General features: G+C 73.4%; 53 protein-coding genes and 1 riboswitch (1 of these 54 only partly in view). Of the genes, 29 read left to right on the top strand and 24 right to left on the bottom strand.

Annotated elements, in window-relative coordinates; all coding sequences use genetic code 11:
• Together ACFXGI_RS13505 and ACFXGI_RS13500 are read left to right on the top strand one after the other, a co-directional pair.
• Positions 1–88 carry the 3' end of a hypothetical protein gene (locus ACFXGI_RS13505; RefSeq protein WP_384705569.1) on the top strand. Its footprint begins 1,412 nt before the window's first position, so the window shows 88 of its 1,500 coding nt (coding positions 1,413–1,500); its start codon lies beyond the left edge, outside the window; the stop codon is at positions 86–88.
• A gap of 212 nt (positions 89–300) precedes the next feature.
• Positions 301–1,740, top strand: a complete 1,440-nt coding sequence (locus tag ACFXGI_RS13500; protein ID WP_384705567.1) for an alkaline phosphatase PhoX — start codon at positions 301–303, stop codon at positions 1,738–1,740.
• Between the two features lie 69 nt (positions 1,741–1,809).
• Here the strand turns inward: ACFXGI_RS13500 and ACFXGI_RS13495 are convergent, their stop codons facing one another.
• From ACFXGI_RS13495 to ACFXGI_RS13480, 4 genes are all read right to left on the bottom strand, one after another.
• Entirely contained in the window at positions 1,810–1,986 is a 177-nt protein-coding gene (locus ACFXGI_RS13495; RefSeq protein ID WP_199813622.1) for a hypothetical protein, read from the bottom strand.
• Between the two features lie 112 nt (positions 1,987–2,098).
• Positions 2,099–3,358 (bottom strand): TerD family protein, encoded by a 1,260-nt coding sequence (locus ACFXGI_RS13490; protein ID WP_384705565.1) that lies wholly within the window; start codon positions 3,356–3,358, stop codon positions 2,099–2,101.
• 53 nt (positions 3,359–3,411) lie between these two features.
• Complete coding sequence (locus ACFXGI_RS13485; protein WP_030859017.1) at positions 3,412–3,633, bottom strand: hypothetical protein; 222 nt, start codon at positions 3,631–3,633, stop codon at positions 3,412–3,414.
• Between the two features lie 42 nt (positions 3,634–3,675).
• Positions 3,676–5,205, bottom strand: coding sequence for an aldehyde dehydrogenase (NADP(+)) (locus tag ACFXGI_RS13480; protein ID WP_384705563.1), 1,530 nt, complete (start codon positions 5,203–5,205; stop codon positions 3,676–3,678).
• Between the two features lie 146 nt (positions 5,206–5,351).
• On the opposite strand from ACFXGI_RS13480, the gene ACFXGI_RS13475 reads away from it, so the two are divergent.
• The 7 genes from ACFXGI_RS13475 to ACFXGI_RS13445 all read left to right on the top strand — a co-directional run bounded on the left by ACFXGI_RS13475 (position 5,352) and on the right by ACFXGI_RS13445 (position 12,017).
• On the top strand, positions 5,352–6,188 hold the full coding sequence (locus ACFXGI_RS13475) for an IclR family transcriptional regulator (RefSeq protein ID WP_384705561.1): 837 nt from the start codon (positions 5,352–5,354) through the stop codon (positions 6,186–6,188).
• A 93-nt stretch (positions 6,189–6,281) separates the two neighbouring features.
• Positions 6,282–7,232 (top strand): hypothetical protein, encoded by a 951-nt coding sequence (locus tag ACFXGI_RS13470; protein ID WP_384705559.1) that lies wholly within the window; start codon positions 6,282–6,284, stop codon positions 7,230–7,232.
• Positions 7,232–8,518, top strand: a complete 1,287-nt coding sequence (locus ACFXGI_RS13465) for a sensor histidine kinase (protein WP_384705557.1) — start codon at positions 7,232–7,234, stop codon at positions 8,516–8,518. Before ACFXGI_RS13470 ends, ACFXGI_RS13465 begins: the two co-directional genes overlap by 1 nt.
• Complete coding sequence (locus tag ACFXGI_RS13460) at positions 8,515–9,186, top strand: response regulator (RefSeq protein ID WP_384705555.1); 672 nt, start codon at positions 8,515–8,517, stop codon at positions 9,184–9,186. Before ACFXGI_RS13465 ends, ACFXGI_RS13460 begins: the two co-directional genes overlap by 4 nt.
• Positions 9,187–9,248: 62 nt before the next feature.
• Positions 9,249–10,697, top strand: a complete 1,449-nt coding sequence (locus tag ACFXGI_RS13455; protein ID WP_384705553.1) for a peptidoglycan D,D-transpeptidase FtsI family protein — start codon at positions 9,249–9,251, stop codon at positions 10,695–10,697.
• Positions 10,698–10,759: 62 nt separating this feature from the next.
• Positions 10,760–11,269, top strand: a complete 510-nt coding sequence (locus ACFXGI_RS13450; protein ID WP_384705551.1) for a GNAT family N-acetyltransferase — start codon at positions 10,760–10,762, stop codon at positions 11,267–11,269.
• Between the two features lie 43 nt (positions 11,270–11,312).
• Positions 11,313–12,017 (top strand): DsbA family oxidoreductase, encoded by a 705-nt coding sequence (locus tag ACFXGI_RS13445; RefSeq protein WP_384705549.1) that lies wholly within the window; start codon positions 11,313–11,315, stop codon positions 12,015–12,017.
• A gap of 87 nt (positions 12,018–12,104) precedes the next feature.
• Here the strand turns inward: ACFXGI_RS13445 and ACFXGI_RS13440 are convergent, their stop codons facing one another.
• Positions 12,105–13,172, bottom strand: coding sequence for a pyridoxal-phosphate-dependent aminotransferase family protein (locus tag ACFXGI_RS13440; protein WP_384705548.1), 1,068 nt, complete (start codon positions 13,170–13,172; stop codon positions 12,105–12,107).
• A 78-nt stretch (positions 13,173–13,250) separates the two neighbouring features.
• Here ACFXGI_RS13440 and ACFXGI_RS13435 point away from each other — a divergent pair, with 78 nt between their 5' ends.
• Together ACFXGI_RS13435 and ACFXGI_RS13430 are read left to right on the top strand one after the other, a co-directional pair.
• Complete coding sequence (locus ACFXGI_RS13435; RefSeq protein WP_384705547.1) at positions 13,251–14,339, top strand: amidohydrolase family protein; 1,089 nt, start codon at positions 13,251–13,253, stop codon at positions 14,337–14,339.
• A gap of 316 nt (positions 14,340–14,655) precedes the next feature.
• On the top strand, positions 14,656–15,576 hold the full coding sequence (locus ACFXGI_RS13430) for an SCO1860 family LAETG-anchored protein (RefSeq protein ID WP_384705546.1): 921 nt from the start codon (positions 14,656–14,658) through the stop codon (positions 15,574–15,576).
• Between the two features lie 27 nt (positions 15,577–15,603).
• On the opposite strand, the gene ACFXGI_RS13425 is transcribed toward ACFXGI_RS13430, so the two are convergent.
• Positions 15,604–16,842 (bottom strand): CapA family protein, encoded by a 1,239-nt coding sequence (locus ACFXGI_RS13425; protein ID WP_384705545.1) that lies wholly within the window; start codon positions 16,840–16,842, stop codon positions 15,604–15,606.
• Between the two features lie 119 nt (positions 16,843–16,961).
• On the bottom strand, positions 16,962–18,392 hold the full coding sequence (cobC, locus tag ACFXGI_RS13420) for an Rv2231c family pyridoxal phosphate-dependent protein CobC (RefSeq protein ID WP_384705544.1): 1,431 nt from the start codon (positions 18,390–18,392) through the stop codon (positions 16,962–16,964).
• A gap of 86 nt (positions 18,393–18,478) precedes the next feature.
• On the opposite strand from cobC, the gene ACFXGI_RS13415 reads away from it, so the two are divergent.
• Positions 18,479–19,204 carry a ZIP family metal transporter gene (locus ACFXGI_RS13415; RefSeq protein ID WP_030163119.1) on the top strand — a complete coding sequence of 242 codons (726 nt, stop codon included), beginning with the start codon at positions 18,479–18,481 and terminating at the stop codon, positions 19,202–19,204.
• Positions 19,205–19,206: 2 nt separating this feature from the next.
• Here ACFXGI_RS13415 and ACFXGI_RS13410 read toward each other — a convergent pair whose 3' ends face one another.
• The 7 genes from ACFXGI_RS13410 to ACFXGI_RS13380 form a co-directional block, all read right to left on the bottom strand.
• The gene (locus tag ACFXGI_RS13410) at positions 19,207–20,619 is read right to left on the bottom strand and encodes a cobyrinate a,c-diamide synthase (RefSeq protein ID WP_384705543.1); all 1,413 of its coding nucleotides are present in this window, start codon (positions 20,617–20,619) and stop codon (positions 19,207–19,209) included.
• A complete protein-coding gene (gene cobO / locus ACFXGI_RS13405) occupies positions 20,613–21,212 on the bottom strand; it encodes a cob(I)yrinic acid a,c-diamide adenosyltransferase (RefSeq protein ID WP_384705542.1) in 600 nt (199 codons plus the stop codon). Before cobO ends, ACFXGI_RS13410 begins: the two co-directional genes overlap by 7 nt.
• Positions 21,212–23,344, bottom strand: a complete 2,133-nt coding sequence (locus ACFXGI_RS13400; protein ID WP_384705541.1) for a putative cobaltochelatase — start codon at positions 23,342–23,344, stop codon at positions 21,212–21,214. Before ACFXGI_RS13400 ends, cobO begins: the two co-directional genes overlap by 1 nt.
• A 76-nt stretch (positions 23,345–23,420) precedes the next feature.
• Positions 23,421–25,028 (bottom strand): cobyric acid synthase, encoded by a 1,608-nt coding sequence (locus ACFXGI_RS13395; RefSeq protein ID WP_384705540.1) that lies wholly within the window; start codon positions 25,026–25,028, stop codon positions 23,421–23,423.
• On the bottom strand, positions 25,025–25,984 hold the full coding sequence (locus ACFXGI_RS13390; RefSeq protein ID WP_384705539.1) for a cobalamin biosynthesis protein: 960 nt from the start codon (positions 25,982–25,984) through the stop codon (positions 25,025–25,027). Before ACFXGI_RS13390 ends, ACFXGI_RS13395 begins: the two co-directional genes overlap by 4 nt.
• 37 nt (positions 25,985–26,021) lie before the next feature.
• Positions 26,022–26,173: riboswitch (cobalamin riboswitch) on the bottom strand.
• A 134-nt stretch (positions 26,174–26,307) separates the two neighbouring features.
• Positions 26,308–26,529 carry a hypothetical protein gene (locus ACFXGI_RS13385; protein ID WP_384705538.1) on the bottom strand — a complete coding sequence of 74 codons (222 nt, stop codon included), beginning with the start codon at positions 26,527–26,529 and terminating at the stop codon, positions 26,308–26,310.
• Positions 26,530–26,557: 28 nt separating this feature from the next.
• Complete coding sequence (locus tag ACFXGI_RS13380; RefSeq protein ID WP_384705537.1) at positions 26,558–27,838, bottom strand: anion permease; 1,281 nt, start codon at positions 27,836–27,838, stop codon at positions 26,558–26,560.
• 355 nt (positions 27,839–28,193) lie between these two features.
• On the opposite strand from ACFXGI_RS13380, the gene ACFXGI_RS13375 reads away from it, so the two are divergent.
• Both ACFXGI_RS13375 and ACFXGI_RS13370 read left to right on the top strand, forming a co-directional pair.
• A complete protein-coding gene (locus tag ACFXGI_RS13375) occupies positions 28,194–29,324 on the top strand; it encodes an alpha/beta hydrolase family protein (RefSeq protein WP_384705536.1) in 1,131 nt (376 codons plus the stop codon).
• A gap of 117 nt (positions 29,325–29,441) precedes the next feature.
• Complete coding sequence (locus ACFXGI_RS13370; RefSeq protein ID WP_384705535.1) at positions 29,442–30,896, top strand: hypothetical protein; 1,455 nt, start codon at positions 29,442–29,444, stop codon at positions 30,894–30,896.
• A 54-nt stretch (positions 30,897–30,950) separates the two neighbouring features.
• Here the strand turns inward: ACFXGI_RS13370 and ACFXGI_RS13365 are convergent, their stop codons facing one another.
• Together ACFXGI_RS13365 and ACFXGI_RS13360 are read right to left on the bottom strand one after the other, a co-directional pair.
• Positions 30,951–31,346, bottom strand: a complete 396-nt coding sequence (locus tag ACFXGI_RS13365) for a VOC family protein (RefSeq protein ID WP_384705534.1) — start codon at positions 31,344–31,346, stop codon at positions 30,951–30,953.
• Between the two features lie 60 nt (positions 31,347–31,406).
• Entirely contained in the window at positions 31,407–32,297 is an 891-nt protein-coding gene (locus tag ACFXGI_RS13360) for a neutral zinc metallopeptidase (RefSeq protein ID WP_384705533.1), read from the bottom strand.
• Between the two features lie 248 nt (positions 32,298–32,545).
• Between ACFXGI_RS13360 and ACFXGI_RS13355 the strand changes: the two genes are divergently transcribed.
• The 3 genes from ACFXGI_RS13355 to ACFXGI_RS13345 all read left to right on the top strand — a co-directional run bounded on the left by ACFXGI_RS13355 (position 32,546) and on the right by ACFXGI_RS13345 (position 35,660).
• Complete coding sequence (locus tag ACFXGI_RS13355) at positions 32,546–34,144, top strand: ABC-F family ATP-binding cassette domain-containing protein (protein ID WP_384705532.1); 1,599 nt, start codon at positions 32,546–32,548, stop codon at positions 34,142–34,144.
• A gap of 352 nt (positions 34,145–34,496) precedes the next feature.
• Positions 34,497–34,718 carry a helix-turn-helix domain-containing protein gene (locus ACFXGI_RS13350; RefSeq protein ID WP_030163146.1) on the top strand — a complete coding sequence of 74 codons (222 nt, stop codon included), beginning with the start codon at positions 34,497–34,499 and terminating at the stop codon, positions 34,716–34,718.
• A gap of 162 nt (positions 34,719–34,880) precedes the next feature.
• Positions 34,881–35,660, top strand: a complete 780-nt coding sequence (locus ACFXGI_RS13345) for an enoyl-CoA hydratase/isomerase family protein (RefSeq protein ID WP_384705531.1) — start codon at positions 34,881–34,883, stop codon at positions 35,658–35,660.
• A gap of 45 nt (positions 35,661–35,705) precedes the next feature.
• On the opposite strand, the gene ACFXGI_RS13340 is transcribed toward ACFXGI_RS13345, so the two are convergent.
• On the bottom strand, positions 35,706–36,659 hold the full coding sequence (locus tag ACFXGI_RS13340; protein ID WP_384705530.1) for a zinc-binding dehydrogenase: 954 nt from the start codon (positions 36,657–36,659) through the stop codon (positions 35,706–35,708).
• Between the two features lie 193 nt (positions 36,660–36,852).
• On the opposite strand from ACFXGI_RS13340, the gene ACFXGI_RS13335 reads away from it, so the two are divergent.
• Genes ACFXGI_RS13335 through amaP form a run of 5 tightly spaced genes read left to right on the top strand, consistent with a single transcriptional unit; the run spans position 36,853 to position 39,104 of the window.
• Positions 36,853–37,284 (top strand): Asp23/Gls24 family envelope stress response protein, encoded by a 432-nt coding sequence (locus ACFXGI_RS13335; protein WP_078860112.1) that lies wholly within the window; start codon positions 36,853–36,855, stop codon positions 37,282–37,284.
• Between the two features lie 19 nt (positions 37,285–37,303).
• Positions 37,304–37,492 (top strand): hypothetical protein, encoded by a 189-nt coding sequence (locus ACFXGI_RS13330; protein WP_384705529.1) that lies wholly within the window; start codon positions 37,304–37,306, stop codon positions 37,490–37,492.
• Between the two features lie 7 nt (positions 37,493–37,499).
• The gene (locus tag ACFXGI_RS13325; protein ID WP_384705528.1) at positions 37,500–37,925 is read left to right on the top strand and encodes a hypothetical protein; all 426 of its coding nucleotides are present in this window, start codon (positions 37,500–37,502) and stop codon (positions 37,923–37,925) included.
• Positions 37,922–38,524 (top strand): DUF6286 domain-containing protein, encoded by a 603-nt coding sequence (locus tag ACFXGI_RS13320; protein ID WP_384705527.1) that lies wholly within the window; start codon positions 37,922–37,924, stop codon positions 38,522–38,524. Before ACFXGI_RS13325 ends, ACFXGI_RS13320 begins: the two co-directional genes overlap by 4 nt.
• A gap of 4 nt (positions 38,525–38,528) precedes the next feature.
• Positions 38,529–39,104, top strand: a complete 576-nt coding sequence (gene amaP / locus ACFXGI_RS13315; protein ID WP_384705526.1) for an alkaline shock response membrane anchor protein AmaP — start codon at positions 38,529–38,531, stop codon at positions 39,102–39,104.
• Positions 39,105–39,110: 6 nt separating this feature from the next.
• On the opposite strand, the gene ACFXGI_RS13310 is transcribed toward amaP, so the two are convergent.
• From ACFXGI_RS13310 to ACFXGI_RS13285, 6 genes are all read right to left on the bottom strand, one after another.
• Positions 39,111–39,866, bottom strand: coding sequence for an SDR family oxidoreductase (locus ACFXGI_RS13310; RefSeq protein WP_384705525.1), 756 nt, complete (start codon positions 39,864–39,866; stop codon positions 39,111–39,113).
• A 10-nt stretch (positions 39,867–39,876) separates the two neighbouring features.
• Positions 39,877–40,671 (bottom strand): SURF1 family protein, encoded by a 795-nt coding sequence (locus tag ACFXGI_RS13305; protein WP_384705524.1) that lies wholly within the window; start codon positions 40,669–40,671, stop codon positions 39,877–39,879.
• 83 nt (positions 40,672–40,754) lie between these two features.
• Positions 40,755–40,988 carry a hypothetical protein gene (locus ACFXGI_RS13300; protein WP_078622409.1) on the bottom strand — a complete coding sequence of 78 codons (234 nt, stop codon included), beginning with the start codon at positions 40,986–40,988 and terminating at the stop codon, positions 40,755–40,757.
• A gap of 64 nt (positions 40,989–41,052) precedes the next feature.
• On the bottom strand, positions 41,053–42,030 hold the full coding sequence (locus ACFXGI_RS13295) for a DEDDh family exonuclease (RefSeq protein ID WP_384705759.1): 978 nt from the start codon (positions 42,028–42,030) through the stop codon (positions 41,053–41,055).
• Between the two features lie 43 nt (positions 42,031–42,073).
• Positions 42,074–44,776 (bottom strand): MXAN_6230/SCO0854 family RING domain-containing protein, encoded by a 2,703-nt coding sequence (locus tag ACFXGI_RS13290; RefSeq protein WP_384705523.1) that lies wholly within the window; start codon positions 44,774–44,776, stop codon positions 42,074–42,076.
• A gap of 28 nt (positions 44,777–44,804) precedes the next feature.
• Entirely contained in the window at positions 44,805–45,440 is a 636-nt protein-coding gene (locus tag ACFXGI_RS13285; protein WP_384705522.1) for a TetR/AcrR family transcriptional regulator, read from the bottom strand.
• 125 nt (positions 45,441–45,565) lie between these two features.
• Between ACFXGI_RS13285 and ACFXGI_RS13280 the strand changes: the two genes are divergently transcribed.
• From ACFXGI_RS13280 to ACFXGI_RS13265, 4 genes are read left to right on the top strand one after another with little or no spacing between them, the layout of a single operon-like run.
• A complete protein-coding gene (locus ACFXGI_RS13280) occupies positions 45,566–46,363 on the top strand; it encodes an acetoacetate decarboxylase family protein (RefSeq protein ID WP_384705521.1) in 798 nt (265 codons plus the stop codon).
• A gap of 1 nt (position 46,364) precedes the next feature.
• Complete coding sequence (locus ACFXGI_RS13275) at positions 46,365–47,249, top strand: SDR family NAD(P)-dependent oxidoreductase (protein ID WP_384705520.1); 885 nt, start codon at positions 46,365–46,367, stop codon at positions 47,247–47,249.
• Positions 47,250–47,268: 19 nt separating this feature from the next.
• The gene (locus tag ACFXGI_RS13270; protein ID WP_384705519.1) at positions 47,269–48,561 is read left to right on the top strand and encodes an amidohydrolase family protein; all 1,293 of its coding nucleotides are present in this window, start codon (positions 47,269–47,271) and stop codon (positions 48,559–48,561) included.
• Positions 48,561–49,778: an amidohydrolase family protein gene (locus ACFXGI_RS13265; RefSeq protein ID WP_384705518.1), complete on the top strand. Its 1,218-nt coding sequence runs from the start codon at positions 48,561–48,563 to the stop codon at positions 49,776–49,778. Before ACFXGI_RS13270 ends, ACFXGI_RS13265 begins: the two co-directional genes overlap by 1 nt.
• Positions 49,779–49,807: 29 nt before the next feature.
• On the opposite strand, the gene ACFXGI_RS13260 is transcribed toward ACFXGI_RS13265, so the two are convergent.
• Positions 49,808–52,921, bottom strand: coding sequence for an NACHT domain-containing protein (locus ACFXGI_RS13260; protein WP_384705517.1), 3,114 nt, complete (start codon positions 52,919–52,921; stop codon positions 49,808–49,810).
• Between the two features lie 114 nt (positions 52,922–53,035).
• Here ACFXGI_RS13260 and ACFXGI_RS13255 point away from each other — a divergent pair, with 114 nt between their 5' ends.
• From ACFXGI_RS13255 to ACFXGI_RS13245, 3 genes are read left to right on the top strand one after another with little or no spacing between them, the layout of a single operon-like run.
• Complete coding sequence (locus ACFXGI_RS13255) at positions 53,036–53,971, top strand: sterol desaturase family protein (RefSeq protein WP_384705516.1); 936 nt, start codon at positions 53,036–53,038, stop codon at positions 53,969–53,971.
• Entirely contained in the window at positions 53,968–54,669 is a 702-nt protein-coding gene (locus tag ACFXGI_RS13250) for a lysoplasmalogenase (RefSeq protein ID WP_384705515.1), read from the top strand. The genes ACFXGI_RS13255 and ACFXGI_RS13250 overlap by 4 nt, the downstream gene beginning before the upstream one ends.
• Positions 54,670–54,697: 28 nt before the next feature.
• The gene (locus ACFXGI_RS13245) at positions 54,698–55,741 is read left to right on the top strand and encodes a zinc-dependent alcohol dehydrogenase family protein (protein WP_384705514.1); all 1,044 of its coding nucleotides are present in this window, start codon (positions 54,698–54,700) and stop codon (positions 55,739–55,741) included.
• Positions 55,742–55,849 lie beyond the last annotated feature (108 nt).

Below are 55,849 nucleotides of genomic sequence, written 5' to 3'. Positions count from 1 at the left end.
GGAGGCGATGGGCCGGATGCACCCGGACAAGAAGGCCGCCAAGGAGGCCCGCAAGGCCGCCTTCAAGGCCCGTTCGCGCCAGGCCTGACGCGGGAATCCCGGGTACGGAAGCGGCAGCTGGGGCAGGGGGTGGCCGGCGGCCGGAACGCGCCGTTCCTGAGCCGGAGTCGGCCATTGCGGCCACCGGCAAGGGATCGGCTCCGCTTCGCGGGTAATTCAGCCGCCGTTCACGTGCGGGCGAGAGCGTGTGCGCCGACGACCGCACGACAGGCGCACCACCTCCCCACCCCTGGAGACCCGATGCCGCTCAGCCGTAGAGACTTCACCGCCCGCACCGTCATCGCCGGCGCGGGCGTCGCGCTCACCGGGACGGTCGGCGCGCTCGCGACCGCCCCGGGAGCGCTGGCGGCCGACGACAGCACCCTGCGCGACGAGCACGGCCGGCCCTGCGAGCCCGGCTACGGCCCGCTCCTCGCGGACCCGGCCGGACTGCTCGCCCTCCCCGCCGGATTCAGCTACCGCGTGATCACCCACAGCGGGGTCACCACCCTCGACTCGGGCGAGTCCACCCCGTCCAACCACGACGGGACGGCCGCCTTCGAGGGGCACCGCGGGGTCACCCTCCTCGTCAACAACCACGAACTGAAGGGCAAGCGGGCGGGCTGGGCGCACCCCGTCCCGCTCACCGAGGGCCTCGTCTACGACCCGGCGGCGGCCGGCGGCTGCACGGTCGTCGAGGTCCGGCGCGGCGGCGAGGTGGCCGAATGGGTGGGCGTCGCCGGTACGTCCACCAACTGCGCGGGCGGCGCCACCCCCTGGGACACCTGGCTGACCTGTGAGGAGACCGAGGACCTCGCCGGCAAGAACGGCATGACCAAGGACCACGGGTACGTGTTCGAGGTCGACCCGCACGACCGGCGCGCCAACCGCGAGCCGAAGCCGGTCAAGGCCTTCGGCCGGTACGCCCACGAGGCCGTGGTCATCGACCCGCGCCAGGGCCACGCCTACCTGACCGAGGACGCCTCCGGCCCCAACGGGCTGCTCTACCGCTGGACCCCGCCGAGCGGCTTCCGGCACGGGCGCGGCAAGCTCCGTACCCTCGCCGCGGACGCGGGCGTGCTCGCCGCCGCCAAGTGCTTCGACAGCGCGGGCCGGTTCGTCGACGACCTCTCGCGCGCGACGAAGATCGGCACCGTCTACGGGGTCGACTGGGTGCCCGTCCCGGACCGCGACGCACGGACGGTGTCGGTGCGCAAGCAGTTCGGGGAGGGTGCGGTGACCCGCGCCCGCAAGCTGGAGGGCATGTGGTGGGCCGACGGGGGCACGTACTTCGTCTCCTCGTACGCCCGTGAGGAGAGCCCGGGTGCGGCCCACGACGGCCAGGTGTGGTTCTACGACCCGAAGCGGCGCACGATCCGGCTGACGGTGGTGCTCGGGGTGAACGCCGACCCGGCGAAGGACGGCTCCTTCGACGGCCCGGACAACATCACGGTCTCCCCGTACGGCGGCCTGGTCATCGCGGAGGACGGCAGCGGGCTGCAGCACCTGTTCGGCGCGACCGAGTCGGGGCGCACGTACCCGCTGGCGCGCAACGAGCTGAACATGGGGACGGCACAGGAGCCGGAGTACTCCGAGTTCACCGGTGTCTGCTTCTCGCCGGACGGGCGCACGCTGTACGCCAACATCCAGGACCCGGGCATCATGCTGGCCATCACCGGCCCTTGGCGCCGCGCGCACTGACGACCGGAGCTCGTGACCGAGGGCCGCGGCGCCGCCCGTTCACGGGGCGGCGCCGCGGCCCTCGGCCCTTCATTGAGCTGCGGCGATCTCGGCGCGGCTGGCGGCGGCCCATTCCTCCAGGAGGAACTCGTACGCCTCGGAGGGCCACTCGTCGTCCACCCGCGTCTCGACAAGGTGCCGTATCGCCTCGTTCGCCTCTGCGGCGGACGGGCGGGCGGGACCCGCGGGCCGGAGTGTGCTGTACATGCTTTCAAGGCTACGGGCGGGCACCGACAGTCACCCACCTATTAAGGGTGGAATCCGTCACCTCGGCCCACCGGCCGGCGGGCACGGTCGCTCCATGTGCCCGCTCACCTGCTCAGAGTGTCGAAGAGCCGGGCTTGACCATCCCGCGCACTGTGCGGGACTTCACAAACTCTCCGATGGCCGTCATCTCCCATTCGCCCGAGAACTGGCGAATCAGCTTGGCCATCATGACCCCGGTCTGCGGTTCGGCACCGGTGAGGTCGAAGCGCACCAGCTCCTCCCCGCTGGCCGCGTCGATCAGGCGGCAGTAGGCCTTGGCGACCTCGCTGAACTTCTGGCCGGAGAAGGAGTTGACCGTGAAGACGAGGCCGGTGGCCTCGGCGGGCAGCCGCCCGAGGTCCACGACGATCACCTCGTCGTCCCCGGCGCCCTCGCCGGTGAGGTTGTCACCCGAGTGCTTGATCGCGCCGTTCAGGATGGACAGCTTGCCGAAGTAGCAGCTGTCGATGTGGTTGCGCTGCGGGCCGTACGCGATGACGGAGGCGTCGAGGTCGATGTCCCGGCCGCGGAACGCCGGCTCCCAGCCCAGGCCCATCTTCACCTGGGAGAGCAGCGGGCGGCCGTTCTTGACGAGCGACACGGTCTGGTTCTTCTGGAGGCTGACCCGGCCCTTGTCGAGGTTGATCTTCCCGGTGCCGACGGCGGCCGGGGCCGGCGCGGCGGGCGCTGCGGCCGCCGGGGCCGCGGGGAACGACGGGGCTGCCGGGGGCGCGGGAGGCGCCGGCGTCGTCGGGGCGCTCGGCCAGGAGGAAGGGGAGGGCGCGGCCGGGGCCTGGGCCTGAGGGGTGGCCGCGGGCGGCGGGGTGGGCTCCACGTTCACGGAGACCCCGAAGTCGGTCGCGATCCCGGCGAGGCCGTTCGCGTACCCCTGACCCACCGCGCGCACCTTCCACACGCCGCCGCGCTGGTAGACCTCGACGACCACGAGCGCGGTCTCGGCGCCCAGCTGCGGCGGGGTGAAGGAGGCGATCACCGCACCGGTCTCCGCGTGCCGCACGGTGGCGGTGGGCTCGATGCCCTGGAACGTCTGACCGGCGGCGTCGGGGCTGGCCGTGACCACGATCCGCTCGATGCCCGGCGGCAGGGCGCCGGTGTCCACGGTGATCGAGTCCGGCGCCGCCCCGCCGCCGGACCGGTAGCTGACACCGGGCCCGGACGGCTGGTTGTAGAAGATGAAGTCGGCGTCGGAGCGCACCTTGCCGTCCGCCGCGAGGAGCAGTCCCGACACGTCGAGCCGCACCGGGGCAGCCACGTCCACCGTCACACGGACGGTGTTGAGCGGCAGGTTGGAACCTGGGGTCATAGCGGTCATGCCCGGAGAACGACCGGAGGTGCTTTGCCGTTCCCTTACCCTCGTGACAGATTTCAGCGCCTGTTGCGGGGGTGGTTCTTCGCCATGCGCTCGTTGCCGAACTTGTACGCGCCCGTCCAGCGGGCCATCACGAGCTGCGCGTCGCCGGACTCCACCTCGGCGAGGAACTTCTCGGCCCGGCCGCCGCGCAGGGTGCTCGCGGCCCGCCCCTGGTGCGTGATGACCACGCTCGCGTCGGCGCGCTGTTCGTACGTGAATCCGTGAGGTCTCGGCATGACCGGCAGCCTGCCCCCGCGGCGCGGGGGCGGGCAAGGCAATTACGGAGCCGCGGGCGTGACGCGGCGCGGCAGCCCCAGCGGGTTCGCCTCGCGCAGCTCCGCCGGAAGCAACGGGTCGGGCACCGACTGGTAGACCACCGGCCGCAGCCAGCGCTCGATGGCGGTCCCGCCCACCGAAGTGGAGTGCGAGGTCGCCGCCGGGTACGGGCCGCCGTGGTGCTGGGCGGGGGCCACCGCGACCCCGGTCGGCCAGCCGTTGACCAGGACCCGCCCGGCCAGCGCCGTGACCCGCGCGATCAGCTCCGCCGCCGGGCCCGGGCCGCCGTCGGCCTCGGCCGCGGAGAGCTGGAGCGTGGCGCTCAGGTTCCCCGGGAGCCGGCCGAGCACCGACCCCGCCTCGCTCTGGTCCGCGTACCGCACGACCACGGTCACCGGTCCGAAGCACTCCTCCAGCAGCACCTCGTACGCCCCGCCCTCCAGCAGGCTCCCGGCGGACACGGTCAGGTATCCCGCACCGACGGTGTGCTCGCCGCCGGAGCCCGGGGTGACGGGCGCGGTCACGCCGGGCAGCGCGGACCGCTCGCGTACGCCGGAGACGAAGTTCTCCCGCATCCGGTGGTCGAGCAGGACGCCCGGCTCGGTCTCGCCGAGGGCCTTCGTCAGCGCGCCGGTGAGCCGGTCGCCGTCGGCGCCCTCGGGGACGAGGACCAGGCCCGGCTTGACGCAGAACTGGCCGACCCCGAGGGTAACCGAGCCCGCGAGCCCGGCGGCGATCTCCTCGGCGCGCTCGGCGGCGGCCGCGGGCGTGACCACGACGGGGTTGAGGGAGCCGAGTTCGCCGTGGAACGGGATGGGCACGGGCCGGGCGGCGGCCGCGTCGAACAGCGCCCGACCGCCCCGGATGGAGCCGGTGAATCCGGCGGCGGAGACGAGCGGGTGGCGGATCAGCTCCAGACCCGCGTCGAAACCGTGGACGACGGCGACCACTTCCGCCGGCAGCCCGGCGGCCACGGCAGCCCGGCGCAGCAGCGAGGCGCACAGCTCGGAGGTGGCCGGATGGTCGGGGTGTGCCTTGACGACCACCGGGCAGCCGGCGGCCAGCGCGCTCGCGGTGTCCCCGCCGGGGACGGAGAACGCGAGCGGGAAGTTGGAGGCGGCGTAGACCGCGACCACGCCGAGCGGCACCTTGTAGCGGCGCAGCTCGGGGCGCGGCGGGACGGCGCCGGCGTCGGGGCGGTCGATGCGGATGTCGAGGTAGGAGCCCTCGTCCACGGCGTCGGCGAAGGCGCGCAGCTGGCCGGTGGTGCGGGCGAGCTCGCCGGTGAGCCTGCCCGGGCCGAGGGCGGTCTCGGCGTCGGCGGCCTCGATGACGTGGGCCGCGGCCCCGTCGAGCAGCTCGGCGGCCGCGCGCAGGAAGGCCGCGCGGGCGGTGCGGTCGGCGAGCGCACCGCGGGCCGCGTGGGCGGCGCGTACGGCCTCGTCCACTTCGCCGGACGTGGCCTCGACGGCAACTTGTTCGCGCTGCTTCCCGGTGCGGGGGTCCACACTCCAGACTGGTGTTGCTGCCATGGCGCACTGCCTCCTGGATCTCGCTGACCCGCGCGGTGGCGTTCAGTATTCTGAACGCCGTTCCGATGGATGGATGATCACATCCGTTCCGGACTCTATTTCCGGGTCTTCCGCGTTGACAAGGGACAAGAGGGGCAAGAAGGCGAATGACCACAGGTGAACCGGGCGGATCCGGCGCGGAATCGGAAGGGTCCGAGGGCGCGGGGGCGCCGGAGGCAGGGGGCCCGGGGGCGCCGGCGGCCGTCAAATCGGCCGTCCGCACGGTGCTGTTGCTGGAGCACTTCGCGGCGCGGCCCGGACTGCACAGCCTGGCCGACATCCAGCACGACCTCTCGCTGCCCAAGTCCAGCCTCTACATGCTGCTGCGCACGCTGGTGAACCTGGGGTGGGTGGAGACGGACGCGACGGGCACGCGGTACGGCATCGGCGTACGGGCCCTGCTCGTCGGCAGCTCGTACATCGACGGGGACGAGGTCGTCGCCGCGGCCCGGCCCACCCTGGACCGGCTCTCCGACGACACCACCGAGACCATCCACCTGGCCCGGATGGACGGCACGAGCGTGGTCTACCTGGCCACCCGCACCTCCCAGCACTACCTGCGGCCGTTCACGCGGGTCGGGCGGCGACTGCCCGTGCACTCGACCGCACTGGGCAAGGCGCTGCTGGCGACCCACTCCGACGAGGAGGTGCGGGCGCTGCTGCCGCGGCGGCTGGAGGCGGTCACCGAGCACACGATCACCGACCGGGAGCAGCTCGTGGAGGAGCTGGCGCTGGTACGGGAGCAGGGCTACGCGGTGGACCGGGAGGAGAACACGCTCGGGCTGCGCTGCTTCGGGGTGGCGGTGCCGTACCGGACGCCGGCCCGGGACGCGGTGAGCTGCTCGGTGCCGGTGGCCCGGCTGACGGCCGAGCACGAACTGCGGATCAAGGCGGCGCTGTTCGAGGCGCGGGACCGGCTGTCGGTGGCGACCCGGCGCATGTGAGGCGGTGGAGGGGGAGGTTCCTCCCCCGGGCGGGGGAGGCGGTTCCCTCCGGCGGGGGAGGTGGCGGGGCGGCGGACGCGGGACCGTTGGGGCATGACCGCACAAGCCGTTCACATGGGGGCCGGACGCAAGGCGCTGAGGGTGCTGGCCCTGGCCGCCACCGTGCCCTATCTCGTGCTCAAGTCCGCCTGGCTGTCGGGGAGCCGGGTCGGGATTCCCGACGGCAGCCCGCTGCTGGACGCGGGGATGTTCCTCACCGCGGCCAACGCGGTGACCCTGGCCATGGACGCGAGCGTGGTCGTGCTCGTCCTGGTCCTCACCAGACCCTGGGGGATGCGGGTGCCTCCCCGGCTGCTCACGGTCCCCGCGTTCACCGCCACCGGGCTGCTCACCCCGATCCTCGTCGCGTTCCCGGCCCAACTCCTCATACGGGCGGCGGATCAGGGCGGGCCGGCGTATGCCGGGGAGGCGGCGCGGCCCTTCCTCGACCCCTGGGTGTTCACCGTCGTCTACACCGGCTTCTCCGTCCAAGGACTCGCCCTGGCCGGGCTGTTCGTGCCCTATGCGCGGGAGCGCTGGGGCCGGCGCTGGCAGGGCGTGCTGGGCCGCGGACTCCCGCCACTCACGGGGGTGGTGGCGGGAGCCGCGGCGGTGGGCGGCCTGGTGGTCGCGGCCGTCCACGCGTACTGGGCCCTCGGCGGGACGGCCGGGTCGGGGGAGGAGCGGGCGGCCGCGCACACGGCGGCCGCGGGCCTGGTGTCCGGGGTCCACGCGATATGCGCGCTCGCCGCCGCAGCGGGGGCGCTGATGCTGGTCCGCGGCGGGAGCCGGGCCGCGTGGTGGCCGCTGGCCCTCACCTGGATCGGCTCGGCGGCGGCCCTGTGCTGGGGCCTGTGGCCGTGGGTGGCCTCGCTGGGCCCGCAGCTCGACGGGGGCGAACCGCCGGCCGCGGCAGTCCGGTTGATCTACGCTGGTCAGATGATCACCGGAATATGCGCCGCCGCCGTGCTGACCCGGTTCCTCTCCTCTCGCCGCGAGGAGTGATGCGGACGGCGGCGTCCCGGCTGCTGGGAGCGCGGGCCCGGCTGCGGTGGGTGCACCTGGTCCTCGGCGGGGCCCTGCTGATGCCGTACTTCTTCCTCGCCCAGGTGGTGGTCAGTGTCTGGACCGGCCGCGGCGGCTTCCTCAGCTCCGGCCCGCTGGCCTTCGCCTCGTACGGGCTGTCCCTGCCGCTGGCCGCCGCGACCGCCGTGTTCGGGCTGGTCCGGCCGCTGTCGGCCGGCGCCGTACGGGCCCTGTGCGGGGTGCCGGGCGAGCGGCTGGCCGCGGGGCCGGCGCGGTCCTGGGCGGCGCGGGGGCGGACCTCGGCCTGGTGGACCCTGCACCTGGGGGTCGGCGCGCTGCTGAGCGGGATCAGCCTCGCGGTGCCGCCCATGGCGGTGGTGCTGATCGCGCTGCCGTTCGTGAGCAGGCTGCGGACCGCCGAGCTGGGGCTGGGCTGGTTCAGCACGGACGCCGCGCCGTACGTCGCCCCGCTGCTCGGGACCGGCATGCTGGTCGGGCTGGCCCTGTGCGCCGCCGGGGCCGGGGAGCTGCTGGCCCGGATGGCACCCGTACTGCTCGGGCCGGCGGCGGCGGACCGGCTGGCCGCGGCCGAGGAGCGGGCCGCCGACCTGGCCGTGCGCAACCGGCTCGCCCGGGAGCTGCACGACGCGGTCGGGCACGCCCTGAGCGCCGTCACCCTCCAGGCGGTCGCCGCCCGGCGGGTGCTCGACAGCGACCCCGCGTTCGTACGGGAGGCACTGGCCGCGATCGAGGACACCACCCGGCGGACGGTGGGCGAGCTCGACGCCGTGCTCGGCCTGCTGCGGGACGGGGACTCGGTCCGGGCCGAGGCCGCCCCCGCCCCGACCCTCGCCGCCGACCTCGACGGGCTGCTGGCCCGCACCCGGGCCGCCGGGACCGCCGTCACCGCCCACCAGCACCCCGGACCGGCCGGGAACTGGGAGCAGCTCCCGGCGATCGCCTCCCGCGAGGCGTACAGGATCGTCCAGGAGGGCCTGAGCAACGCCCTGCGCCACGGCGCGGGCCCCGTCGAGCTGCGGATCGCCGTGCGGGGCACGCGTGACGGAACCCCTCGTGAACTGGAGATCACCATGACCAATCCGCCGGATCCCGCCGAGAGGCCGCAGCCCCGTACCACCGGGGGCCGCGGGCTGCACGGCGCCGCCGAGCGGGCCACCCTGCTCGGCGGCCGCCTCGAAGCCGGCCCGCACCAGGGGCTGTGGCGGCTGCGCGCCCTCCTCCCGCTCGGCGGAGCCTCGCGATGACCTCCCAGAGCCCGCCGCCGCTGCGCATCGTGCTCGCCGACGACGAGCGGATGGTCCGCACCGCCCTGCGGGTCATCCTCGAAGCGGAACCCGATCTGGAGGTCGTCGGCGAGGCGGCCGGCGGCGCCGAGGCCGTCCCGCTGGTCCGCTCCCTGGCCCCCGACGTGGTGCTGATGGACGTCCGGATGCCCGAGATCGACGGCATCCGGGCCACCGAGCAGATCATCGCCACGATGGCCGAGCCGCCCCGGATCGTGGTCGTCACCACCTTCGAGAACGACGCCTACGTCTACGACGCGCTGCGCGCGGGCGCCTGCGGGTTCCTCCTGAAACGGGCCCGGCCCGACGAGCTGATCGGCGCGGTCCGCCTCGTCGCCCGCGGTGACAGCCTGCTCTTCCCGGCGGCCGTCCGCGCCCTGGCCTCGTCGCACGCGCCCGGCGGCCGGGGCCCCGTCGCCCCCTGGGTCGCGCGGCTCACCGAGCGGGAGGCCGACGTGCTGCGCCTGATGGCCACCGGGCTGTCCAACCACGAGATGAGCGAGCGCCTCGGCGTCGGTCCCCAGACGGTCAAGACCCACGTCGCCGCGGTCCTCTCCAAGACCGGGTCCCGCGACCGCACCCAGGCGGTGATCGCGGCCTACGAGGGCGGCTTCATGAAGAAAGACTGAGAACCCCGCCACAATCGGGGCAGAGCGGAACGCCTGAGAGCCTTGACGCGTCCTTCTGGGGGATGAACAAAACGATCAGGCGTGCGTCGGTCTTCTGTCTGCTCCTGGTGCTGGCCCTTCTGGTGCGGGTCACCTGGGTGCAGGCCTACCAAGGCCAGGCCCTCGCAGACAACGAGAACAACCGGCGGAACCTCATCGGGCAGTACGAGAACCCGCTGGGCAACATCATCGTGGGCGGGGAGGCGATCACCGGCTCGGTGAAGACGGACGGAAAGGACTTCGGCTACAAGCGCACGTACGTCAACGGCCCGCTCTACGCGCCGCTCACCGGCTACAGCTCCCAGGCCTTCGGCACGAGCATGCTGGAGGGCGTCTACAAGAAGATCCTCAACGGGTCCGACGACCGGCTCAAGACGGTGATGGACATGCTCACCAACAAGCGGGCCTCGCCGGGCAACGTGCTGACCACCGTCGACAAGGACGTCCAGCAGGCCGCGTACGACGCGCTGCAGGGCAAGCAGGGCGCCGCCGTCGCCATCGACCCGGCGACCGGCGAGATCCTCGCCATCGTGAACAACCCCTCCTTCGATCCGGGCAGCATCGCCGGCGCCAACGACAAGGCGGCCTGGGAGAAGCTGCTCGAGGACAAGGGCAAGGCCCTGGAGAACGTGGCCCTGCGCAAGCCGCAGGCGCCGGGCTCCACCTTCAAGCTGGTCACCCTCGCGGCGGCCATCGAGAACGGGCTGGTCACCAACATCGACACGCCGACCGGCACCCCGGACCCGTACACGATCCCCGGGACCCGGACCCTGCTGCCCAGCGAGGCGGGCTCCGCGGCCTGCAACAACGTTTCGCCGCGCACCGCGCTGCGGCTGTCCTGCAACAACGTCTTCGCGGAGCTGGCGCACCAGCTCGGCCAGGACAAGATGCGGGCGATGGCCGAGAAGCTCGGCTTCAACACCGAGGCCGCGACCCCCGTCGCCGCCCGGCCGGCGAGCAAGTACCCGTCGAACAAGATGTCCGTCGACCAGGTCGCGCAGACGGGTATCGGCCAGTTCGACGTGCAGGCCACCCCGCTCCAGATGGCGATGGTGACCGCCGCGATCGAGAACGGCGGCAAGCTCGTCGCCCCGCACTCGGTCTCCGAGGTCACCGACGCGAACGGCAATGTGCTGGAGAGCTTCAAGAACCCGAAATCCGAGCAGGTCATGAAGGCCAAGACCGCGTCGATGCTCCAGGACGCCATGCGGACGGTCGCCACCGAGGGCGGCGGCAAGCCCGCGCAGGTGACCGGCGCCGAGGTGGGCGGCAAGACCGGCACCGCCCAGCGCGGCGTGAACAACAGCCTGCCGCCGCTCGCCTGGTTCACCTCGTACGGCAAGCTCGGCGGCAAGCAGATCGCGGTTGCCATCGTGATCGAGAACTCGGACACCGACCGCTCCGAGATCGGAGGCGGCAAGCTCGCCGCCCCCATCGCCCAGAAGATGATGGCGGCGTGGCTGAAGAAGTAGCCGCGCCACTCGCTCCACGACGCGCCGGGAACCGACATGGCTCCCGGCGCGTTTCCTTTCCCATGATCAGAACCGCGCACCCCGCAGATCTCGACGCCATAGCCGCCCTGCACGCCCGGGCCCGCGCCACCTACTACCGCGGCCGCATCCCCGAGGACGCGTACGCCGGCGAAGCCGAGGTCGCGCGGACCCGCGAGGGCTGGTCGCTGGCGGTGGCCCGGGCCGCCGACGAGGGCGGGGTGCTGTGCGCGGAGCAGGACGGGGAGCTCACGGGGGTCGCCGCGTTCCGGACGGCGGACGGCGAGACGACGCTCACCCAGCTGCACGTGGATCCGGTCCACTGGCGCCGGGGCACCGGGGCGGCCCTGCACGCCGCCTGCGTCGACGCGTGGCGCCGGGCCGGCGTCGGCCGGGTCCGCCTGGAGGTCTACGAACACAACCTGCGCGCCCAGGCCTTCTACGCCCGCCAGGGCTGGCACCGGGACCCGGCCGGCGCGGAGCGGTCCGGCTCGCACCTCACGCTGTGGCTCAGCATCGGGACCGGGGAATGCGACGCCCGGACAGGTGGTTGAAGCCGAAACCGTCCCATCCCGGAACAAGGAGAGAAAAAGGATCATGCGCGTCGAGATCTGGAGCGACATCGCCTGCCCCTGGTGCTACATAGGCAAGGCCCGGTTCACCAAGGGGCTGGCCGCGTTCGCGCACCGCGACGAGGTGGAGGTCGTCTTCCGGTCCTTCGAGCTCGACCCGAACAGCCCCAAGGGCACGGTGGCGCCGGTCCTGGAGATGCTCGCCAAGAAGTACGGCCGCACCCTCGAGGAGGCGCGCGGCATGGAGGAGCACGTCGCCGCGAGCGCACGGGCCGAGGGGCTGACGTACCGCACCGACGGGCGCGACCACGGGAACACCTTCGACATCCACCGCCTGCTGCACCTGGCCGCCGCCCGCGGCCGCCAGGAGGAGCTGCTCGACCTCGCCTACCGCGCGAACTTCGCGCAGGAGCGGTCGGTGTTCGACGCCGAGGTGCTGGTCGCCCTCGCCGTCGAGGCGGGCCTGGACGAGGCGGAGGCCCGTAGGGTCCTCGCGGACGACACCGCCTACGCCGCCGAGGTGCGGGCGGACGAGCAGGAGGCGGCGGAACTCGGCGCCAACGCCGTGCCGTTCTTCGTCCTCGACCGCCGCTACGGGATCTCCGGCGGCCAGCCCGCCGAGGTCTTCACCCAGGCCCTGGAACAGGCCTGGGCCGGCCGCGAGGTCTCCGAGCCCGCCGCGGCCGACGCGTGCGACCCGGCCGGCGCCTGCCCGGCCCCGCAGGCCTGACGAGGCCCCGCATCCGACCGGGCTGCCCGCGGCTGCGGCTGCGGCTCCGGCCCCGGCTGCGGCCCGGGGCGGCCCGGGGCGGTCCGGTCAGTGCAAGGTTTCCGACCAGGCCGCTTCCGCGGCGGCCACGGCATCGGCCGGATCCGTCCCCAGGGCCGAGGCCAGCGCCGTCAGGGACGTGAGGACCGCGTCCAGGGACGCCGCCCGGCCGTAGTGGTTGACGCGGATCATCTCCCCGGCCGCCGACACGGGGGCCGCGGGGGCGGCGGCCAGGGCCTTGGACGCCACCGCCGGGGCCTGCGGCACGCGGAGCGTGGTGGCCACCGGGGCCGCCTCCTCGGGGCGGACGACGTACGGGGCGACGCCCAGGCCCTGCGCCCCGGCGCGGGTCGCCGCCGCCGCGGCGCGGTGGCGGCCCATCACCGTCGACAGGCCCTCGGTGGCGATCCGGTCCAGGCAGGCCTCCAGCGCCAGCATCTCCAGCTGTGCCGGGGCGTGCGGCAGCGCCGTGCGGCCCGCGTCGATCCAGCGCTCCTTCCAGTCCAGGAGGGAGAGGTACGAGCGGCGCGGGGCGGCCGGGTTCTCCGCGAAGCGGGCCCACGCGCGGTCCGACACCGACACCGCCGAGACCCCAGCCGGGCCGCCCATCGCCTTCTGGGCGCCGATCACGCACAGGTCCACGCCCCACGCGTCCGGCAGCAGCGGTTCCGCGCCCACCGACGCCACCGCGTCCAGCATGAACAGCGCCCCGTGGGCCCGGACGACCTCGCCGATCTCCGCCACCGGGTTGGTGTTCCCGGTCGCCGCCTCCGCGTGGACCAGCGAGACGAAGTCGATCCGCGGGTGCTCGGCCAGCGCCCGGTCCACGTGCTCGGCCGTCACGGCCGTGTCGAACGGCACCGCCAGGTCCACCACGCCCGCCCCGCAGTCGCGCAGCCAGTTGCCGAAGGTGGTCCCGTAGGGGCCGGTCACCACGTTCAGCGCCGTCGAACCGGGCCGCGCCCCCGAGCGGATGCACCCCTCCAGCGGCAGCAGCGCCTCGCCCTGCGTGATCACCACGTCCTGCCGGGTGGAGAGGAGGTCCGCGACCCCCTGCTCGATCGACGCGAAGTGCTCCGCCGTGAGCGGCGGGAGGTCCAGCAGGGGGTGGGTCACGGTGGTGCTCTCTCTTCGTCCGCTGCGTCCGGGGTCTACCCGCACGAGCGTACCGAGACCGCACGTACAGTGCGGAACATGACCGATGACGTGCTGCATGTGAAGGGGCGTGTGCTCGTCGGACCCGACGACGCGCGCGATGAGCTCTGGGTGGTCGGCGGCCGGATCTCGTACGAACGCCCGCACGGGGCCCGCGAGATCACCACCGTGTCCGGGTGGGCTCTGCCCGGCCTGGTCGACGCGCACTGCCACGTGGGGCTCGACGCCCACGGCCCGGTCGACGCGGAGACCGCCGAACGCCAGGCCCTGACCGACCGCGACGCCGGCACCCTGCTCATCCGCGACGCCGGATCCCCCTCCGACACCCGCTGGACAGACGACCGCGAGGACCTGCCGAAGATCATCAGGGCCGGCCGGCACATCGCCCGATCGCGCCGCTACATCCGTAACTTCGCCCACGAGATCGAGCCGGCCGACCTCGTCGCGTACGTGGGCCGCGAGGCGCGGCGCGGCGACGGCTGGGTGAAGCTGGTGGGGGACTGGATCGACCGCGAGGTCGGGGACCTCGCCCCCTGCTGGCCGCGCGCCGAGGTCGAGGCGGCCATCGCCGAGGCGCACCGGCTCGGAGCACGGGTCACCGCGCACTGCTTCGCGGAGGACTCGCTGCGCGACCTCGTCGAGGCGGGCATCGACTGCGTCGAACACGCCACCGGGCTCACGGAGGACACCATCCCGCTGTTCGCGGAGCGCGGGGTGGCGATCGTCCCGACGCTCGTGAACATCGCGACGTTCCCGAAGATGGCGGCGGGCGGCGAGGCCAAGTTCCCGCGCTGGTCGGCGCACATGAAGCGGCTGCACGAGCGCCGGTACGACACCGTGCGGGCCGCCTACGACGCGGGCATCGGCGTGTACGTCGGCACCGACGCGGGGGGTTCCCTGCCGCACGGCCTGGTCGCGGCCGAGGTCGCGGAGCTGGTGCGGGCCGGGATCCCGGCCCTGGAGGCGCTCTCGGCGACGACCTGGGCGGCGCGCGAGTGGCTCGGCAGGCCCGGCCTGTCCGAGGGGGCGCCGGCGGACCTGGTGGTCTATGACACCGACCCGCGGGCCGACGTACGGGCGCTGGCGCAGCCGCGGCGGGTCGTGGTGAACGGCAAGGTCCGGGCCTGAGGGCCGAGTCGGCGCTCGGTGGGCATGCGGTTGACGCATGCGTGACGCCGGTGTCCCGGTGGTCGTTGTGAATGGCCGCCCGGGGCGCTGGCGTCGGCGTTTTCCCCACGACTGTGTGGCGGAAAAGAACTCCCGTTCCGTGTGGTGCGCAGTTAATCGAAGATCTGCATGGAAACCACCCTTTGGGGTGAACTCACCTCAGGTCGTCGCCCGTTCACTCTCCGTGCGTAAAGATTCCCAGGGTTAGAGGCCGTCGGCGCGCGATGTCCCCCATTGGCGGCGCGACGGCTCCCATCTCCCCGGGGGTTCCACCACCTTGAACAGCAACGCCTTCCGCATGCCCGCAGCCGTCCTGATCGCCACGGGGGCGGTCGCCCTGCTCACCGCCCCGCCCGCCTTCGCCACCGGAGGAAACGGCTCCACCGGCGGCGGCGAGGGCAGGGCCGGAGCGGTCGTCCTGCGCGCCGGACTCGACGTGGGCCTGCTCGACAAGACCGTCCACGTGCCGCTGACGACCACCCTCAACGAGGTCAGCGCACCGGCGACGGCGCAGAAGACCGCCCTGGCCGTGACCCTGGACGGGGTCGAGGGAGGGAAGCCGGTGAGCGTGCTGCGCGCGGACGTGGCCACCTCCAAGGCCACCGCGGACAAGAACCGCGGCGAGGCGGAGGTCAATCTGGTCAACGCCAAGGTGCACGTGCCGGGGCTGCCGGCGCTCTCCCTGATCCAGGTGGAGAAGGCCACGTCCAAGGCGGTGTGCGAGGCGGGCAAGAGGCCGGAGGCCGCCGCGAACGTGCTCGGGTCGGTGACCGTGCTCGGCAAGAAGGTCACCCTCTCGGCGGGCGGCCCGACCAAGGTCGAGATCCCCAAGGTGGGCATGGTCAGCCTGGAGCTCTCGGGCGCGCAGACCACCTCCACCACGGCCGCCGCGGCCGCGCTCCGGCTGAAGGTGTCCGTGAACCCGCTGGACCTGAACGTGGCCCAGGTCGAGGGCGAGGTCGTGCTCGCCGAGGCGCACTGCGAATCCCCGGCCGGGGCGCCGGCGCCCGAGCCTTCGGCGGAGCCCGGCACCACGACGCAGGCGGTGGCCTCCGGGACCGGTGCCGTCACCACCAACGCCGACCTGGCCGAGACCGGCGGCGGTTCGGCGACCCCGTACGTCGCGGGGGGTGCGCTGGTCCTGCTCGGCATCGGGGCGGCCGCGCTGGTCGTGACCCGGCGCGGCCGCACCTCGTAACCCTGCGGAAGGCGGCCCCGCGAACGCTCAGCGGGTGGCGCGCTCCAGGCCCTGCTTGTCCGCTCCACGCGAGAGCACGGCCTCGCCGACCTGCTTGTCGACGGCGGCGTACGCGGACTTCGCGGCGGCCCCGAGCCCGGAGCCGGTGTCGGCGCAGGAGGTGCACACGACGCGGAACGGCCCGTTCATGTCCGAGTACTGCGTGAGGTACTCGGCCTTGGTCACGTCCCAGCGGCCGGGGTGGGCGGCGGCCGGGGTGAAGGTGAAGCGCGGGATCGAGGACATGTTGCCGCGCGCCTTGTCGGCCTCGTAGAAGCTGGCGATCTGGTCGCCCATGCCGAACACGACCCACGTGCCGTTGATCTTCTCGTAGGGCTGCGGCACGTGGTTGTGCGTCCCGATGATCAGATCGATGTCGGGGAGCCCGTCCGGGCCGCGCGAGGCGGTCAGCGCCTGCGCCAGGTCCCGCTGCTGCTGGTCGGGCGCCGTCTGCCACTCGGTGCCCCAGTGGACGCTGAGGAGGACGACGTTCGCGCCCGCCGCCCGGGCCGCGCGGGCGTCGGCGATGATCCGGTTCTGGTCGATCAGGTTGACGGACCAGGGCTTGCCGGCCGGGACCGGGATCCCGTTCGTGCCGTACGTGTAGTCCAGCTGGGCGACCTTGGCGCCGCCGGCGGAGAGCACCGCCGGAGCCTTGGCCTCATCGGCGCTGCGGGCCGAGCCGACGTGCTTGATGCCGACGCGGTCGAGGTGTTCCAGGGTGCGGACGAGGCCGTCGTAGCCGTCGTCCAGGGTGTGGTTCGAGCCGGTCGAGCAGCTGTCGTACCCGGCGTCCTTCAGGGCGTCGGCCAGCTGGTGCGGGGCCTTGAAGGCGGGGTATCCGGTGTAGGGGCCGCCGGGCCGCCCGTACGGTATCTCGTGGTGGCATATCGCCAGGTCGGCGGCGGCCACCAGGGGTTTGACCCCCGCGAGTATCTTCCGGAAGTCGTGACTCTCGCCGCTGCCCCGGGCGTCGTCCGCGGCCCGCTGGACGATCGAGGGGTACGGGATGATGTCGCCGGTCGCGACCAGCGTGAACGGCTTGGCGCCGGCGGGCGTGGTGGGGCTCGCCTTGCCCTGCCCCGCCTTGCCCTGCCCGGGCTTGGCCCCCAGCCGCTGCTCGGCGGCGTCCTTGCCGCGGTCGAGCAGGCTCGGCAGGGCGAGGATCCCGCCGGCTATGGCCGCCACCGCGGCCACGGCCGCGGCCGTCGTGGCTGATGTCTTCATTCCGGACCCCCCGGGGCTTCCCTGCTGATGCGGAGATCATCGCCTACCTCCACCCGCCCCGCCAACGGAGCCAGAGCCTCCGGATAGCGGCGCCGCCACGGGCCGGTGCGCAGCCCGGATCAGCGCGCCGTCAGCGCCAGGGCGTGGTCCAGGGCCTGCAGGAGCCGGCCCGTCGTGGCCCGGTCGCGGACCGCCAGCCGGAGCCAGGAGGAGTCCAGCCCCGGGAAGGTGTCCCCGCGGCGGACCGCGAAGCCGAGGGCGCGCAGCCGCGTGCGGACCTCCGCTCCGCCCTCCACCCGGATCAGGACGAACGGCCCCTGTGCCACCCCCGACACGCCGATCTCCTCGAACTCCGCGAGCCCCGCCAGCAGATGCGCCCGGTCCACCGCGATCTGCCGGGCCGCGTCCTGCGCCTCGGCCAGCGCCGCCGGGGCCACGCACGCCTCCGCCGCCACCAGGGCCGGCGTCGACACCGGCCACAGCGGCTGCGCCGCCGCAAGCTTCGCGATCACCCGAGGCTCGGCCAGCACGTAGCCGATCCGCAGCCCCGCCAGCCCCCACGTCTTGGTCAGGCTCCGCAGAACCACCAGACCCGGCACGTCCGTCCGCCCGGCCAGCGCCTCCTGCTCGCCCGGGACCGCGTCCATGAACGCCTCGTCCACGACCAGGATCCGGCCCGGCCGGGCCAGCGCGGTCAGCACCGCCGCCGGATGCAGGACCGACGTCGGGTTGGTCGGATTGCCGACGATCACCAGGTCCGCGTCCTCCGGTACCGCCTCCGGGTCCAGCCGGAACCCGTCCGCCGCCCGCAGCACCACCCGCTCCACCGTGTGCCCCGCGTCGCGCAGCGCCGCCTCCGGCTCCGTGAACTGCGGGTGCACCACCACCGGCCGCCGGGCGCCCAGGGCCCGCGCGATCAGTACGAACGCCTCCGCGGCCCCCGCCGTCAACAGCACCCGGTCGGCCGGCAGCCCGTGCCGAGCCGCCACCGCCGCGCGGGCCGACCGCCCGTCGGGGTACGCGGAGAGACCGTCGAGCGAAGCCGCGATGCGCTGCTTGAGCCAGTCGGGCGGGGTGTGCGCCCGTACGTTGACCGCGAGGTCGACCAGCGCGCCGCCGTCGCCGCGCACCTCCGCGTCCCCGTGATGGCGCAGGTCGTGCGGGAGCGCCGTGGCCACGGCGCAGGTCGCCGCCACCGACCGGCGCTTGGGCACGAGCAGCTCCCCGCCGCCCGCGAGCGCCGCGGCCTCCGCCACCGAAGAGGTCCCGGCGGCGCCCTGCACCACCTCGGAGGGATGCGGTACGGGGATGCCGGCCAGCTCCTCGGCGGGATAGCTGAGCAGGGGCACGCCGAAACGTTCCGCCGCGCCCGCTATCCCCGGCTCGCCCGCCTTCGACTCCACCGTGGCCAGCGCCTTCACCGCCCCGGCGGCCAGCCCGGCCCCGCGCAGCGTCTCCTCGACGAGGGCGCAGACCTCCGCCACGGACACCCCCGCGCGTCCGCCGACCCCGACCACCAGCTGCGTCGCGTACTCGCCCACCGGGATCATGCCCCCTCCGTAGTCGTCAATGGTTCGTGCCCCGTCGCCCGCGCGCACACGTGCGTACGGGGCGAGGAGTCGGTATTCAGGGGCACATGGCCGTGATCGTGGCGCTGGGCGCGTTCCTGATGACCCTGGCGGGCGGGTGGACGGCGCAACGCGTCACCGACCGCCGCCACCTCGTGCTGGGCCTGGCCGGCGGGCTGATGCTCGGCGTCGTGGGCCTCGACCTGCTGCCGGAGTCGCTGCACGCGGCCGGCCGCAAGGTGTTCGGCGTGCCGCTCGCCCTGCTGCTCTTCGTGGCCGGGTTCCTGATCGCGCACGTGGTGGAACGCCTGCTGGCGGTACGGCAGGCCGCGCACGGCGCCGAGAACGGGGGCCGCGTACCCGAGGTCGGGCTGACGGCGGCCTCGGCGATGGTCGGCCACAGCTTCGCCGACGGCGTGGCACTGGGCGCTGCCTTCCAGGTCGGCGGCGGGATGGGCGTGGCCGTGTCGCTGGCCGTCATCACGCACGACTTCGCCGACGGGTTCAACACGTACACGCTCACCCGGCTCTACGGGAACGCCCGCCGCAAGGCCCTGATGATGCTCTTCGCGGACGCCGTGGCCCCGGTGCTGGGTGCGGTGTCCACTTTGCTGTTCACCCTTCCGGAGGAACCGCTGGGGGCGTACCTCGGCTTCTTCGGCGGAGCCCTGCTGTACCTGGCGGCCGCCGAGATCCTGCCGGAGGCGCACCACAAACACCCCGCCCTGTCCACGCTGATGTGCACGGTGGGCGGAGTGGCCGGGATCTGGCTGGTGGTGGGCCTCGCGGACTGAACTCACCTGGCCCGCGCCGCGGCTTCCGCGAACCGGAGGGCCACGGAGGGCTCCGCCGCCCAGTGCGTGTGCAGGTAGCTGGCGTGCACGCCCTGCCGTACGAAGCCCTCGACCCGGCGTTCGGGGTGCGTGAACCCCCACGCGGGGGCGGAGCCCGCGCCGGGCTCGATCACCGTGCGGTGGAACTCGTGGCCGCGCAGCCGGGTGCCGGTGACGGCGAGGGCGCTGTCCGACACCGCGACGGCCTCGCGGTAACCGAGGGTCAGCCGCTCCGACATGCGCGCGTCGGCGTCGAGGACCCCGCACATGGGCTTGCCGTCCAGCGAGCGGGCGAGGTACAGCAGCCCGGCGCACTCGGCGGCGACGGGGCCGCCGGTCTCCGCGAAGGCCGCGACGGCCTTGCGCAGCGGCGCGTTGGCGGCGAGCTCGGGGGCGTACACCTCGGGGAACCCGCCGCCGATCACCAGGCCGGTGGTTCCGTCGGGCAGGGCCTCGTCCCGGAGCGGGTCGAAGGTGACGACCTCCGCCCCGGCGGCGGTGAGCAGCTCGGCGTGCTCGGCGTAGGAGAACGTGAACGCCGCACCGCCCGCGACGGCGACCACCGGTCGCGTGCCGGGGCTCCGCCGCGGACCCCGAGTCCCGGACGCCGGCGGGACCGCGTCGTGCCGACTCAGGGCCTGCTGCGGCGACCAGGCCTCGCATTCCAGCGCCGGGGCCGTGCGGGCCAGCGCCATCAGGGCCTCCAGATCGCAGCCCGCCCGGACCTGGTCCGCGAGGGCGGCGACCGAGGACAGGGCGTCCGAGCGCCGCTCCGCGACCGGGACCAGCCCCAGGTGGCGCGACGGCGCGGCCACCTGCGGGGCCCGCCGCAAGACGCCGAGCACCGGCATCCCGGCCTCCTCCAGCGCCTCCCGCAGCATCGCCTCGTGCCGGTCGGAGCCGACCTTGTTCAGGATCACGCCCCCCAGCCGCACCTGCGGGTCGAACGACGCGAAGCCGTGCACCAGCGCCGCCACCGACCGCGACTGCGACGAGGCGTCGACCACCAGCACCACCGGCGCCCGCAGCAACTTCGCGACCTGCGCCGTCGACGCCAGCTCACCCCGCCCCGCGGCCCCGTCGTACAGGCCCATCACGCCCTCGACGATCGCGAGATCGCATCCCGAGGCCCCGTGCGCGAACAGCGGAGCGACCAGCTCCGGCCCGCACATGAACGCGTCCAGGTTGCGCCCGGGCCGCCCCGTGGCCAGCGCGTGGTAGCCGGGGTCGATGTAGTCGGGCCCGGCCTTGTGCGGGGACACGGCGAGGCCGCGCTCCGAGAAGGCGGCCATCAGGCCCGTGGCGACGGTGGTCTTGCCGCTGCCGGAGGACGGCGCGGCAATGACCAGCCGGGGGATGTGGAGCGACGTCACCACTCGATGCCCTTCTGGCCCTTCTGGCCGGCGTCCATCGGGTGCTTGACCTTGGTCATCTCCGTGACCAGGTCCGCGAACTCCACCAGCTTCTGCGGTGCGTTGCGCCCCGTGATCACCACGTGCTGGGTGCCGGGGCGGCTGCGCAGCACCTCGATGACCTCGTCGACGTCGATCCAGCCCCAGTGCATCGGGTACGCGAACTCGTCCAGCACGTAGAGCTTGTGCGTCTCGGCGGCCAGATCGCGCTTGACCTGCTCCCAGCCCTCCTTGGCCGCCTGCTCGTTGTCGAGCTGCGCGTCCCGCTGGACCCAGGACCAGCCCTCGCCCATCTTGTGCCAGACGACCGAGCCGCCCTCGCCGGAGGCGCCGAGCACCTTCAGCGCGTTCTCCTCGCCGACCTTCCACTTCGCCGACTTGACGAACTGGAACACCCCGATCGGCCAGCCCTGGTTCCATGCGCGCAGCGCCAGCCCGAAGGCCGCCGTCGACTTGCCCTTGCCCGGGCCGGTGTGGACGAAGACGAGCGGGCGGTTGCGGCGCTGGCGCGTCGTGAGTCCGTCGTCCGGAACGACGGTCGGCTGTCCCTGCGGCATTACGCGGCCCTCCTGTGGGTGTCTGATGCGGTACGTACGTTCTTCACGAGCCCGGCCAGCGAGTCGGCCCGCAGTCCGTCGAGCGTGACGGCGGGCCCGCCGAGGTCGCCGGCCAGTACGCCGGCCAGCCCCAGCCGGACCGGCCCCGACTCGCAGTCCACGACCACCGACGCGACGCCCTGGGCCTGGAGCAGCCGGGCGCTGCGGCCCGCGAGCGCGCGCGGGTCGCCGCCGGCGGAACCGGCGGATCCGCTCGAACCGGCCGAACCGGTGGAACCGGCCGAGGTGGCCCGCCCGTCGGTGACGACCACGAGCAGCGGGCGGCGGCTGGGATCGCGCAGCCGCTCGATCCGCAGCACCTCGTGGGCCTTGAGCAGGCCGGCGGCGAGCGGGGTGCGCCCGCCCGTCGGCAGCTGTTCGAGCCGGACCGCGGCCGCGTCCACCGAGGAGGTGGGCGGCAGCGCCAGCTCGGCGGCGGAGCCGCGGAAGGTGATGAGACCGACCTTGTCCCGGCGCTGGTAGGCGTCCAGCAGCAGCGACAGCACCGCGCCCTTGACCGCGCTCATGCGCTGCCGGGCCGCCATCGAGCCGGAGGCGTCGACGACGAAGAGGACCAGGTTGCCCTCGCGGCCCTCCCGGGTGGCCTGGCGCAGGTCGTCCTTGCGGACGACGAGCCCGCGCCCGGTGCGTCCGCGCGCCTTCTGGTGCGGGGCGGCGGCCTGGACGGTCGCGGCGAGGTGCAGCTTCGTCAGCTGGCCGCGGGGGCGCTGGGCGCCGGTGGTCCGGCCGTGCGCGGTACGGGCGCGCGAGCGCCGCCCGGACGCGCCCTCGCCGAGGCCGGGCACGCTGAGCATCTTGGTCCGGAACGGCTCGGCGGCCCGTACGGCGGCCTGCTCGGGCGCGGCGCCGTCCTGGGAGGCGGGCTGGGGGGCGGGGGAGTCGGGGGCCTCCGGTGCGTCGTCCGGTGCGGGGGCCTCGGGGGTCTGCGGCGCCTCGGGTCCGCCCTGCGGGGGGACACCGCCGCCGCCGTCCGGGCCGCCGTCCTCCGGGCCGCCGTCGTCCGGCCCCTCGGGCTCCGGGTCCGGCTCCGGGTCGTGCTCCGGGTCGTTCTCCGGCTCCTCGTCGGGGAACCGGTCCAGGATCTCGTCGAGCTTGTCCTCGTCGAGGCCCGGCGCGTCGAAGGGGTTGCGGCGCCGCCGGTGGGGGAGCGCCAGCAGCGCGGCCTGCCGTACGTCCTCCTTGCGCACGCCGCTCCGCCCGGCCCAGGCGGCCAGCGCGGTCGCGGTGCGGGCCATCACGATGTCGGCGCGCATGCCGTCGACCTCGAAGCCGGCGCAGGTCGCGGCGATCTGGAGCAGGGAGGCGTCGCCGAGGCGGACCTTCGGGAGCAGGGCGCGGGCGGCCACGACACGGGCGCGGACGTCCTGTTCCTCACCGCTCCAGCGGGTGGCGAAGGCTGCCGGGTCGTCCTCGTACGAGAGCCGGCGGCGCACCACCTCGACGCGCTGGGCGGGCTCGCGGGAGGCCGCCACCTCGACGGTGAGCCCGAACCGGTCGAGGAGCTGCGGACGGAGCTCGCCCTCCTCGGGGTTCATGGTGCCGACGAGCAGGAAGCGGGCGGCGTGGCGTACGGAGACGCCCTCGCGCTCCACGTACGAGGCGCCCATGGCGGCGGCGTCGAGGAGGAGGTCGATGAGGTGGTCGTGGAGGAGGTTGACCTCGTCGACGTACAGGATGCCGCGGTGCGCGTCGGCGAGCAGGCCGGGCTCGAAGGCCTTCACGCCTTCGGCGAGGGCCCGTTCGATGTCGAGGGCGCCGACGAGGCGGTCCTCCGAGGCGCCGACGGGCAGCTCGACCATGCGCGCGGGCCGGGCGGTCCCGGGGCCCGGCTCGTGGGGGCCGTCGGGGCAGGCGGGGTCGGGGGCGCCGGGCGCGCAGGAGAACCGGCAGCCGGGGACGACGTCGACCTGCGGCAGCAGCGCGGACAGCGCGCGGACGGCGGTGGACTTGGCGGTCCCCTTCTCGCCGCGCACGAGGACGCCGCCGACCGCTGGGCTCACGGCGTTGAGCAGGAGCGCCAGCCGCAGGTCGGTCTGGCCGACCACTGCGGTGAACGGGTAGGGCGTGCTCATGCGATGCCTCTCTTGGTGCGGGTACGGGTGGACGGGCGCGGGCCGGCGGCGGAAGCCGCCCGCGGGGCGGGGGCCTTCACGGGGCGCCCGGGGGGAGGAACGGGAGGCCCGCCGGGGCGCCCGTCTCGATCAGGCGGAGCAGGGCGTCGGTGTCCGCGTGCTCGGCGATCAGATCGCCCAGCAGGTCCAGCTGCTCCTCCCGCAGCGCACCGAAGGAGGTGTCGGGCGCCGGGACGAAGCGGCGGCCCGACGCCAGCGCCACCTCCCGGAGGAACGCCCGCCGGAAGCCGTCCGACTCCAGCGAGCCGTGCCAGTGGGTGCCCCACACCGAACCGACGCGGCAGCCTTCGAGACTGCGTCCTTGGTCATCAGAGATGAACGTCTCCCCGCCGAGGACCTCGGCCACCCCGTGGTGGATCTCGTACCCGTCGACGCGCTCGCCGAGCGCGGTCCCGGAAGGCCGCTCCAGGGTCTTCTCCCGCTCGAAGCGGATCCGCACCGGCAGCAGCCCCAGCCCGGCCACCGAGCCGGCCCGCGATTCGACCTCGTCCTCGATGTGCTCGCCGAGCACCTGGAAGCCGCCGCAGATGCCCAGCACCGGCCGGCCCTCCGCGGCCCGCCGCAGCAGCGCGTCCGCGAGGCCGCGCTCGCGCAGCCACTCCAGGGCCTTGACCGTGCCCCGGGTGCCCGGCACCACGACCAGGTCCGCGTCGGCCAGTTCCTCGGCCCGGTCCACGAACCGCACCACCACGCCCGGCTCCGCCGCCAGCGCGTCGACGTCCGTGAAGTTCGACATCAGCGGCACCGCGCACACCGCGACCCGCAGCACGTCCTCGCCGACCGGCGGGGCCACCACCGACTCGCGGACCGCGCCCCGCAGGGAGACCCGGAGCCCGTCCTCCTCGTCGATGCCCAGCCCGTGCCGGAAGGGCAGGACGCCGTACGTCCCCCGTCCGGTGAGGGAGCGCAGCATCTCCATGCCGGGTTCCAGCAGCGACACGTCGCCGCGGAACTTGTTGACCATGTATCCGGCGATCAGCGACTGGTCCTGCGGCGACAGCAGCGCCGTCGTCCCGAAGAACGAGGCGAAGACCCCGCCCCGGTCGATGTCCCCGACCACGACCACCGGGAACCGCGCGGCCCGCGCGATGCCCATGTTCACGATGTCGGTCCGGCGCAGGTTGATCTCGGCCGGACTGCCCGCCCCCTCGCAGATCACGGCGTCATACGTGCCCCGCAGCTGCTCCAGGCAGTCCGTGACGACACCGAGAAGCTGCTCCCGCCGTCCTCCGTACAGCGCCTTCCCGGGGGACGCCGCGCCCGATTGCGGCTGCGCCGCGGGCCCGACACTCCCGAAGAACCCGCGGGCGCTCATCTCGCCCACCGGCTTGCCCAGCAGCACCACCTGGCTGCTCTGGTCGCTGCCGGGCTTGAGCAGCACCGGGTTCATCAGCGCCGTCGGCTCCACGCGCGCCGCCTGCGCCTGCATCGCCTGCGCGCGCCCGATCTCGGCGCCCTCGCGGGTCACGAAGGAGTTCAGCGACATGTTCTGCGCCTTGAAGGGCGCCACCTTCACGCCCTGCCGGGCCAGCCAGCGGCAGATGCCCGCCGTGACGACGCTCTTGCCCGCGTCCGATGTGGTGCCGGCGACGAGGAGTCCCCCGCCGAGCTTCCCGCCGCTCATCCGCGTCCCTTCCGTATGCCGTACGACACCGCACAGCGCAGTGCCACACACGCCCCCAGTGCCAGCCACGTCACCTGACGCGACAGCCGCACCGCGCGTTCGATGTCGGAGACCTGCACGGGCCGCCCCGCCCCGCCGTTCAGCACGGCCCGGTGCTCGACCCGTCCCCCGTACGCCAGGGTGCCCCCCAGCCGCACGCCGAGCGCCCCGGCGAAGGAGGCCTCCACGGGGCCGGCGTTCGGGCTCGGGTGCGCGGCGGCGTCCGCGCGCCAGGCCCGTACGGCTCCCCGCCGGTCGGGCCCGGCCAGTACGGCGGCCAGCGCGGTCAGCCGGGCGCCCGGCCAGCCCGCGAGGTCGTCGAGCCGGGCCGAGGCCCACCCGTAGCGCAGGTGGCGCGGCGACTTGTGGCCGACCATGGCGTCCAGGGTGTTCACGGCGCGGAACGCCAGCAGCCCGGGGACCCCGGCGGCGGCGCCCCACACGAGGGCCCCGACCACCGCGTCGGAGGTGTTCTCGGCGACCGACTCCACGACGGCGCGGGCCATCTGCTGCTCGTCCAGGGCCTGCGGATCGCGCCCGCACAGGTGTGGCAGCCGCTCGCGGGCCACCTCGGCGTCCCCGGCGGCGAGCGCGCCGCCGATGGCGCGGGCCTCCCGGCCCAGCGAGGTGCCGCCGACGACGGCCCAGGTGGCCGCGGCGGTCAGGGCTACACGGGCGGCCGCGGGACGGGAGCGCACGGCCCGGGCGCCCAGCGCGCCGACGGCGGCCGCGCCCCCGGCGCACAGGAGGGTGTGTACGACGCCCCTGCCGCGGTCGTCGCGCCACAGGGCGCGCTCGACGGCGGCGGCGGCTCGTCCGAAGGCGGCCACGGGGTGCCCGCGGCGCGGATCACCGAGGATCCGGTCGCCGATCAGGCCCGCCGTGGCGCCGTACGCGAAGACGCGGTCGGCACGCATGGTGCAGGTATGTCCTCACTCAGGGTCCGCGCCCTGGTTCGACGTGTCCGGCGGTGGGAGTTCCTGGCTCCCGGGGCGCACGAGCCGCGTGCTCCCCGGTGACAGTGGCGGGACCGCGCCGGATTCGCACCGGACTTCCTCTCCATGCCGCCGTATTGGCTCGGGCAGTCCACCACGCACCGCGAAGGCCCGTCAACTCGCCGTTGACCTGCGGCGAGGCAGGTGAACGGCACACGTCACAGACGTACGAAAGCTCCCCCCGGGAAACCCGGAGGGAGCTTTCGTACGCCGTGCCCGAATCGATCGGGTCGTGTCGGCCGGGATCAGGCGACGATCAGGTAGATCCCGTAGGCCACGGCCCCCGCGACGAGCGCGAAGCAGGCGTACGCACTGCTGCGGGCGAGGGTGGCGGTGCCGCCCTGCTCGGTGGCGGCCTCGTGCTTGGAGAGGCCCACCAGGCCCAGGGTGAACAGGGCCACGAGGGCGACGGTGGCGGAGAGGCTGACCCCGAAGACGGAGCCGAGTGCTGCCCAGTCGATCTTCATACTGCGGATTCCTCTGTCGTTCTCGGGGTCAGACCGCGGCGGCGGGAGCCGCCGGCGCGGCCGGGGCGGCCGCCGGGATGGTGGCCTTCAGGGCCTCGTCGGTGACCGCGGCGGTCGTACCGGCGGCGGCCTCGGCGGCCATCGTCGGCGGGACGGTGACGGCGGCCATGGCCGTGGTGACCACACCCGGCGCCTCGGCGGCGGCCGGCTGCACCTCGTTGACGTTGCTGTGGTCGACGACCTGGCGGCGCGAGATGAGCCAGATGGCGGCGCAGGAGGCGACCAGGAAGAGCGCGACCGCGGCGACGCCGACGTCACCGGTGCGCATGACCAGCTCGGCGCCGGAGGCGACGACGGCGGCGGCCGGCAGGGTCAGGCCCCAGGCGATGAACATGCGGGTGGCGGTGGACCAGCGGACCACACCGCCCTTGCGGCCCAGGCCCGCACCCATGACGGCGCCGGAGCACGCGTGGGTGGTGGAGAGGGAGAAGCCGAGGGTGGAGGAGGCCAGGATGACGCTCGCGGCCGAGGTCTGGGCGGCGAAGCCCTGCTGCGGCTGGAGGTCGGTCAGGCCGCTGCCCATGGTGCGGATGATGCGCCAGCCACCCAGGGAGGTACCCAACGCGATCGCCATGCCGGCGGAGACGATGACCCAGACCGGCGGGTTGGAGCCGGGCGCGAGCGCGCCGCCGGCGACCAGCGCCAGGGTGATGATGCCCATCGTCTTCTGCGCGTCGTTGGTGCCGTGCGCCAGGGAGACGAGACCGGCCGAGGCGATCTGACCGGCCTTGTAGCCCCTGGCGGAGGTCTTCTTGCCGACGTTCCCGCCCAGCTTGTACGTGACCTTGGCGGCCAGCATCGCGGCCACGCCGGCCACGATCGGCGCGGCGACCGCGGGGAGCAGCACCTTGGTGACGAGCGTGCCGCCGTTGACGGCGCCGAGGCCGGCGGAGGCGACGGCCGCGCCGACCAGGCCGCCCATCAGGGCGTGCGAGGAGCTGGAGGGGAGTCCGACCAGCCAGGTGACGAGGTTCCAGAGGATCGCGCCGACGAGGGCCGCGAAGATCACTTCCGGCTGGATGCCCTCTTCGTTGACCAGGCCCTTGGAGATCGTCTTGGCGACCTCCACGGACATGAACGCGCCGACGAGGTTGAGCACGGCGGACATGGCCACCGCCGTCTTGGGCTTGAGGGCGCCGGTCGAGATGGTGGTGGCCATCGCGTTGGCCGTGTCGTGGAAACCGTTCGTGAAGTCGAACACGAGAGCGGTGATGATCACGATCCCGAGGAGAAGCGTTATGTGCTCCATTTACCCAGGCTTCTGTTTGACGTCAGTGGCTCGGCGACCGTAGGCAACCTGGATGAACGGAAGGTGAACTGACTCCGGCGGAGCGGTGTACGGGCCCGTCGTGCCATCGGGACCTTCATCCCCATTTTGGCGCTGATACGGCGATTAATGCACGTCAAAGCTGGGTGAACGGATGGCTCCACCGGGGGCCCGAGGGCCCCGGACCCGCCTCGGAGACGCTCGCGGGGAGACGCAGATCACTCCCGGCCGCCGACCCCGGCGGACCGCCCCGGGATCTCTTCCCGGACCCGCCGGGCCGCAATCGGAACATTCCGCTCCAGTGGCCCGCTCGCGCTCCCGCCTCGACACTGGAGCCGTGCCTTCCGCCACAGCGACGGCCGCGGCCGTCGCGACCACTCTCGTCGGGGCCGGCGCCGCCGCGGTCGCGGCCGGCCGGTACGCCGCCGACGCCGCCCTGCGCCACGAACCCGGCCGCCCCCTGCCCGGCGGGGCCCGGCTCAGCGTCCACTCCAGCGGGTCCGGCCGGGTCGCCCTGACCCGCTCGCTGGCCTCCCTGCGCCCCGGTACGTACGGGCTCTGCGCCCCCGGGGTACACGCCGTGGTCGGACCCGTCCTCGACGGATTCGACCCCGGCCCGGACGCCGTCGTACGCCGGCTCCTCGCCGTCACCCACGGCAGCCTCGACCCCGGCGCCCGGGTCGCCCTCACCCCCCAGGTGTACGCGGGCAACCCGCGTACCGCCCTCGGGCTCGACCACGCCGACGTGGACGTCCCCGGCGAGCTCGGCGGGCTGCCCGCCTGGTTCGTGCCCGCCGCCCGCGACACCTGGGTGATCACCGTGCACGGGCTCGGCGCCGGCCGCGAGCACCCGATGGTGGTCATGCCCTTCCTGCACGGCCAGCGGATGCCCGTCCTCGACCTCGCCTACCGCGGGGACCTCGGGGCACCCGCGTCACCGGACGGTCTCGGCCACCTCGGTGAATCCGAATGGCGGGACGTGGACGCCGCGATCCGCTACGCCGTGCGCTACGGGGCCCGCCGGGTCGTCCTGCACGGCTGGTCCACCGGGGCCGCCATGGCCCTGCACGCCGCCGAGCGCTCGGCGCTCGCCGACCGCATCTGCGGGCTCGTGCTGGACTCGCCGGTCCTCGACTGGCACACCACGCTGCGCGCGCTCGTCGCCGCCCGCCGCACCCCGGCCGCGCTGGTTCCGTTCGCGGTACGGGCCGCCGAGGGGCGTGCCGGACTGCGCGCCGACCGGTCGGGGCCCGGGGCGGACCCCGGGGCGCTGCGCGTCCCCGTACTGATCTTCCACGGGCCGGACGACACGCTCGCCCCCTGGGAGCCCTCGCGCCGGCTCGCCGCGGCCCGTCCCGACCTGGTCACGCTGCGGACCGTCCGCGAAGCCCCGCACGGGGCCATGTGGAACGCGGATCCGGCCGGATACGAGGAGGCCCTGAGGCGGTTTCTGACCCCTCTTATGTGAAGGCCGTGTGCCGGACGGGGCAGGGCGGAGACATTTTCCCGGTATGTCCCCCCGGCGAGTGGCGATAATGGCTGGTTCCGTTTGGGCTTTCGGCCGGTGACGGGCGAGACTGCTTCCGTGACGTCCCGAAAGCCTGATGAGCAGTTGGCTCGCGACTCCAGACTCCGACTCGTCTCCCCGCGTTCCGTCGCCGCGGCCCGTAAGGCGGTGACCGACCGACGCGCCCGTTCCGCCTCCCGGCCCCCGGCGGGCACCCCGGCCACGGTCGAACTCGCGAGCCGGGCCCGGGCCTCGCTGGCCGACGCGGTACGGCTCGCCCGCTGGGCCGAGCTCAACCTCGGTGCCGGCGACGGAGGGCGGCCCGCCCCGGCGGGAGCGCTGCCCGCCGCCGACGTCGAACGCGCCGCTGGTGAACTGAACCTGACACACGGGCAGATCCGGGTCGGCTGGGACCGAGCCCGGCTCGCGGGCCTCGTCGAGGTGCACGGCGGCCAGGCCAGGCCCGGCTGGCGGCTGCGCGCCTGGGAACGCGACGACACCGCCGTACTGCGCGGCTGGGTCGCCCTGTTCGACGCCTGGTCGCTGGTCCACCCGGCCCCCGCCGACATCACCCCCGCGGTCGTCGCCGAGGTGGTGGAGGCGATGCCCCAACTGCTTTCCCTGCTCCAGCTGTCCGCCGGTCCCGTGACCGTTCCGGATCTGCTGGACCTGCTCGGGCAGAGGGTCACCGAACTTCGCGACGAGCGCTGCGAGATCCCGTACGACGCCCCCGCGCGCGAGACTTCGCCCGCGGACGGCGCGGGGTCCGACCCGGACGCCGGCCCCGAGGCGACCGGCCACACGGCGCCCGTCCCGCTCGCCCGGCTGCTGCGCTGGGCGCTCGGCGGGCTCGCCGCCGTCGACGCCGTCACCCTCGGTCCGGCGCAGGCCGCCCTCACCCCGCTCGGCAGCTGGGCCGTCTGGGTCAAGCTCGAACAGATCTGCGTCGCCGCGCAGAGCCCCGCCGGGAACATCGAGCAGTCCGCCGCCGCGATGCTGCACGGCTGTGCCCGGCTCACCCCGGGACCGGCCCGCGCCGAATACCAGGCCTGGCTCGCCGCCCGGCCCGTCGGCCACGCCGTCAGCGAACTGCTGCACGCCGCCCGCGGCGAGGACGCCCTGCTGCGCGGGCTCGCCTTCGAGGCACTGCGCGTGGTCGGCGCGCCGGCCGAACCCGAGGTGCGCGCCGCCGTACACGACCCGGCCCTGCGGCCCTACGCCCTGCTCTGGCTCGCCGAGCACGACGGGGTCGATCCCGACGAGGCGCAGGACGTGCTCACCGCCGAGGAGACGACCTGGCTCTGGGTGGACACCGCTGCCGCCATCGCCGACCACGGCGAGGCGGACCTGCTGGCGCGCCACCTCGACTCGGCCGTCCGGACCACCGTCCCGCGACTGCTGGACGAGGTCCGCGCGGTCGGCCACCCGCGCACCGTCCAGGTCCTGGTCGCCCTGGCGGCCGCGCACCCGGACCCGGCCCTGGCCAAGGCGGTCCGCCGGGCCGCCTTCCAGGTCCACACCGGCGGCGCGTAGCGCCCGGAGCGCCCGGAGCGCCGCGTACGGAGGAACGGGAACGCGCCGCGGGTCTCAGACCTGCGGCGCGTACGTCCCGAAGCTCCAGATGTTGCCCTCGGCGTCCCTGGCCATGTAGTCGCGGGACCCGTAGTCCTGGTCGGTGGGTTCCATCAGGATCTCCACGCCGTGCTCCGCGGCCCGCCGGTGATGGGCATCCACGTCGTCGACCACCACGTAGACCCCCACGGGCCCGCCGTCACCCATGGCCTTGTCGAAGGTGCTGCCGGTGCCCTTGCTGCCCAGCATCACCAGGCCGTTGCCGTACGCCAGCTCCGCGTGCATCACCGAGCCGTCCCCGCCCTCGTACACCGCGATCTGGCTGAAGCCGAAGGCCTCGGTGAGCAGCTTGACGGCCGCCTTCGCGTCGCGGTAACGCAGCGTGGGACAGATGGACGGAACGCCTGCCATGACGACCACTCCCTCTCGTGACGGTGACCTGCGTCACAGCATGGCAGGCGCCGCCGACGGTCAGCGGAAGGTGTTGCACTGGGCCATGTCGCCCGTGCGGTAGCCCTGGTAGAACCACTGCTGGCGCTGCCGGGCCGATCCGTGCGTCCAGGACTCCGGGGTCACCCGGCCCTGGAACTTCTCCTGGATCCGGTCGTCGCCCACCGCGGCCGCCGCGTCCAGGCCGTCCTTGATGTCCTGGTCGGTCAGGCTGGTGATCAGCGGCCGGCCCGTGGACTCGTCCGGGGTCCTCGTCGCGTTGTGCGCCCACACCCCGGCGTAGCAGTCGGCCTGCAGCTCCACCTTGACCGCGTTGCTGTTCGCGCCCTGCCGCCCGTCCTGGGCCTTCTGCAGGGTTCCGGTCAGGTTCTGGATGTGGTGCCCGTACTCGTGCGCGACGACGTAGGCCTGGGCGAAGGGGCCGCCGCTCGCGCCGAACTTCGTCCGCAGCTCGTCGAAGAAGCCCAGGTCCAGGTAGACCTGGCGGTCGGCGGGGCAGTAGAAGGGGCCGACCGCCGAGGTGGCGGCCCCGCAGGCGGTGTTCACGCGGCCGGTGAAGAAGACCGTCGACGCCGGGCTGTACCGGCCGCCGCGCCGGGTGAACTCGTCCTTCCAGAAGTCCTGGGTGCTGTTGACGACCGCGACCAGCCGGCAGTCCTCCCGGGTGTTCGCGTCCCGCCCGGTCCTGCAGGACTGCTGCACCTCGCTGACGGACGAGGAGGTCGCCGTCGCCTCCGGGTTCCCGGAGGACAGCCCCAGCTGGTCCGGGCCCACCCCGAAGAGCAGCCCGAGGATCAGTGCGATGAGGCCCGCGATGCCGCCGCCGATCGTCGCGCGTCCGCCCGGGACGCGGCTGCTGCGCACATCCTTGACCTCGGATGTGTCCAGGTTGGCGTCGTCGTCGAACTGCATCCCGCACCGCCTCGATTCAACGTGGCCGCCCCTGCGGCGGGTATCACCCGGTCCATCCTGATACGCGGCCTGCCCCACCGGGGTGATCCGTGCGCCGAACGGGCGACATGTCAAGGGCAGGACGCCCCCAAAACTGGTTGCGCACCCCCGGTAGAATGAATCCCATGGCAAATCTCCTCGCGGATTAGCGGCGTCGAAGCATCGCGTCCTGCCCCCCTTCCGCCGTCCCCCCGCCCTGGAGTATTTCCGTGATCACCGCCACCGGCGTCGAGCTGCGCGCCGGCGCCCGCGTCCTCATCGAGTCCGCTTCCTTCCGCATCGCCAAGGGCGATCGCATCGGCCTGGTCGGCCGCAACGGAGCGGGCAAGACCACGCTCACCAAGTGCCTCGCCGGCGAGGGCCAGCCCGCCGCCGGCTCCATCACCCGCTCGGGCGAGGTCGGCTACCTCCCGCAGGACCCGCGCACCGGCGACCTCGACGTCCTGGCCCGCGACCGGATCCTGTCCGCCCGCGGTCTCGACGTCCTGCTCAAGAAGATGCGCATGAACGAGGAGCGCATCGCGACCGGCTCCGGCGGCACCCGCGAGAAGGCGCTCAAGCAGTACGAGCGCCAGGAGACCGAGTTCCTCACCAAGGGCGGGTACGCCGCCGAGTCCGAGGCCGCGACCATCTCGGCCGCCCTCAGCCTGCCCGACCGGGTCCTCGGCCAGCCGCTGCACACCCTCTCCGGCGGCCAGCGCCGCCGCGTCGAGCTCGCCCGGATCCTCTTCTCGGACGCCGACACCCTGCTCCTCGACGAGCCCACGAACCACCTCGACGCCGACTCGATCGTCTGGCTGCGCGACTACCTGAAGACCTACCGCGGCGGGTTCGTCGTGATCTCCCACGACGTCGACCTGGTCGAGACCGTGGTCAACAAGGTCTTCTACCTGGACGCCAACCGTTCGGTCATCGACATCTACAACATGGGCTGGAAGCTCTACCAGCAGCAGCGCGAGGCCGACGAGAAGCGCCGCAAGCGCGAGCGCCAGAACGCCGAGAAGAAGGCCGCGGCGCTGAACTCGCAGGCCGACAAGATGCGCGCCAAGGCGACCAAGACCGTCGCCGCGCAGAACATGGCCAAGCGCGCCGACCGCCTGCTCGCCGGCCTGGAGGCCGTCCGCGCCAACGACAAGGTCGCCAAGCTCCGCTTCCCGGACCCGGCGCCCTGCGGCAAGACCCCGCTGACCGCCGAGGGCCTGTCGAAGTCGTACGGCTCCCTGGAGATCTTCACGGACGTGGACCTGGCCATCGACAAGGGCTCCCGCGTCGTCATCCTCGGTCTCAACGGCGCCGGCAAGACCACGCTGCTGCGCCTCCTCGCGGGCACCGAGAAGCCGGACACCGGCGAGGTCACCCCCGGCCACGGCCTCAAGCTGGGCTACTACGCCCAGGAGCACGAGACGCTCGACCCCGACCGCACGGTCCTGGAGAACATGCGCTCGGCCGCGCCCGACCTGGACCTGGTCGCCGTACGCAAGACGCTCGGCTCCTTCCTGTTCTCGGGCGACGACGTGGACAAGCCGGCCGGAGTCCTCTCCGGCGGCGAGAAGACCCGTCTGGCCCTGGCCACGCTGGTCGTCTCCTCGGCGAACGTGCTGCTCCTCGACGAGCCCACCAACAACCTGGACCCGGCCAGCCGCGAGGAGATCCTGGGCGCGCTGCGCACGTACAAGGGCGCGGTCATCCTCGTGACGCACGACGAGGGCGCGGTCGAGGCGCTGGAACCGGAGCGGATCATCCTGCTCCCGGACGGTGTCGAGGACCTCTGGGGACCGGACTACCGGGACCTCGTCGCCCTCGCCTGATCCTCCCGGAGCCGGTGATCCAGTTCCTTATGGATCATTCGGCTCAGGCGTGATCCATCATCTGAGTGAGACGGTCTCGTACCTCTGTGCTCTGTACGACGGCCTCGGCCGTGCCCGTCGGGGTACGCGTCCGGGGCCGCCGTTTTTTGTTCTCCGGCCCCTGACCTGGAGATTCCCGGTGAGAGTGGAGAAGTGTGATGGACGTCATGCAGCGGAAGAGGAGATTCCGTTCTGCTGATGTGTCCACGACTCGGGAAATGTCGTCGTACCGACCTTGCTGAATGGGTGGCCAGGAAGCCGGGGAGGGGTGATCATGAGAAGTCCAGAGCGCACTTCCCATGAGGAGGCACGGGTGGCCGAGACTCTGAAGAAGGGCAGCCGGGTAACCGGCGCCGCGCGCGACAAGCTCGCGGCAGACCTGAAGAAGAAGTACGACTCCGGTGCGAGTATCCGTGCGCTGGCCGAGGAAACCGGCCGGTCCTACGGATTCGTCCACCGGATGCTCAGTGAGTCCGGAGTCATTCTGCGTGGTCGCGGTGGCGCGACGCGCGGCAAGAAGGCGGCTTCGGCCTGACCCTGACCCGGGCCGTCAGGCCCGGGGCCGGGGTGGGTCGCGCTCGTCTGCCCACACCGCGGTTCCTTCGGTGACCCCCGGTCGGCCCTCCGGCCGACTGGGTGGTTACTGTGCAGTCACTTAGGCCGGGATTGCGGCCGACTGCACACCGGAGGCACACAGATGGCTCTGCTCGACAAGGACGGCGTACGGCTCACCGTGGACGACTCGGTCGCGACGGTGACACTGACCAATCCGGCCAAGCGAAACGCCCAGTCCCCCGCGCTCTGGCGGGCGTTGGCGGAGGCCGGAAGGTCGTTGCCGGGCACCGTCCGGGTCGTGGTGCTGCGCGGTGAGGGCAAGTCCTTCTCCGCCGGACTCGACCGGCAGGCGTTCACCCCCGAGGGTTTCGAGGGCGAGCCGTCCTTCCTCGATCTGGCGCGCGGTTCGGACGAGCTGCTCGACTCCACCATTGCCGAATACCAGGAGGCGTTCACCTGGTGGCGGCGCAACGACATCGTCTCCATCGCCGCCGTTCAGGGGCATGCGATCGGCGCAGGCTTCCAGCTCGCGCTGGCGTGTGACCTGCGCGTGGTCGCGGACGACGTGCAGTTCGCCATGCGCGAGACCAGCCTGGGTCTCGTGCCCGACCTGGCCGGGACCCAGCCGCTGACCTCGCTGGTCGGCTATGCCCGCGCGCTGGAGATCTGCGCGACGGGCCGCTTCGTGCATGCCGAGGAGGCCGAGCGGGTCGGTCTGGCCAACCTGGTCGTACCCGCCGATGAGATGGACGCGGCGGTGCAGGACCTCACGACGGCGCTGCTGGCTCCGCCGCGCGATGCCGTGATCGAGACGAAGGCACTGCTCCGCGACGCCGGATCCCGGCCCTACGACGCCCAGCGCTCGGCGGAGCGGGCCGCCCAGGCCCGCCGTCTGCGCGATCTGGCCGGCCTCTCGGACTGACCCGGAGTTCCGGGGGCTCCCGCCCCCGGACCCCGGTCGGCCCCGTCAGGGGATCAGGAGGGCCTTGCCCGGGATCTCGCGGGCTTCCATCGCGCGGTGCGCCCGCGCGGCCTCCGCCAGCGGGAACCGCCGCGCGATCACCGGGCGCAGCCGCCCCGCCGCCGCCTCGGCCAGGGCGAAGCCCGCCAGGCGGGTGATCTCCGCCGGCGGGAACTGGACCTCGGCGATCCCGCGCAGCGCGATCCCGCGCCGCTGCGCCTGCGCCGGCTCCAGTGCGGTGAAGCCGCCGCTGGGGGCGCCGTGCGCCGAGACCCGTCCGCCGTCGCGGACCAGCCCGAATCCGGCCAGGCCCAGCTCGCCGCCGACCCCGTCCAGCAGCACGTCCACCGGACCGCCGACCGCCTCGGTCCACCCCGGCTCCGTGTAGTCCACCGCCCGGTCCGCGCCCAGCTCCCGGATCAGCGCCAGCTTCCGCCCGCCCCGCGCCGCCCCCACCACGTACGCCCCCGCGGCCACCGCGAACTGCACCAGCAGCGTCCCCATCCCGCCGGCCGCGCCCAGGATCAGCACCCGCTCGCCCGCCTCGATGCCGACGCCCTCCACGATGCCCGAGCCGGTCACCCCGTCGTGCGCCAGCGCCGCCGCCTCCGCCGCCTCCAGCCCGTCCGGGACCGGGACCAGGAATTCCACCGGGACCCGGACCAGTTCCGCGTACGTCCCCTTCGTACCCGGGGCCGCCACCACCCGGCGCCCGCGCCAGCCCGGGTCCACCCCCTCGCCCACCGCGACGACGGTGCCGGCGGCCGCGCCGCCCGGCACGTACGGCGGGTGGATGCCGAAGGACTCGCCCCAGCCACCGCGGATCTGGGTCTCCACGAAGATCGTGTCCACGGCCTCGGCCCGGACCACCACCTCGCCGGCCCCCGGCACCGGATCCGGCAGTTCCACCGGCACCAGGACCTCCGGACCGCCGTACCCGTCCACCCGTATCGCCCTCATGATGCTTCCCCCGCCCTGTCCGAAAACGGCCTCTCGGCCTTGATCACTTGCCCACTCTCCGACCTCAACCGCAGTTGAGGTCAAGCAGCGGCGGGGATCCTTTCCCGGCCGACCGGAGTAGTCCCGATGCGCCGCCGGGGCACCGCGCATACCGTGGTGCGGAGTGAGTCCAATCCGTGCGAAGGGACACGCGATGACCGAATCCACATCCGGGGGTGCCTCGCGCAACCCGGCCGACCGCGGCCGCACCACCATCTCGGACGGGGTGGTCGAGAAGATCGCCGGACTCGCCGCCCGCGAGGTGGTCGGCGTCCACGCCATGGGCAGCGGCAGCGGCCTCTCCCGTACCTTCGGCGCCGTCCGCGACCGGGTGCCCGGCGGCGCGAAGTCGTCGGCCACCCGCGGGGTGAAGGCCGAGGTCGGCGAAGTACAGACCGCCCTCGACCTGGAGATCGTCGTCGACTACGGCGTGTCGATCCGCGACGTCGCGAGGGCCGTCCGTGAGAACGTCATCTCGGCGGTCGAGCGGATGACGGGCCTGGAGGTCGTCGAGGTCAACATCGCGGTCAGCGACGTGAAGCTGCCCGACGAGCCCGACGAGGAGCCGGAGTCCCGACTCCAGTGAAAGTGAAGGAGGAGCCCCCATGAGGATGGCCGTGGTCGGCCTCTTCGCCGGCATGGCGCTCGCGTTCGCCGGATACTTCGGCGGATTCGGGGCCTTCCTGCTGGTGGCGGCGCTCGGCGCCATCGGCTTCATCGTCGGCCGGTTCCTGGACGGGGACCTGGAACCCGGCGTCTTCTTCCGCCCCCGCCCCCGCGACCGCGACAGGTGAGGCCCCGATGACCACGCCACGGGTGGTTCCCCCACACGCGCCCCCCGCCGAACGGGGGGCCACCCGGATCGCCGACCGGGTCGTCGCCAAGATCGCGGCCCAGGCCGCCCGCGAGGCCCTCGCCGCACAGCCGGACGGGCCGCCCCGGGCCGTCGGGCCTGCGGGTGGCTCCAGTGCCTCCGGTTCCGCCGCCGGGCAGGCCGCCCCGCACGCCACCGTCACCGTGCACCACGACATCGCCCGGGTACGGGTGAGCCTGGAGCTCGACTACCCCTCCGACCTCGCCGCCCGGTGCGCGGCCGTCCGCAGCCAGGTCGTCCGCCGCGTCGAGGAGTACGCCGGCATGTCCGTGCCCGAGGTGGACATCGACATCGAGCACCTGCACTCCGCGCACACCCGCACCGCCGCCCTGCGGGACCGGAAGCTGCGGTGACGGCGCCCGCCCCCGGCCAAGCCCCGCCCCGGGAAGCGGACCCGGCCCGCGTCCGCCGCTTCCGGTCCGCCCGGCGGATCCCCTCCGCGCTGACGGCACTGGCGGTGCTCGGTGTGGCGGGCCTGTTCCTGTACGACCTCGCCGCCGTACGGGCAGGCCGCCCCGGCATGCAGTGGCGCGCGGAACTCGCCCACCAGCTGGAGCAGCAGACTCCCGCGGACCCGTGGGTGCTCGTCGGCGCAGCGGTACTCGCCGTGGCCGGGGCGGTGCTCCTGCTCCTCGCCCTCACCCCGGGACTCCGGGGGATCCTGCCGATGCGGACGCCGGACCCGGACGGCGGGGTACGGGCCGGGCTCGGCCGCAAGGCCGCCGCGCTGGTGCTGCGGGACCGGGCGATGGAGGTGTCCGGGGTGCGCTCGGCGCGGGTCGCGGTGCGGCGGTCCCGCGTCGCGATCCGGGCGCAGTCGCACTTCCGCGAGCTGGACGACGTACGGGCCGACCTGGAGGAGGTCCTGGCCGTCGGCATCGGGGAACTGGGCCTCGCGCACGCGCCTCAGCCGCGGGTACGGGTCACCAGGGCCCCCGTCGGGAAGAGGTGAGGGGATGCTCGGGACGGTGAACCGGATCCTGCTCGGGATCATCGGCGCCGTGCTGCTGGTCGCCGGGCTGGCGGTGCTGACGGCGCTGCGGCCGCTCGGCGGCCGCCACGAGCCGCTGCTGTCCGCGGCGACCCGCGAGCGGTACTGGCATGCCGAGGGCTGGTGGTGGTGGGCGGTGCTCGCCGGGCTCGGGGTGTGCGTGGTGCTCGCGCTGTGGTGGCTGCTGGCCCAGCTGCGGCGCTCGCGGCTGCCCGCGGTGCTGGTCGACACCGGCGACGGGGCGTTCGCGGTGCTGCGCGGGCGGGCGTTGGAGGAGGCGGTGGCCGCGGAGGCGGGGGCGCTGGACGGGGTCGCCCGGTGCCGCGTCGCCCTGCGGGGCAAGCAGGGGCGCCGGAGCCGGCGCGCGGGCCCGAAGCTGCGGATGGAGCTGGAACTGGAGCCGCACGCCGTGCCGGCCGACGCCCTGGCGGGGCTGGCGGGGCCGGTGCTCAGCCACGCCCGCCGGTCGGCGGGCCTCCCCGAACTGCCCGCGGAGGCCCGCTTCCGGATCACCTCCCACCGCGCCCGGCGGGTGACCTGAAGGGCTTCAGAAGCCGTGGCGGGAGCCGCCGTCGACCGGGAGCATGATGCCGGTAAGGTACGAGGCCGCGGGCGACAGCAGGAACGCCGCCGAGCGGCCGAACTCCTCCGGGGTGCCGTAGCGCCGCAGCGGAATGCCGGATTCGTTGGCCGTGCGGGCCGCCGCCGCGTCGCCCGACAGGGCGTCGAGCTCGCGGACGCGGTCGGTGTCGATCCTGGCCGGCAGCAGTCCGACCACGCGGACGCCGCGCGGTCCGAGCTCCACCGACAGGGACTTGGCGAAGCCGGCCAGCCCCGGCCGCAGCCCGTTGGAGATCGTCAGGCCCGGGATCGGCTCGTGGACCGAGCCCGACAGGACGAAGCCGATGACCCCGCCCTCGCCCAGCTCGGCCGCCGCCGCGCGGGCCAGGCGTACCGCCCCCAGGAAGACCGACTCGAACGCCGCCGCCCACTGCTCGTCGGTGTTGCTCGCCGCCGAACCGGGGGCGGGGCCGCCGACGCTGATGAGGATGCCGTCGAGACGGCCGAAGCGTTCCTTCGCGGCGGCGACGAGCGCGGCCGCCGACTGCGGGTCGGCATTGTCCGCGGCGAGGCCCACGGCGTTCGGACCCAGTGAGGCGGCCGCCTCGGCGGCGCGCGCCGCGTCGCGGCCCGTCACGATCACCTTCGCGCCGTCCGCCGCCAGTTCGCGCGCCGAGGCGTAGCCCAGGCCGCGGGTGGCTCCGGTGACGACGTAGACACGGTCCTTCAGTCCAAGATCCATGCCCGACACGCTACGCCGTGGGCGCAGGCTCCCGCTCGGGGGTGGCGCCGGCGGCTGCGGCTGCGGCCCGGTCGCGCTTCTCGCGCCGTACGAGGACCAGCCAGCCCACCGGCACCGCCGCGGCGAACAGCCACCACTGCACGGCGTACGCCATGTGCGGGCCGATCGAGTCGTGGTCGGGATCGGCGATCGGCTCGGGGCTGCCGCCCGCCGGGGCCGGAGCGGTGAGCTCCATGTAGCCGCCGAGGACGGGCTTGCCCAGGTACTCCGCCTGCCGGGCGCTGTTGATCAGCATCACCTGGCGGTCCGGCAGGCCCTTGCGGTCCTTGATGCCGCTGCCGCCGCTCGTCTCGTCGGCCTTCAGCCGCCCGGTGACGGTCACCTCGCCCGAGGGCGCCGTCGGCACGGGCGGGTACGCGCGCGGGTCGTCGCCGCCCGCCACCCAGCCGCGGTTGACCAGGACCACCCGGCCGTCGGCGAGCACCAGCGGGGTCAGGACGTGGAAGCCGACCTTGTCGTCGTTGTCGGTGCGCATCCGGACGACGACCTCGTGCGCGGAGTCGTACGTGCCGGTGGCGGTGACGGCGCGCCAGAAGTCGGCGCGCGGGACCTGGTGGCCGGGGGAGGTCGCCTCGGTCATCGGTACCGGCTTCGCGGACAGGTTCGCCGCGATCAGCTCGTTCTGTGCGACCCGGTGCTCATGGCGGTGGTACTGCCAGAACCCCAGCTTGATCATCGCGGGGATGAGGGCGAGGGCGATGAGGGTGAGGCACACCCATCGCCGGGTCAGCACAAAGCGGTACACGCCCACGACGGTACCCCCAGCCGGGAAGACCCCGGCGGCCGGGTGGCCGTCCGGGGTCGGGAGGGGCGAGAGGGAGAGGAGGGTCACACGCGGTCGACGATGCCCACCTTCCCCTCCGCGCGGGCGCAGTGCGCCCCGCAGTACCACTGGCCCTCGACCTCGACGCCCTGTCCGATGATCTGCACCCGGCAGTGCTCGCAGATGGGCGCCATGCGGTGGATGGCGCAGGAGAAGCAGTCGAAGACGTGCACGCTGCCCTGCGCGTGCACCTCGAAGGACATGCCGTAATCGTTTCCGCAGACCTCACAACGTGCCATGCGCCACAGGGTGGGACCCGACGGGCGGGACGGGAAAGCGGGTGCCGGGCGAGTCGCCCGACGCTCACCCGTCTGCCGCAGCCACGTCCCGCAGCAGTTGGGTGAACGCCGCCTCGTCGACCACCGGCGTACCGAAGGACTTCGCCTTGACCGTCTTGGAGGTGGCCGAGTCGGGGTCGTTCGTCACGAGCAGGCTCGTGAGCCGCGACACACTCGTCGCGACGTGCAGCCCCGCCTCGACGGCCCGGTCCTCCAGCAGCTCCCGGTCCACCGAGGTGTCACCCGAGAAGGCGATCCGCATGCCCTGTTTCAGCGGTTTGCCGTCCTCGAAGCGCCCCGGGTTCGGGTGCGGGCACGGCGGCCGCTTGCGCGAGGGCCGCCAGCTGTTGCTGCCGTACGACGCCTGCTGGCCGATCCGCGGGGTGACGGGGGAGTCCGACCACTCCGTCAGCGGCCGGCACTCCAGCAGGGGCAGCCGTACGCCGTCCCGCGCGGCGGCGTGCAGCGACGGACGGAACGCCTCAGCGAGTACGCGGGCGTCGTCGAGGGCGTGGTGGGCGCGCTGCTGGACCACGCCGAAGTGTGCGGCGAGGGACTCCAGCTTGTGGTTGGGCAGCGGGAGGTTCAGTTCCTTCGACAGGGCGATGGTGCACAGCCGCTGACGGACCGGTGCGGTCTCGGCGGCCCGTGCGTACTCCCGGGCGATCATCTGCCAGTCGAACATGGCGTTGTGCGCGACGAGCACCCGGTCCGCGAGCCGGCCCGCGAACTCCTCGGCGATGTCCTTGAAGAGCGGCGCGTCCTGGAGCATGTCGCTGGTGAGTCCGTGGATCCAGACCGGGCCCGGGTCCCGCTGCGGGTTGACCAGGGTGTACCAGTGGTCCTCGACATTGCCCTGCGCGTCGAGCCGGTAGACGGCGGCGGAGATTATCCGGTCGTCGCGAGCGAGCCCGGTCGTCTCCACGTCGACGACCGCGTACCCCCCTGGGTACGCGGTCGGCCACGTCGTCTCTGCGGTCGTACGGTCGTCGAGCATGGTCACAGAGGATATCGGCACACACCGACACCCGGTGCCCCGCGGACCCTCACCCCAGTGCCGTCACGAGGTCGCCCGCCGAGAGCTGTTCGAGCCCGCAGCCGTCAACGGGCCCCGGCAGCAGCCGGTATGCGGACCCGCCGGCCCCGGCCGGCGCCACATCGCCCTCGACCAGCGCGAGGAACACCGACTTCCCCGAGGCCGCGGCGCCCGCGAGGGCGTCGACGTCCTCCGCCGACCGCCGGACGTCCGGATCGCGCAGCCCGACCAGCCGGGAGGCGAAGGCGACGGCGTCCTCGTCCGCGCCCCGCCGGTACGTCCAGAGCTCGTCCGGGTCGCTCGGCCGCGGGGTGCGCCGCAGGACGAGCACCTCGGGGCAGCGCGCGGCCGCGTGCCACGCCGCGAGCTCCCACAGGGTGGTGCGGCCCGTCGAGAAGTAGGTGAACAGGTCGCGGCCGATGCGGGCCAGGTCCTCCTGGTGCGCCCACACACTGTGGTAGCCCTCGTCGTCCGGCAGGTGCACGTCCGTCCACAGGAACCCGCGCCGTTCCAGGTCGACGAGGAGCGGAACGTGGATCCGGGAGTTCCCGGCCAGGTCGTAGCGCTGGCGCACGGTCCGCGGATCGAAGCGGGAGGTGCGCCCGGAGCTGTGGGGCAGGGCCATGAACCCGGCGAAGGCGTCGGGCAGCAGCTCGAAGGGGATGTTGTTGTAGCTGAAGACCACGGGCATGGCGAAGCGCACCCCGGTGTCGGCGAGCCGGTCCAGGTCGATGTCCACGTACTCGCTCGCGCCGCGGGGCGCGGGGGCGGAGGTGAGGTCCCCGGAGTGGACGACGGCTCCCTCGCCGTAGACCAGGTTCGTGAAGTCGCACAGGCCCGCGTAGTTCCAGTCGGAGTCGAACAGGACCACGGACAGGTCCAGGTCCACCCGCTTCTTCGGCGGCTCCATCCAGTGCAGGAACATCCGCAGCACATCGCCGCCGGGCAGTGCCTGGAAACTTCCCTTGGGTACCGTGACCAGCGCCTTGGCCGCCGCCCGCTCGGCGGAGGGCACATGGAGGTGGGCGAGCCGGGAGTCGAGCACCGCCGCCTCGTACGGGTCCGCCGCGGCCAGCCGGCGCAGCAGCTCGCGCTCGAACAGCTCGCACACCGAGCGGGTCACCGCCTCGGCCAGCGGCGCCCGGTCCTCGTCCCGGGTGTACGAGTGCGCGACCTGGCCGCGCGGGAAGAACACCCGCCGGGTGCCGGGCAGATGGCGGATCCGCAGCCGCCCGAGCGCGGCGAGCACGGGCCCGGGGCCCGCCTTCGGCAGCCGGTCGGCCAGCACCCGCGCCACCCGCCCGGGCAGGGCCTCGGCCGCGTACAGCCGCAGCAGGTGGTCGAGCCGCCGTACGAGTTCGCCGGGCCGCTCGGCGAGCACGGCCAGGGCCGCGTCCGGATCGCCGGCGCGCAGGGCTTCCTCGGCGCGCCCGGTCCAGGTGGCCGGGCGCAGGCGCGCACCGTCGACCCGTACGGCCTGCGGGTGCGCGGCGGCGGTCGCCCGCAGAGCGGCGCCGAGCCCGGGCCCGGAGGTGTCGGTCCCGCGCAGGACGGCGAAGGCGAGCGCGGTGCGCGGGTGGTGCGCGTACCGCTCGAAGGGGTGCAGGACCTCCGCGGCGCGCTTCCAGGGGTCGGGGTGGCGCAGGACGTCCTCGACGAGCAGCCCCGGATCGAGGGCGTCCAGTACGGCGAGCAGCTCGCGCCGCAGCGCGCGCGGCAGGGAGCGCAGCCGCGGCGGTGCCAGGAGGTCCGCCTCGCCGCCGGACCAGACGGCGAGCAGCCGCAGGACGTCGGTGGCGGTGGTGAGCCGCTCGGGCAGCAGGGCCCGTACGCCCTCCCGGGTGCGGCGCTCACGCAGCAGGGTGCCGAGCACCAGGGCCTTGGTCTCCCGTACGGGGATGGCGTCGGGCAGCCAGTCGAGCGCGGCCGGGGCGTGCGCGAGGAGGACCCGGGCCTCCTCGGTGTCCTGGGCCGAGAGCGGGGTGCGGCGGGCGAGGAGCTTGCCGAGCGCGGTGACGGCGTCGGCGGCGAGGTCGGCGCCGAAGGCCAGCAGCCGCAGCGGGCCGCCCCCGGGGGGAGCGTCGTCGTGCGGCGGTGACGGCCGAAGGAACGGGTCGGCGGGGTCGATCCGGCGGTGGCAGATCGGGCAGCCCGCGTAGTCGGCCCCGTCCCAGCAGGTGCGGCAGACGAGGTGGGCGCAGGGTGCGACGGGGTGGACGGCGCCGACGGTCGCGCACAGTACGCACGGCTGGTCCGGCCACTGCAGGAGCAGCGTGAGCACGCGTTCGGTCCACAGGGCGTGGGTGTCGTCCGGTACCGAGGCGGGGAACGAGCGGAAGAGCGGGATGTGGGTGCGGTCGGCGCCCAGCAGGATGTCGATGTCCTTGACCAGCTGTTTTCCTGCGGCGGCGAGTCCGGCGGGCCCGAGCCAGGCGAGCGCCGAACGCAGGGGGCCCGTGAGGGCGTAGCCGCGGTCGAGGAGTTCGGCCTCCAGGGCCGTCAGGCCCTCGGCGGATCGCCCGGGCGGGGCCCGGCCTGGTCGACGTAGACGGTGTGCAGACGGCGCAACAGGACGGTCGACAGCTCGGGCAAAAGGGGGATTCCTCCGGAACCGGAAAGGGTGTGGGGCGGGGGCGGAGAGGGGACGCGCTACGGGTGTCAGAAGGATGAGAAGGAAGCACGTCGCGGAGCCGCCCCCGCGCAGCCGATACAACCATGGACCCCGGGGGCCGCAAAGCGATTTACCGCGGGGGCGGGTTCGGTGCTGCCAGCAGGGAGCGGACGAGGGCGCGCAGGGAGAGCAGGAACAAGCGCTCCGGGTCGGCGGGGCGGGCGAGGGCGCGGGCGAGCTCGGGGTCGTCGGGAGCCGCGGAAGGGTCCCAGAGGTCGCTCTCGGCGGGGGACTGGGCGGGGGAGCGCTCGCGATTGCGCTCCACGAGGAGGTACCCGACGATCTGGAACTGGACCGCGCGCACGGCATCGGCGGCCCGCGCCCCGCGCAGCCCGGCCGCGTGCACCTCGTGGACCAGGGCCTGCTGGGCGGGCAGGAACATCCGCTCGGTGAGCCCGCGTTCGTGGACCATCGCGATCAGGTGCGGCCGCTCGCGCAGTTCGCGGCGCAGGGTCCGGGCCACGGACAGGATCCGTTCGACGGGGGTGCGGCCGGCCGGCCGTATCGCCCCCATCTCCTGGACGGTCCGCTCCACGAGGGCGTCGAGCAGCGATTCGCGGTTGCCGACGTGCCAGTAGATGGAGGTCACCGCCGTATCGAGCTCGGCGGCGAGTCTGCGCATGGTGAGGGCCGCCGGGCCGTGCTGCCTGACCAGGGAGGCGGCCGCCGCCAGCACCTCGTCACGGGTGAGCGTGGTTCTGGCCATGGCCGTCTCCCGCCAATCTGTCGGATCGTCAATTCTGGTCCGTGCAGGGGTCTTTACCCTTCATCGGTGGCGGTGTAACTGTGTTACAGAACCGATCCGCTCAAGGACGAGGGATGGTGCGAGACATGGCACGCGTACGGTACGGAGCGCGCACCGAGGCCGAGATCACGGCGTCGCGCGAGAAGAGCGCCAAGCTCCCCGACATCTGGTCCACCGGTGTGGTGGCGGTCTGGGAGAGCGACCCGGACGTGGTGGCGGCGGTCCTGCCGCCGCCGCTCAAGCCCGCCGAGCGGCCCCTGGTACGGGCCAACATCAGCAAGGTCGACCTGCCCGGCTATCCCCTGGGCGCCGGCTCGGTGGCCGTCGCCGCGCAGCACGGCGGGGTCGAGGGCTGGTACCCGCTGGTCATGCCGATGACCCTCGAGCGGGCGCTGATCGGCGGCCGCGAGGTCTTCGGCGAGCCGAAGAAGCTGGGCGAGGTCGACCTTGAGCGCGACGGGCTCGTCGTAAGGGCCACCCTGGCCCGGCACGGGATCGCCTTCGTGGAGGTGCGCGGGGCGGTGGACCGCGAACTGCCACTGCCCGAGCCCGCCGCCAAGACCGACTTCTACTTCAAGTTCCTCCCGGCGGTGGACGGTTCGGGTTTCGACGCCGACCCGGTGCTCGTCCACGTCACCCGCAACGAGAAGGTCCGCAAGCTGGAGCACGTGACCGGTGACGTGGTCCTGCGCGAGTCGATGTTCGACCCCGTCGCCGACCTCCCCGTACGCCGGATCGTGGAGATCACCATCGGCGAGAAGACCACCGACCAGAAGGGCCGCGTCGTCGAGCGCGTCAGCGCCCAGGCCCTCCTCCCGTACATCCACCAGCGCTACGACGACCCGATGCAGATCCTCGACGGCCCTCCCGAGGGGAGCGTGTGACATGCGGCTCGAACCCGGACAGGTGGCCGTCGTCACCGGCGCCGCCGGCGGCATCGGGCTCGCGATGGCCCGCCGTTTCGCGGCCGAGGGGCTGAAGGTCGTCCTCGCCGACGTGGAGGAGGCGGCCCTGCACAAGGCCGCCGACGAGCTGACCGCCGACGGCGCCCGGGTGATGGCCCGGCTCGTCGACGTCAGCGACCGCGACTCCGTCATCGCCCTCGCCGACGCCGCGTACGAGACCTTCGGCGCCGTACACGTGCTCTGCAACAACGCCGGAGTCGGCTCCGGAGCCGAGGGCCGGATGTGGGAGCACGAGCCCAACGACTGGAAATGGGCCTTCTCCGTCAACGTCTGGGGCGTCTTCCACGGCATCCAGGCCTTCGTCCCGCGCATGATCGCTGGCGGCGGCCCCGGCCACGTCGTCAACACCTCCTCCGGCGACGGCGGCATCGCCCCGCTGCCCACCGCCTCCGTCTACGCCGTCACCAAGGCGGCCGTGGTCACCATGACCGAATCGCTGTACGCCCACCTCAAGGCGGAGCGCGCGGCCGTCGGAGCCTCCGTCCTCTTCCCCGGACCGCACATGCTGCGCACCGGACTGTGGGAGTCGCACCGCAACCGGCCCGAGCGGTACGCGAAGCAGCGGCCGCGCAAGACCCCGTACCGCAGTCTCGACCAGTACGAGGCCGCCATGAAGCAGGCCGGCCACGAGGTGGAGTTCACCCCGGTCGAGGAGGTCGCCGAGCACGTCGTCGAAGGCATCCGCGCCGACCGCTTCTGGATGCTCCCGGCGAGCGAGCACAGCGACCGGCAGATCCGCGCCCGGTCGCAGTCGATGCTCGACCGCGCCGACCCCGCCTACCTGGAGAGCTTCATCCTCGACTGACTCGCCTGAGGAGCGACCGTTGACCGACAGCAGCGCGTACGAAGACCCGTACCTGATCATCTCCTCCGACTGTCACGCGGGACTGCCCACCGAGCGGTACCGCCCGTACCTCGACTCCCGCTTCCACCCCCGGTTCGACGAGTTCCTGGGCCAGCGCGACGCCCGCCGCGCCGAGGCCACGAAGCTGGGCGTCCGCAACGAGGCCTTCGCCGAGAAGTGGTTCCACGATCACGAGGAAGGCCTGCGGGGCGGCTGGGACACGGGGCAGCGCCTGAAGGAGCTCGACGGTGACGGGGTCGCCGCCGAGGTCGTCTTCCCCGACGCCGACGCCGTGGACAGCCAGACCGCCGCCCCCTTCGGGGTGGGCCTCGGGCTCTCCGGCGACCAGGACCCCGAGCTCGGCATGGCGGGCGCACAGGCGCACAACCGCTGGCTGGCGGAGTTCGTCTCCGAGACCCCCGAGCGGCACTGCGGGGTCGCCCTGCTGCCCATCACGGGCGAGCCGAGAGAGGTCGTCGCCGAGATATACCGGGCCAAGGAGTCGGGGCTCGGCGCGCTGATGATCCCCGCGATGTGGGTGGACAAGGCGCCGTACCACGACCGCCGCTACGACCCGGTGTGGGCGGCCGCCGCCGAGACGCGGATGCCGATCGTCACCCACTCGGGGTCCTCGCCGCGCCACGAGTACGGGAACCACCTGGGCATCTTCGTCTCCGAAGTCACGTGGTGGCCGGCCCGTCCGCTGTGGTTCCTGCTCTGGTCCGGGGTCTTCGAGCGGCACCCGGGGCTGCGGTTCGGCGTCGCCGAGTCGGGCTGCTGGTGGCTGCCGAACCAGCTGTGGTTCATGGACCGGCTCTACCTCGGCGCGCACGGCGGCAAGAAGCTGTCCCCGTTCGAGGAGCTGAAGCGCCCGCCGAGCGAGTACCTGGACCGCCAGGTGTTCGTCTGCGCGACGAACACCAAGCGGCGCGAGCTGGCCCAGCGGTACGAGATCGGCGTGGACAACATCCTGTGGGGCTCGGACTTCCCGCACCCCGAGGGGACCTGGCCGAACACCCGGAGCTGGCTGAAGAACACCTTCCACGACATCCCGGTCGGCGAGACCCGGCGGATGCTGGGGCTGGCGGCGGCGGACGTCTTCGGCTTCGACACCGGGAAGCTGGCCCCCATCGCCCGGCGGATCGGCCCGACCCCGGCGGAGCTGGGCCAGCCGGCCGACCAGGCGTCGGTGGAGGCTTCGTGGGCCCGCTCGCGGGAGACGGGCCGCCACTGGCTGACGGGCGGGGACTTCCCGGTCCTGGGGGTGAACTGATGGCGGACCGGTACACGGTCATCTCGGCGGACTGCCATGCGGGCGCGGACCTGCTGGACTACAAGCCGTACCTGGAGAAGCGGTACCACGAGGAGTTCGACGCCTGGGCCGCCACGTACGTGAACCCGTACGAGGACCTCCTCGCGGACACGGCGGACCGCAACTGGAACTCGGCGCGCCGGCTCTCCGAGCTGGAGGCGGACGGCATCGTGGCGGAGGTGGTCTTCCCGAACACGATCCCGCCCTTCTTCCCCAAGGCCTCGCTGATGGCGCAGCCGCCGACGGCCGCGGAGTACACGATGCGCTGGGCGGGGCTCCAGGCGCACAACCGCTGGCTGACGGACTTCTGCGCGGACGCGCCGGGGCGGCGGGCGGGCGTGGTCCAGATCCTGCTCAACGACGTGGACGCGGCGGTCGAGGAGATCCGCCGCACCCGCGAAGCCGGCCTGACGGGCGGCATCCTGCTGCCCGGCGTCCCGCCCGGCTCGTCGGTCCCCGAGCTGTACTCGGCCGCGTACGACCCGATCTGGGCGGTGTGCGACGAGCTGGACGTCCCGGTCAACCACCACGGCGGCTCGGCGTCGCCGCCGCTCGGCGACGAGCCGGCCGCGCGGGCGGTCTTCATGGTGGAGACGACCTGGTTCTCGCACCGGGCCCTGTGGCACCTCATCTTCGGCGGGGCGTTCCGCCGCCACCCCGGCCTGAAGCTGGTCCTGACGGAGCAGGGCTCGGGCTGGATCCCGGGGGTGATGGAGATGCTGGACTACTACCACGGGCGCCTGGTCGCTGCGTCGGCCACGGCCGAATCGAAATTCGGGGCGGGCCTGGCGGAGGCGATGGGCAAGGGCCCGAGCGAGGTCTGGCGGGACAACTGCTTCGTGGGGGCCAGCTTCATGCGCCCCCACGAGGTCCCGCTGCGGGACCGGATCGGCCTCGACAAGATCATGTGGGGCAGCGACTACCCCCACGACGAGGGCACCACCCCGTTCTCCCGCGAAGGCCTCCGCATCGCCTACGCGGGCCTCCCGAGGGACGAGGTGGCGGCGATGGCGGGCGGCAACGCGGCCCGCGTCTACGGTTTCGACCTGAACCTGCTTGACCCGATAGCCGCGGTACACGGCCCCCTGGTCTCGGACATAGCCGAGCCCCTGAAGGAGGTCCCCCCGGAAGCCACCAGCCCGGCCTTCGCCAGAGGCGGCTCGGTCCGCATCTGGTAGCCCCGGACCCCGCCCGCCGCCGGGGCGGCTCAGGGTCGTCGGACCCGGAGCCGCTCCGGCGGGAGGGCTTCCGTACCGGTGACGTCCGTTCCTTCCCCGATCTCGATGGTCAGGCCGTCCAGAGCTGCCAGCGGGGACAGGTCGATCGGCGGACCGCCCCCGTTGCCCAGGCTGAGGAAGGAAAGGCGGGGCAGCGAGGCCAGCGGCTCCAGGCTCCCCGAGAAGGCGCAGCCGATCGTGTGCAGGCTCCGCAGCCGGTCGAACCGTGCGAGGTCCCGGGCGCACAGAGCTGGATGGTGCACCAGGTCGAGGGTGCTCAGCGGCGGCACCTTCGGGAGCCGGAGGAACTGGTCGATCAGGTGCCGGCCCTGCAGGATGAGGTCCTTTAGACCGGGCCACCGTTCGAGGCTGTCGACGACGAGGGGCTCGGACCTGTCGAGCAGGTGTAGCGCACGAAGATCCGGTGTTGCCGGGATCCCGCTCACCCGGTCGCCCGCGATCCGCGTGTCCAGGGTCAGCTGGCGCAGCGCGGTCAGTTCCCCGAGCGATTCCAGGGACAGGTCTTGGCGCATCATGGACAGGGTGAGTGATTCCAGCGGGAGTTCCCTCAGCGGCCCGAGCGTGGTGAGCCGCGGGCAGTAGACGAGGGTCAGACGTGCGAGGGCGGGCAGAGCGGCCAGGGGTGAGAGGTCGCTGACGTTGTTGGCCCGGATCGTCAGCCCCTCGAGCTGTTTCATGCCGGTCAGCTCTGCCGGGATGCCGTAGTCCCCCTGGAGGTGGACGTTCTTGATCCGCCGGAGCCCCGGGAGGGCTCCGATGCGCTCGCCCGTACCGACGGCCAGCTGTGCGTCCCCCAGCGTGGCGTCCGCCAGCACCTCCGCGGCGTATTCGGTCAAGGGGAACCTGCCCCAGGCGTCGGAGAGTTCGCTGCAGACCTCGTACCCGGTACGGTGCCGGAACCGTGCCACCACGGACAGTGCCCGTGAACCGCCGAGCAGAGCGGCGGTCAACACGGTCGCTGCGGCCTCCCGGTCCGCCAGGCCGTCCGGAGGAGGCAGCAGGTCGAGCACCAGCTCACCTGCCTTGGCCAGTTGCTGGGCTTGAGCCGAACTCTGCGGCGGAAGGAGTGCGGCCGTCCGGGACGTGACCGCCTCCCGGACCTCCGGGGCCAGTTCCGGAGCGTGTTCAAGGCAGGTGGCCGCGAGCAGCACCAGGCGACCGCTCTGCTCCGGCGACCCGTCGGCCCGGCCGAGCAACCCTCTCAACAATCGGGCGCGTTCGTCGGGCCGGGCGTGTCCGACCGACATCCGGACCACGTCCTCCCAGCTGTCGTCGTGCGCGTTGCCCACCAGTACCCCGAAGTCCCGGGACTCGACCGCCGCCTTCGCACCCAGGTAGTCCTGGAAGGTGCGGTGCACGAACACGACCGTGCCCGGGGCCGGTTCGATCAGCAGGCCGCTGCGGATGAGCAGGTGAAAGAAGACCTGGGCGGCATCGGCCTGTTCCCGGACCTGGGGCATGGCATCCAGCCAGGTGTCGATCATCTGCACGGCCTCGTCGTAGCCGGCCTCGAGATGACCGTTGCGGATCAGCCAGTACGCCAGCCGCTGGAGCAGCGCGGTCTGTTCGTCCCGCGACAGGTACACCCCTTCCACCCCGTCGATCTCCCGCTCGATGTCCCGGCGTACGAGCAGCATGTCCAGGGCCGCGTCGTACAGCTCCTTGCGGGCCCGCGGCAGCTGCATCCGCCGGTCCCGGTTCAGCGCGCACAGCAGGGCGCACATCAGCGGGTTGGTCGCCAGCCTCCCGAGATCCCGGCGGTCACCCACTGCCTGGGCCAGCGAGGTGGCGTAGGCGTCCAGCCGGTCCCGTTCCTCTTCGTCGCACTCCTCTTTCGCGGAGGCGTGCCAGTGCGTGATGAAGGCCCGTACGTCGGCCCGCTCCATCGGCAGCAGGGCGTGCGGGACGAAGCCCTGGCCCGCGAGCCAGTCCTCCGGCACCGCCGAGGGACGGGTGGTGACCACGTACCGGGCGTCCGGGAAGGCGGTGACGAGCGACCGCAGCCACTCCCCGGTGCGCTTGCGCAGCCGGCGCGGCATCTCGTCCACGCCGTCGATCAACACCAGTGCCCGTCCGCTGGCCAGGAGGTCATGGGTCCAGCCGTCGGGGGCGCGCAGCGGAATGCCGGAGGCCCGCAGCCAGTCCTCCGGCACGGGCAGGGTGTTCGAGGAGTGGAAGGAACGCAGGCGCAGCACGAACGGGACGCACGTGTTGAGTTCGGCCAGCTCAGGGCCGAAGCTCCGGCGCGCCGAGTTGAGAGCGAGGTACTGGACGACGGTGCTTTTGCCGGACCCCGCAGGGCCGCGCAACAGCGCCCGCGGTGCCGCGCCGAGCGCCCGCTCCGCCCGGACCGTGTGGGCGCGGCGCGGCCCCGGTAGCCCGGCGGTCGACCGGTCGGCCGTGACGGCCAGGCTGATGTACGCCAGGTCCAGCGGCCACTCCTGCCGGTCGGTCCGGCTGAGGGTGAGGCCGAACAGGTGCAGCCGGTCGTGCGCGGCGGCGATGTAGCGGGTGTACGCCTCCTCGAAGCGGGCCGCCTCCGAGCGTGGCGTTGGGCCCAGCCGATCGCGGATGCCGTCCAGGGACTCGGCGATCCGGCCGGTCCGCTGGACCAGTTCCACGTCCGTCCGGGCGCCGAAGGCCGGCAGGGTCGTGACGTACTCCACCGCGTGTTCGCAGCACAGCGCGATCAGGTCGCGGTACAGGCGTTCCGCCGCCTCGTTCAGGCCCGGTGGCGGGGGTGGCAGGGTCGCGGCCAGGGTCGAAGGGTCGAGGTCCGCCGCGAGCAGGGCGTCCGCGGTCAAGGGGCCGAGTGTCGTGAAGGCGTCGGCCACCGCGTCCAGCGCCGCCCGGCGTTCGTGCTCCGGCAATGACCCGCACACCGGGCCCATGCGGGAGGCCAGGGTTTGCGTCAGGCGGCGGATCTCCGGGTCGCCGAGCTCCACCGGGCGGCGCCGGAGCGGGGCCGGGCGGGCCGGGTCGGGCGTCAGGCCCGCGCCCGGGGTCCGGGTCAGCAGGGACTTCACCAGCGCCCCCGCCGCCGTACCCGCCACGCGTAAGAGAACCGTCTCGAAGCCCGTCATCCCCCCACCCTTCCCCCAGCCCGGAGATTATCGCGTGAACCGCCGGTAACCCCAATGGATACCGATCGGTAACAACCCCTAGCGGTGCCCCCGAACCCGCTCTATGGTGCGGGCATGCCGAACCTGCCCGATGTCGTGCTGTGGTCCATACCTGCCTTCGTGCTGCTCACCGTCATCGAGGTGGTGAGCTACCGGCTCCATCCCGACGAGGACGCCGCCGGCTACGGCACCAAGGACGCGGCGACGAGCGTCGCCATGGGTCTCGGCAGCATCGGCTTCGACCTGCTCTGGAAGCTCCCGGTCGTCGCGGTCTTCACGGCGGTCTACGAACTGACCCCGCTGCGCGTGCCGTTCCTGTGGTGGACCGTCCTGCTGATGCTGCTGGTCCAGGACTTCCTCTACTACTGGCAGCACCGGCTCCACCACGTCATCCGCATCCTGTGGGCCTGCCACGTCGTCCACCACAGCAGCCGGAACTTCAACCTCACCACCGCCCTGCGCCAGCCCTGGACCAGCGCCACCACCTGGTGGTTCTACCTTCCGATGGTCGCCGTCGGCGTGCACCCGGCCGCGATCCCGTTCTGCTACGGGATCAACCTCCTCTACCAGTTCTGGGTCCACACCGAGCGCATTGGGAAGCTCCCGCGGCCCTACGAGTACGTCTTCAACACCCCCTCCCACCACCGCGTCCACCACGCCTCCCAGGGCGGATACCTGGACCGCAACTTCGGCGGGATCCTGATCGTCTGGGACCGGATGTTCGGCTCCTGGGTGGGTGAGACCGACAAGCCCGTCTACGGGCTCACCAAGAACATCAACACCTACAACCCCCTGCGCGTCGCCACCCACGAGTACGCCGCCATCGCCCGCGACGTCCGCGCCGCCCGCAGCTGGCGCGAGCGCGCCGGACGCGTCTTCCGCGGCCCCGGCTGGCAGCCCGCCGCCCCGGCCGCCGCCGACGCCGCCCCGGCCGTCGAGCCCGTCGGGTCCGCCGCCCCGGCCTCCACCGCGTCCGCCGCCCCCGCGAAGACCTCGGAGCACGCCGCGTGAGCGACACCGAGTCCCGTACGCCCTCCTGGGCGCGGCCCGTGCCCGTGCCCGAGCATGCGGCGGGCGCCGGCCGCGTCCTGCGCGCCGCCTTCGCCGTCGCCACCGCCCTCGACCTCGGCTCGCTGCTGGCCGGCTGGCACCTCGGGCACGTCCTCGCCAAGCCGCTGCTGATGCCGCTGCTCGTCGCGTACGTGATCACGCGCAAGGCTCCCCGCCTGCTGATCGCGGCCCTGCTCTTCGGGTGGGGCGGCGACCTGGCCCTGCTCTTCGACGCCGACCCCGCCTTCCTCGTCGGCATGGGTTCCTTCGCCGCCGGGCACGTCTGCTACCTCGTGCTCTTCGGCCGCGGGAAGACGCATCCCGCGCTGGGGGGTGCGTACGCCCTCGCGCTCGTCGGGACCGTGGCCCTGCTCTGGTCGGACCTGCCGGCCGACCTGCGGATCCCGGTCGCCGGGTACAGCCTGCTGCTCACCGCCATGGCCTACCGTTCCAGCGCCCTCGGCCTGCGCGCCGGCCTCGGAGGGGCGCTGTTCCTGCTCTCCGACACCCTGATCGCCACCGGGGTCGCTGACTGGCCCCAGCTCCCGCGCCCCGACTTCTGGATCATGGCCACCTACGCAGCCGCCCAGTACCTGCTCGCCACCGGGGCGCTCCCCGCTCCCACGCAGGCGTACCGTAGGACAGTCATACAAGACTGAACCAACTGATCCGGAGGGCTGCACACCCATGCGCGCCACCGTCATCCACGCCCCGCACGACATCCGCGTGGAGGAGGTGCCCGACGCTGCGATCCAGCGCCCCGAGGACGCCGTCGTCCGCGTCCTGCGTGCCTGCATCTGCGGCAGCGACCTGTGGGCCTACCGCGGCGAGGCCGCGCGCCAGCCCGGCCAGCGCATCGGCCACGAGTTCCTCGGCATCGTCGAGGAGACCGGCTCGGCCGTGTCCGGCCTGAAGGCCGGCGACCTCGTCGTCGCCCCCTTCATGTGGTCCGACGGCACCTGCGACTACTGCTCCGAGGGCCTGTACACCTCCTGCGTGCACGGCGGCTTCTGGGGCTCGGTCGGCTTCGACGGCGGCCAGGGCGAGGCCGTCCGCGTCCCGCACGCCGACGGCACCCTCGTGAAGCTGCCCGCCGCGGCCGTCTCCGACGACCAGCTGCTGACCGGGCTGCTCGCCCTCTCCGACGTCATGGGCACCGGGCACCACGCCGCGCTCGGCGCCGGCGTCCGCAAGGGCTCCACCGTGGCCGTCGTCGGCGACGGTGCCGTCGGCCTGTGCGGGGTCCTCGCCGCCAAGCGCCTCGGCGCCGAGCGGATCATCGCACTGGGCCGCCACACCGCCCGTACTGACATCGCCAAGCTCTTCGGGGCCACCGACATCGTCGCCGAGCGCGGGGAGGCCGCCGAGGCCGCCGTCCGTGAGCTCACCGGCGGCCAGGGCGCCCACGCGGTCATCGAGGCCGTCGGCACCGAGCAGTCCATGCGCACCGCCGTCAACATCACCCGCGACGGCGGGGCCATCGGCTACGTCGGCGTCCCGCACGGCAGCGGCACCGGCCTCGACCTCGGTGTGATGTTCGACCGCAACATCACCCTGCGGGGCGGCGTCGCGCCCGTGCGCGCGTACATCCCGGAGCTGCTGGAGGACGTGCTGAGCGGCGCGATCGACCCGGCGCCCGTCTTCGACCGGGCCGTGTCCCTGGACGAGGTCCCGGACGGCTACCGCGCGATGGACGACCGCAGCGCGCTGAAGGTGCTCATCAAGCCCTGAAGGTCCTGAAGGTCCTGAACAGCGGGAGGGGCCGGCCCCCGGAGAGCCCCCGGCCGTCCCCGCCCGTGCGGGGGCGTCGGACCGCAACGAGACCGCCGTAGGCGCGTC

It is taken from the genome of Streptomyces sp. NPDC059355, from assembly GCF_042752335.1.
Lineage (GTDB): Bacteria > Actinomycetota > Actinomycetes > Streptomycetales > Streptomycetaceae > Streptomyces.
Note: the sequence above shows the minus strand (reverse complement) of the source record. Positions and strands in the feature narration are given on the sequence as shown.

Coding starts and splice junctions, on each gene's coding strand:
- ACFXGI_RS13380 (WP_384705537.1), bottom strand. CDS start 27,838: ATGGAGCACATAACGCTTCTCCTCGGGATCGTGATCATCACCGCTCTC.
- ACFXGI_RS13300 (WP_078622409.1), bottom strand. CDS start 40,988: ATGGCACGTTGTGAGGTCTGCGGAAACGATTACGGCATGTCCTTCGAG.
- ACFXGI_RS13365 (WP_384705534.1), bottom strand. CDS start 31,346: ATGGCAGGCGTTCCGTCCATCTGTCCCACGCTGCGTTACCGCGACGCG.
- ACFXGI_RS13245 (WP_384705514.1), top strand. CDS start 54,698: ATGCGCGCCACCGTCATCCACGCCCCGCACGACATCCGCGTGGAGGAG.
- ACFXGI_RS13385 (WP_384705538.1), bottom strand. CDS start 26,529: ATGAAGATCGACTGGGCAGCACTCGGCTCCGTCTTCGGGGTCAGCCTC.
- ACFXGI_RS13490 (WP_384705565.1), bottom strand. CDS start 3,358: ATGACCGCTATGACCCCAGGTTCCAACCTGCCGCTCAACACCGTCCGT.
- amaP (WP_384705526.1), top strand. CDS start 38,529: ATGCTCGGGACGGTGAACCGGATCCTGCTCGGGATCATCGGCGCCGTG.
- ACFXGI_RS13445 (WP_384705549.1), top strand. CDS start 11,313: ATGCGCGTCGAGATCTGGAGCGACATCGCCTGCCCCTGGTGCTACATA.
- ACFXGI_RS13470 (WP_384705559.1), top strand. CDS start 6,282: ATGACCGCACAAGCCGTTCACATGGGGGCCGGACGCAAGGCGCTGAGG.
- ACFXGI_RS13285 (WP_384705522.1), bottom strand. CDS start 45,440: ATGGCCAGAACCACGCTCACCCGTGACGAGGTGCTGGCGGCGGCCGCC.
- ACFXGI_RS13415 (WP_030163119.1), top strand. CDS start 18,479: ATGGCCGTGATCGTGGCGCTGGGCGCGTTCCTGATGACCCTGGCGGGC.
- cobO (WP_384705542.1), bottom strand. CDS start 21,212: ATGCCGCAGGGACAGCCGACCGTCGTTCCGGACGACGGACTCACGACG.
- ACFXGI_RS13280 (WP_384705521.1), top strand. CDS start 45,566: ATGGCACGCGTACGGTACGGAGCGCGCACCGAGGCCGAGATCACGGCG.
- ACFXGI_RS13340 (WP_384705530.1), bottom strand. CDS start 36,659: ATGAGGGCGATACGGGTGGACGGGTACGGCGGTCCGGAGGTCCTGGTG.
- ACFXGI_RS13500 (WP_384705567.1), top strand. CDS start 301: ATGCCGCTCAGCCGTAGAGACTTCACCGCCCGCACCGTCATCGCCGGC.
- ACFXGI_RS13325 (WP_384705528.1), top strand. CDS start 37,500: ATGACCACGCCACGGGTGGTTCCCCCACACGCGCCCCCCGCCGAACGG.
- ACFXGI_RS13395 (WP_384705540.1), bottom strand. CDS start 25,028: ATGAGCGGCGGGAAGCTCGGCGGGGGACTCCTCGTCGCCGGCACCACA.
- ACFXGI_RS13465 (WP_384705557.1), top strand. CDS start 7,232: ATGCGGACGGCGGCGTCCCGGCTGCTGGGAGCGCGGGCCCGGCTGCGG.
- ACFXGI_RS13275 (WP_384705520.1), top strand. CDS start 46,365: ATGCGGCTCGAACCCGGACAGGTGGCCGTCGTCACCGGCGCCGCCGGC.
- ACFXGI_RS13485 (WP_030859017.1), bottom strand. CDS start 3,633: ATGCCGAGACCTCACGGATTCACGTACGAACAGCGCGCCGACGCGAGC.
- ACFXGI_RS13345 (WP_384705531.1), top strand. CDS start 34,881: ATGGCTCTGCTCGACAAGGACGGCGTACGGCTCACCGTGGACGACTCG.
- ACFXGI_RS13360 (WP_384705533.1), bottom strand. CDS start 32,297: ATGCAGTTCGACGACGACGCCAACCTGGACACATCCGAGGTCAAGGAT.
- ACFXGI_RS13475 (WP_384705561.1), top strand. CDS start 5,352: ATGACCACAGGTGAACCGGGCGGATCCGGCGCGGAATCGGAAGGGTCC.
- ACFXGI_RS13390 (WP_384705539.1), bottom strand. CDS start 25,984: ATGCGTGCCGACCGCGTCTTCGCGTACGGCGCCACGGCGGGCCTGATC.
- ACFXGI_RS13260 (WP_384705517.1), bottom strand. CDS start 52,921: ATGACGGGCTTCGAGACGGTTCTCTTACGCGTGGCGGGTACGGCGGCG.
- cobC (WP_384705544.1), bottom strand. CDS start 18,392: ATGATCCCGGTGGGCGAGTACGCGACGCAGCTGGTGGTCGGGGTCGGC.
- ACFXGI_RS13435 (WP_384705547.1), top strand. CDS start 13,251: ATGACCGATGACGTGCTGCATGTGAAGGGGCGTGTGCTCGTCGGACCC.
- ACFXGI_RS13455 (WP_384705553.1), top strand. CDS start 9,249: ATGAACAAAACGATCAGGCGTGCGTCGGTCTTCTGTCTGCTCCTGGTG.
- ACFXGI_RS13310 (WP_384705525.1), bottom strand. CDS start 39,866: ATGGATCTTGGACTGAAGGACCGTGTCTACGTCGTCACCGGAGCCACC.
- ACFXGI_RS13335 (WP_078860112.1), top strand. CDS start 36,853: ATGACCGAATCCACATCCGGGGGTGCCTCGCGCAACCCGGCCGACCGC.
- ACFXGI_RS13480 (WP_384705563.1), bottom strand. CDS start 5,205: ATGGCAGCAACACCAGTCTGGAGTGTGGACCCCCGCACCGGGAAGCAG.
- ACFXGI_RS13495 (WP_199813622.1), bottom strand. CDS start 1,986: ATGTACAGCACACTCCGGCCCGCGGGTCCCGCCCGCCCGTCCGCCGCA.
- ACFXGI_RS13460 (WP_384705555.1), top strand. CDS start 8,515: ATGACCTCCCAGAGCCCGCCGCCGCTGCGCATCGTGCTCGCCGACGAC.
- ACFXGI_RS13450 (WP_384705551.1), top strand. CDS start 10,760: ATGATCAGAACCGCGCACCCCGCAGATCTCGACGCCATAGCCGCCCTG.
- ACFXGI_RS13330 (WP_384705529.1), top strand. CDS start 37,304: ATGAGGATGGCCGTGGTCGGCCTCTTCGCCGGCATGGCGCTCGCGTTC.
- ACFXGI_RS13255 (WP_384705516.1), top strand. CDS start 53,036: ATGCCGAACCTGCCCGATGTCGTGCTGTGGTCCATACCTGCCTTCGTG.
- ACFXGI_RS13265 (WP_384705518.1), top strand. CDS start 48,561: ATGGCGGACCGGTACACGGTCATCTCGGCGGACTGCCATGCGGGCGCG.
- ACFXGI_RS13400 (WP_384705541.1), bottom strand. CDS start 23,344: ATGAGCACGCCCTACCCGTTCACCGCAGTGGTCGGCCAGACCGACCTG.
- ACFXGI_RS13425 (WP_384705545.1), bottom strand. CDS start 16,842: ATGAAGACATCAGCCACGACGGCCGCGGCCGTGGCCGCGGTGGCGGCC.